The sequence below is a fragment of the Fusibacter paucivorans genome (genome assembly GCF_018390735.1).
Taxonomy (GTDB): domain Bacteria; phylum Bacillota; class Clostridia; order Peptostreptococcales; family Acidaminobacteraceae; genus Fusibacter; species Fusibacter paucivorans.
Window position 1 is genome coordinate 1 of record NZ_JAHBCL010000025.1, and the last position, 57671, is coordinate 57671.

Genomic DNA, 57671 nt, shown 5'->3' on the forward strand with positions numbered 1-57671 from the left:
TCCTGGTGAGTAGTCAAAGCTACAGAATAAAATCAAAAGTACCACAGTATCTGAATGTATTATAGTCACAGATTAAAATGAAAGGAAAGTATGATGATTGCTTCTATATTAATCATACAAGTATTAAAATGAAGATACAAAAAATGATTCTGTCGGCGATGTTTTTGGCGCTGGCAATGGCGCTGCCTTTTCTAACAGGACAAATTCCGCAGTTTGGCAGTATGCTTGCACCAATGCATATTCCCGTATTACTGTGCGGTTTTATTTGCGGGTGGCCGTATGGTCTCGCCGTGGGATTTATTGCACCGCTGTTGCGCTTTTTGATGTTTGGGATGCCTCCGATTTTTCCGACGGGTATTGCCATGGCATTTGAACTTGCAGTATATGGCGCTGTTGCAGGCCTTATATACCATCGTTCAAAGCGATCTACTGCATCGCTTTACACAGCGCTTATTGGTGCAATGATTGCAGGTCGATTGGTTTGGGGAGTGGTGCGATTTATTTTAGCAAGTGCTTTTGGACTTGATTTTTCAATGGCAGTATTTCTGTCAGGCGCATTTTTTACGGCGATTCCTGGGATTATTGTTCAGCTTATTCTCATTCCGGCGATTGTCATTGCCGTTGAACGCCAAAACTTTTCCATACTGGAGAATCAGCACTAAATAAGGTAATGATGCAATATTCTCATGTCTCAAAACAAGCGAATAAGAAGGTGAAAAAGCGATGAAGAAATCGAATGAATCGATAGCATTAAATGCACCTGTAAAACGGAAAGCACTGCAGATGCCGCCGCAGTTTAAAGATGTCAGGCGCTATTTAAAAGAACAAGCAGACCTGCATCCGTCAATGCAGCCCCAAGATATGATTAAACTGTGCTACCAAATCACCTATGGTGCTGAGCACCTTTTAACGGACTATGATGCGGCAAAGCATTATTTTGATCGAGAGGTTGACCAAATAAGAGAGACTGCCGAAAACGGTATGCTCCCGATTTTTGAACGCATTTCCGATCATTATTGCAGGGTTAATCTCGTGCCGTGGTGTAGAAAAGGATTGCCGCCAGAATGGCTGTTTAGGATGTTCGCCGATACAATGCGAACAGAGGCAAATGATGGTTATAAGCAGACGGTGTCGGAAGAACCGGTCATGGATCATCTCTTCAGAATTGTCGAATGGTTAATTGAAAAATCTCAGTTGCCTTTTTCAAACGCCGCTTGGGTTCAGGCGCTAAATGACTATCGTGATGCAGGCGGTGGGGCCGTTCATCACAGTGATGCTTACCGTGCAGCTGAAATGCCTTCTTATCGTCTTGTCAATGTGAAATATATGCGCTTAATGCCGCTGTTAGAAAAGCTAAACGCGTTGCCCGAAAAACGCGAAGCGCGCATCATTGCTATTGATGGGCGCTCGGCCTCCGGCAAGTCAACCATGGCAGATCACCTCGCCAATGTTCTTAACGCAGGTGTTATTCATATGGACGACTTTTTCTTACCGGCTGAACTACGGACAGCAGAACGCCTTTCTGAACCGGGGGGAAATGTTCATTATGAACGCTTTCAAGAAGAAGTGCTGATGAACATACAAAGTCCACAGGCGTTTGACTATCAGACTTTTGACTGTTCGGTTATGAAGCCGGGTGTACAGCGTATCGTCAAAACGTCTAAATGGCGTATCGTCGAAGGGGCATACAGCCATCACCCCATTTTTGGCGATTACTGCGATATTCGCGTTTTCAGCGATGTTGCACCGGATGAACAGCTAAGGCGCATTGAAAAACGCAACGGTTCAGAATGGGCGAAGGTGTTTGCAGATAAGTGGATTCCCATGGAAGAACAGTATTTTAAGCACTTTGGGTTGCCAAGTGAGCGTGACCTCTTGTTGTAAGCATGCGATAAACGAAAATGTAACGTGCTTGGACTCACCAAGACATTTTTTCACAGTTTTCATCAAGCGGGTCATTTAACTTTTCATTAAGCTATTGATTAGGCATTGCTAAAAAGTTTATAGTCTGCATTGATGGGTAATTTCCTTAGGCAAAAGATTTGTCAGCGCATGGTTGATGATGTAACAGCCAGATTGTTTACAACGCCACTGCCACCGCCGCTCAGAGCGTTAGGATTTAATGCGAACGCCTTTAACCAGCAGATAGAAGCCGAGGTAAATTTCATTGGTCATGATCAAGATACCAAAGATCATTTTCATCGAAGGGTTGATCATGGAAAGCAGAACGCCTATAAGGGCGATGTAACCCCAAATGGCAATATACTTTGGTAAGATTTCCGACTTTAACAACAATGTGTAAAAGATCAAGCCGCTTGAGACAAACATCGCGACGTAGATATAAGCCCAGAAAAAGGTGCGGGCTTCTGTAAGGACGGTCCAGATCACCTGAAAGTTACTGCTGTCAATTGCCTGATGTGATAATGCGGCAATAAAAGTGGGGATAAAAGCAATGAGGATCAACATGGCGCCTTCTGCGCTGCGCAATGTCAGATAACCTACGGCGATTGCTGGACGTTTCGCTTTAAGCAGTGGGTAAAAAGCGGTTGCGATGCCAATGACGCCAAAGGCGTTGATCAGTTCGAGCAATGACGCTGCGACGAGTGTTTGTTGATTGGCAAGTATAATTGCCTGTGATGCGCCTTCTGCAATGGTTTGATTGATGAGCATGCCCCCTGAAATACTTGTCACCATGCACAGCAAGTACATGAGCCCAGCGAAACGGACTTGATTGATGGGGGTGGCTGTATTCGTTGTTTGCATGAAAAGCCTCCTGTCAGTAATTAAAAGATCAAGATGCTGAATTTTTCAATGCATCTTGTCATAGATGAATTTATTCATTATACTAAACGGTATAGTATAATTTGTCAATACAAATTGAACTATACCGTTTAGTTTATTTTTTAACAGGACTTCTCATGACATTTGAGGTTTTGTAAGCGTACATCAATGAATGCATTGGAGGTAGTGATGTCTGAAGACAATAAGCAAGTTCGAAAGCGGAAATTATCAGAACAAAAACGCAGTGCCATTATAGCGGGGGCTATTCAAATATTTACAGAAAAGGGTTTTGAGGCTTCCAGCATGGATAAAATTGCCGAAGCTGCAGGCGTTTCAAAAATCACAGTTTATAATCACTTTCAGAGTAAAGAAAACCTCTTTCAAGAAATTGTCGCAGATTTTGTAAGGCAAGGCAGTGAAAAGAAACCCATCGCTTACGATTCTTCGCGAAGCCTCGAATCACAGTTGCTGGATTTTATCAATGCAGAACGATATTGGGTTAGCGAGCCGGAGCAGCGGGGCCTTTCAAAGCTCTTAACTTCAGTTTACTTGAACAATATGGATTTTGTCATCGAGACGATGTCGCGGCGTCCCTTTCATCAGGATTTCATGGCATGGCTAAAGGCAGCTAAAGCGGACGGTAAATTGTGTTATGATTCAGAAAAGCTTACTGCACAAATCTTTTACGGTATGATCGAAGGCTGTTTGACTTGGAATGCATTATTGACGGATGGAGAGAGTTTAAAGGGGACGGAATCACTGACTGATGAAATCATCAATACTTTTTTAGTTCGGTATCGCTGTTGATTGGCGTGCACAATCATGCATGAAGCGGCAGCATTATGCTAATATAAATGCTTTCGCCATAATCAATGTATTATTTGGAAGACGGACATAAAAAGAGCACCCCCTTTTGATTGCGAAAGGCAGGGTGCTGTTTTATTAAACGCAAGCTTTACGCTGATTACAGTAGCGTATTGACAAGAACATTTGATTGTCGATTTGTTTATTTGCTAGTTAGACCGGTATGCTCTAATGTTTTTTCAATGGCACTGAAGTAGGTTTTATAGATGCCCGTCAGTCTGATGGATGCTTGGTCACCGCTTAGCATTCCGATAACCGCCATGATAAACTGACGGTCTTCCTCATTTAATATAGCCTGATCAATAGTTGAAACACGCACGAGGACATCCAATGCGAGTTTTACTGCCTTAAACTGAGCAAAGCGCGTGATAATGGCGACAAAGAGCATAAAGAAATAGTCAGCTTCTTTTTCGAGCAGCTTCGCGAGCCGTATGCAACGGCTGTAACCTTCAACAAAGGCATTGACATCAAATGGCATTTCAGGTGTCCATTCATTTGATACGCGGTTGAAGTAGTATGCGATGAAAAGGTAGGCATAAAATGGGTCTTCGCCGAGTCGGGCATCAAGTGTCGTGCTAAGATACGTAGAAAGCGGTGTCGTCATCATAAGCCGATAGAATCCAATGTAACGGTTGATCACCTCAAGCGATTGTAATGACCCTAAATGTTCTTGATACTGCGTGTTGGAGACAAAGTAAGCAAATAGTAAGTAAGCCTCGGACTCATTTAGGGCGTTAAGTGCCAGTTCCGCTTCTTTTGATTCGTTTTTTTGTAAAGCTTCCTCGGGCGCTGTTATTTGATTGATCAGCGTGAGCAGGTGATTGTCAATGATGGCTTTAAGATGCTTTTTTGATATTTTCGCTTCCCAAAAGATCTCAGTGTTTGACAGTCCTTCTAAATAGCCATTGAGTACGGTGCCAAAAGCGATGTTGCGTGATTTAAGAAGATCCACCAGTATCATGAGCTGATTGGCGGATTCCCATTTATACAACATCCAGAAATGAGAGGATATCAGCGTAAACAGTAAATTGATATCGCTGCGTTCTGCTGCAAAGTAAATCAGATTGATGAGGCTGTATTTATATTCGACAAATGTGTCATAATCTTTGATTTTAGAGATCCTTGATTGATAATAGGCAACGATGACGGCATATTCAGAATCACTAGGTTCTCGATGTACAAAATGCGTTTTATCGAGTGAAAAGTAGACACGTCCGTTTTCATCTTCTACTTCTGAGATGATCCCTTTTTTTACATAAACATGGTATTGATCGAGACAGTGAATTTTTTCATAGAAAAAGTCCAAAGGTAAATAGTAATCAAAACAGTTCAAGATTGATAGTTTTTTTGGAATACTCATAGTGTTGCTCCGGCAACGTTTTGATTTTGACTGATGCGCTTGCGGTATTTATTGGCATAGCGCTGTTGCTTAGAACCAAGTTCCCTTTGGTGGATGGCTTTAGGCATTGTGTCGACACTCGTTTCCAGACGTTGTGCCTGAAGGTGCTCATCAATGAGGTCGTTTATTTTAAGTGCCTCAACTTCACGCTGTTTTATTTTCTTTAAATATTTTTCGTAGAGCGCCCGACCATAAGGTGAGAGCTTTATATAATGGCGGTTGGCAATTCTGACAATGATAAAATAATCTTCATATCGCGGATCGTGCAGCAAATCACTAAAGGTTGCTTTAGGAATGGCCAGTTCTTTTGATAATTCATTTTGCGAAAGTGAATGATCCTGATCATAAAGAAATGCTACAGTGCGGCGAAATTTCGGCGCTTCAAAAACTTTAATAATGTCAAAGTCTTTATGATATCGCTGTTTTGATGCGAGAATATCTTCAAGACAACGGATATAACCTGCGCGATACCCGTCGGAATTAATAAGCTCTTGATGGCGTTCTAATCGGATGCGCTTTTTACGAAAGTAGTCAATTTGACGAACAATGGCTTCCAGATCGTTGTTTGAGACATAATCAATGATGTAATTGCGGATGTCATCAGTTTCCTTTAATGCAAGGATCGTTTCGATCTCACGTTGCGTCAATGCTAAGGTGTTCATAAGATAACCTCTTTCTAGTAATGTTCGAAATTGTTCGGTTATTATATTATATACTATTTTCAAAGGTGCTTCAAACATTTTAATGTAAATTGTTGTTAAATTAAAACGATTATTGGTGACAACAGGCAAATCGTTTAAAGCAATGAGATAGTTTTCGCAATGATCAAAGGATAAAAGCAGCTGTGAAGGTTTCTATTTCAATACGGTACTTCTAATTTTGAACGCATGCTTTCCAATGGTGTGTCGTCAATCGATATGACCTTTAAAGAGGCTTTATCCATGAAAAAAATGTCCCCGTTTTCATCACATACGGCAACCACTTCGGCCTTGCCCTCTTCTTCATTTGGCAGCAAATTGCCGCCAAAAAAACTGGGGCGCGTTGCTTTATACATACCGAATCCGGTACCAAGCAAGAAAAATCTGCGTTTTGTTGTTTTGAGTTCAACGATAATGGCCATTTTATACTCCTTAGCTAAGTAGATAGATTAGTATTTGCGGCTGTTAATCATAGCCGCAAAATTGGCTTAAAATGAAAAGTGAGATGCATTCATAGCGATTAAAGATAATTGAAGCCTTTGACAGCTTTATTTTGTCACGATCGTCTGAATTAAAATTTAGATTTAATATCAAGATTGCCAAAATCAAGATTGCTAAAATCAAGGCTGCCAAAATTGATCGAACTGGACAGCTTTTTTTGAAAACTTAAGGACTTGATAACATACATCGTGTTGACAGATATATTGTTCCTTTGGGGTGTTTATGCGTCCGCATTGATCAAAGCAGTTATTGGCTTCAAAATAAACAAAGTCATCAGCGGATGTAGAAGCTGCATGAGAACGTAGTACTGGCGAACAGGCGAGTCCTGTGGTCGAGTGACCGTCCGCTATGCGGTAGGCGCAAACGTTAGCTAAAACGGACATGGTTCCAAATTCTTTTGCCATCGCCTTGGCACGGCTTTCAAAGAGATCTATTTTTCCGGTAAAAAGTGGTGAAAAGAAAAAATCCACGCCCATGGATAGGCAGATGTCGCGGATTTCGTCAATGAGGTAATCTACGCAAATAATGTTGCTGATTCTGCCGAACCCCGGTATTTCAAGTAACTTAATCGTCCGCGGGAGATTAGCCAGATCCAGACCTTCCGTACACCCTTCTAAAGTGAAATCAAGTGCACGGTGAAAAGCGTTCAGCTTGCTCTGTGAATACAGTTCAATGCCGGAGCCGGTAATAACCGTAGACTTGTTTTCACGATTTTCCCAGATACTGCCGAAAATAATGAGTTTGATATGATGAAGCGATTCAATTTTTTCGTCTAGAATAGCTTCTTTTAAAGCGTTGGTACATGTCATTTCTGGGAAAATAGCGATATCGACTGTGTCTTGATCCATGGCGTCAAGAGTGTGGAAAAGTCTACTTTTGGCACAGTCGTAATCAGAGAGACCTGTAATAAAAAACTGATTCGACTCATTATAAGAAGTGTAAAACTTACCCGATGCCAAATGAGAAAAGCCAATATGAACAGTCTCGTTTTCTTTAAGCTTGCCCAGCTTTTTCAAATCGTAATCAGAAGTGACTCTAAGCTCAACTTCATAATCAGAGGTTAATTCGACGATATTGAAATTGGCTAAGATCACTTTTAAAGAAGAGCCTCTGTATGCTGAGGGACGATTGTTTAAGCGATAGTTGTAATTGCTGTAAGCAGAAGTATGGTAAAGGCGATATGCGTTTCGCCGCAGTGTATTTAGAGGCTGCACGATAACAGTCTCGTCTTTTGGCACTGCGTTTTCTAAAGCGAGTTTATTGTAACTGCCATAGGTTTCATCCATTAAGTAGATGATCGAAAAAACCATCACCGCAAGGTATTCTTTGTATTTTACCAGCATATGACGCCACTTTGACAATTTCCGAAAAGCGATTAAATCTTCTATATCCATCAAGAGGGCATCACTGTTGATGGTTGTGAGGTCGAATATGGAATTGGCGCCACCCTTTGTTGCGCCATCATGTGGTGTTTCATCTGTGCAAGACACAGACTCATCTTTTGATGTTGATGAAGGCGTTAGCTTTATGGGTGAGGCAAAAATTTCTCGAAGTATGTATAAATCTTTAAAAGATGTATTGAGCTTGCACTGATGAATATAATCGGCAAAGAGTGTTTCATAGCGGTTGGCGATTAAGTAGAGTTCGAGAAATAAATCGTATTGATTGTCGAAGACAGCTTGCTCAATGCTTTTTAAATCATTCTCAAGTGATTGCGTGCGCTTTAGTTTGTAAGTGCTCTTTTCAGTAGGCGTATTGTCTGGCTTCATCATTAAAAGATCTCCGTTTGATTATTTTGAAGCTTACTGATTGTGTGTTTTACGGGTTTTTTACGAAATGAGGAAATTACATCATTTAAACTTTAATCTTTTCACGACAAAATGGACGATCTTTTATGGCGAAAATGCAACACACTGTCGAGAAGGATCATCGAAAGATCATTATGTAATTTCCTTAAACGTTTAAAAGTGAAAACATCGTATCATAAAAGAAGGGAATTGGCAATATAAGCCATTTTGGCAGATAAACACCAATGGTTTTTCTTAATAGAGCAAAAAATAAAGACACCCGCTCTTCGAAAGAGTGATGCCTTTGCATTTTTATTTTGGTTCATGTAATTGCAGTGTTAAGAGCATATCAATATAATCAATCACTTTTGCTTTGGAATCAGAAGATAATTTCATGTACTTTTCATGCAGACCGATCTCATAGGGCAATGCTGTTTCTGCTGCAGTCATCGCGGATTGAAAATCATTACTGTCAATTTGAAACTTTTTCATTTGATCGGAGAGCCCCAAAATAAAATCAGCCGAAACATCGTAAAGCAAAATAAGCGCTTTCACGGTTTCAGGATCGGGTGAAGTCGCATTGTTTTCATATCTCGAAAGGGATTTATTGTTAAGATTAATGGCCTTGTAAACATCAAGCTGTGTAAGGCCCGCCTGTTCACGCGCTTTGCGCAGGCGTTCTCCAAAAGTGAGCATATGGGATACCTCTATCGTACTATTATAGAGGGTTTCCCAATTTTCAAGAACACATTTCTCAAAAAAGTAGAATAATACGTTGAAATCTCAATTGTTGAGATGTATAATAATATCATAATTCTCAATTAATGAGAACGATGGGAGGTGAAACCATTTGCAATATCAAATGACAGACTGAAAGGATCGTGACGGATGGCAAAAGTTGGACTGATAAGTGTTGAAATGCCAAAGGCAGTTCTGATACTGTGTGTGGTCATTGTCATTTGGGTTGCCTGTTGTGAAATAGGAGAAGCGTTTCGCAAATATTTTGACGAAAAGTGATTTTGCGATTGGGGCAAAGCGCCAAGCATAAAGACGACCAAAAACATGACCCAAACATGGCGATGAATACGACGAGGGGAATACATATTATAGTGAAGATTAAATTTGAAAGATGCAATTTTGTCAAATGCTAACAATTAAAATGTTTATTATTTAATCATTCGTAAAAAGTAAAATGAGGATGCAAATGAACCTATACAAATTTTGGGCTATTATAAAATGATAGCCCAAAATTTGTATAGGTTCATTTTTCATCAAGATTCCAGTGAATGCAATGCTTTCAGGTGATCGGTTTCACTCTGTGAAATTTCACTCTGCAAAAAAACGATAACCCTTCATCATTTTTTTTAAAATTATTATAATCCGTTCATTCAAATTGAAGCGGGCATCTAAATATGTTATTATTCGATATACTTTCATACAGAAAGGTTTTGAAAAAAATCCGATACTTATTTATGAACGATTGGACACATTTTCAATTTTATATTTGTGTCGAACAAAGCCATAACGTTGAAGACCAAAATCAAAATGTATATTGAATAAAATGAAGGAGTATATAATCCAGAGTGATCGTGTATCGAGGAATATGAAGATCTAGTCATTAAGCCATGTGGATTATAGTGTGAAGCGATGAGTTACAAATACATTAATAAATTACCAACACCGGAAGAAATTAAGACACTTATTCCACTTTCAAAAGCATTGATTGAGCACAAGCGTATAAGGGATGCCTCTGTCAAGGCTATTTTTGAATGCAAAGATGATCGGTTGCTCGTTATTATCGGCCCTTGCTCCGCAGATGATGAAAAAGCGGTGCTTGAATACACGATGAAGCTGGCAAAGGTTCAGGAACGCGTTAAGGAAAAGTTGATTTTAATGCCGCGTGTTTATACCAATAAACCTCGAACAACTGGTGAAGGGTATAAGGGGATTATGCATCAGCCAGACCCGTCAGCAGATCCCAATATATCGAAAGGGATACAGGCAGTGAGACAATTGCATGTTAAGGTGATGGCGGAATCAGGGCTTACAGCAGCAGATGAAATGCTCTATCCCAATAATTATCCATATCTTGATGATGTGTTAAGTTATGTAGCCGTTGGCGCCCGATCTGTTGAGAATCAACAGCACCGTTTGATGGTCAGCGGTATGGATGTGCCGGCAGGCATGAAAAATCCAACGAGTGGTGACTTACCAGTGACGATTAATTCAATAAAAGCTGCACAGTTGCCGCATACGTTTATCTATAATGGCCATGAAGTTGAGACGACGGGAAATCCGCTTGCACATGCGATGTTAAGGGGGGCTGTCAATCAATATGGTCGCAATATTCCCAATTATCATTACGAGGACTTACTGTATTTTTCGAAAATTTACCTTGAGTCAAAGTTGCAGCTGCCATCGCTGATTGTCGATACCAACCATGCGAACAGCATGAAGCGATTTGATGAACAGCCTCGGATCGCCATGGAAGTCTTGAGGAGTATGCATCATGACGATTCCATTAGACGACTGGTAAAAGGCTTTCTCATTGAAAGTTATCTCTTGGATGGTCGACAAGATACTCAGAGCGAGTATGGCAAGTCGATTACAGATGCTTGCCTCGGGTGGGAGAAAAGCGAAGACCTTATTTATCGCATAGCCGATTCGTTTTAAATTGAGGCCAGTCAGTATCCATTGCGACTGGAAACATGATGTGCAGAACATTTGAATACAAAGGAGCAATGCAAGGGGCAGCAAGTAAAATTCGAATGTAAAGAAACGGATTTCTACAATAGCAAATCGAAAATTGCATTTAAAAATAACAAATCTAAAACGAAAAAACGATCTCATCGGCTTTTGCAGCCGAAGAGATCGTTTTTATATGAGAAAATTGCATCATTCAAATTTGAATCTTTTTACAGCGAGTGGCATTATATCCATAAGACAAAAACGCAGCCAGCTTTCGTGAAGGATCAACGAATGGTAATGATGCCGTTATCGCAAATATTTATATGGAAGATAATACAAGTACCAAATTCGGCAAATATTGTTAGAACAACTAATGATTGATGGTGTCATTGATTAAGCCCGAAGATACCGACAGTTTAAAAAGCAGCTTTTTTATTCAGATAAAGCAGCTACGGCTTCATCAATCGTCGATTTGAAACAAATTTGACGGCCTTGGTTGCACTCGTAAATAAAATCACGAAGTGCCTTGCTGTCATATTGACTAAAATCGCCGACAATACCAACGCGCATGTTGTAATTAACAAATTTTTGAAGCAATGCACCTGCAAATTTTGTGCGTAAGTTGAAGAATTGATCGCCTAAACTGATACTGTGGAAAATGATGCCGTCGCCGCCATCGTAATAACGGGCTGTTGCCATTAAATCAAGCGCAGATTGAACATCTTCAACGCTGACGTCAGGTGAAACGACGGTAAACGATTTTGAATGTTTTTTTATAATTTGCACAATTTCACCTGCTTTCATTTAAAAATGGCATGATGTATTCAGCAGCGGATGTAATCGTGTGTGCGCCTTCTATTGACTTAACCATCGCATGCGGTACCAATGTCTTTAGCCGATTGGCAGCGGCCTCGGGATTGAGTGTCATATCGCCGTCTGCCATGACACACAAGACGGGCATGGAAAGATTTCGCATCTGAGAATCCGGCAAAATCGGCAATTCGCCTGTCATGGGTATAAAATGCGTCATAATGAGGGTCATAAATTCAAGAACCTCTTTTGGCAACGTGCTGGTATCCATCACGGCATCGATTATGCTTGCTGAATCAGAAACAAGTTGTTCTGTATTCGGACTCTTAGCATTGTTATCAATGGCTAACGAAGCGGTACGATCAGTAAAAGACTGATCAGGCGGTACGATACCGGAAGATGCCAATAAAATAAGTGCATCTGTTCTTTTTGGATATGCTGCCGCATAGTGCAGTGCCAGCCAGCCGCCCATCGAATTGCCGATGATGATGGCTTTGGTAACCGCTAGACTATTGAGGACTTCGTCCAGCCATTGTGTGTATTCGCCATTTTCGAAATTGAGGCGGATAGCTTCACTGTTGCCTGGTTCGCCGAGCCAATCAATGGCATAAAGATGGTAGTGGCTTACAAGTAAAGGCATATCAGCAAGCCAAGCGGCACTGTTGCTGCATGAGCCATGCAGTAGGATCATGACTGGATTTTGAGGCACGCCTGCTTCCAGTACGAATGTTTCACCGTATGATGTTGCGAGATGATGCTGCTTAAACGGCAACGGCGTGATAATTTGATTGTAATAATCCCTAATGAGTTGTTGACCTTCTTTGGATCGAAAAACAGTCCTATGATTAAACTGGTTTTGTGAATTCATTTATTGCCTCCTGTGATAATGGTTTGCAGCTGCTGTTTTAGCGCGTGCTGCGGTCATGGCAAATCTGAGTGATATGGAATCGCGTTGAGGCACAGAAGACATTATTTAGACCGAGAAACCGAATGCTTTAAAGCGGTGGGGTTTCAATAAGCCGGTCGATGGCTTCCAAGATGGTGGCGACAAATTTTAGCCCTCCCCATAATGTAATGCGAACTGTATTTTCAGGCTCAATAAACTGTGCATGCATTGAAGCGCGACCCATTTCAGGTGGTTTGACATTCATGGTTGCCTGAAGGGTGTTAATAATGCGTATAGCCTCATCACGGTGTAAAACGTTTATATCGACGACAGATGATACACTGACGCGTTCAGAATCAGTTGTCGTTTGTGCATGATAAGCTGGAAGTGTGGTCTTTTCAGCACGATCACCTTCCGTAAAAATGCTTAAATCGTGTCCTGAAACACGCCAGCTTTTACCGATTTTAGTCGCTTTGAGCTTTCCCTCTCGGATATAGCGCTGAATGGTTTTCGGATGCATATCAAGCATTTCAGCAATTTGTTCAACGTTGTAATAGGTATTATTCATTTAGGAGCTCCTTATTGTTCCTTTTGATGGTATATTAGCAGCAAATTTGAGAAAAGTCAAGTGAAAATAGGAATAATAAGAAATAAATAGGAATAATAAGGAACGGATAGAAGTAATGAAGAATTTTGCGGAACGGTTGTGATAAAATGGCTCCTTGGGATCATTATTAATGCGCTTTTGACACAAAACATAACGAGTGAGGCGCATATTGGTATAAATGAGACGATGCATCGTTTAAAGGTCTTGCACAAGTAATGATAAGGCGCACATAAGTGAAACGTGTTCGCTGCAAGAAGATAAAATTGACAAATTACTTTAAAATCGACCAGTGTGATTCTTTGTCCAGATTCCATAAATTATTATCAGTACACAGGATGGATGTCATGTGGACAAAGACTGGTATCTGTGGTAGTATGAGGGTGTAATTTCATATGGTGTTTTGGTGCACTGCTCAAGTGATAATAGGGAATCAGGTTAAATGCCTGAACAGTCCTGCTGCCGTGATGACCGAGCCTCTTTCTCAATGCCACTGAATTCTTTTGGGAAGGCGAAAGAAGCGTTGACGTCTAAGTCGGAAAACCTGCCAAAACTGACGCCGTGGTCGATGTCACGGCTACTGTAACCTCACAGGGACTTGAGGTGTATGGTTTATGGAAGCATCCATGAATTTTATGCTTTGGTCTTTGTTGACCGAAGCATTTTTTTAATATACAGAAGCTTTTCAAGAGAAGCGTTTTCGAAGAAAAAGCGGGTTGAAAAGCGGTTTTTGACGGCAGTCAAAAATCTTACTGAGAAAATAATTTGTAGGAGATAGCGGATGAAAATGAAACATAAACAATGGGTAGTGTTATTACTGGCTTTTCTGCTCACCTTTTCACTTGCAGGATGTGCAGGGGATAGTGCGACGGGAAGCGTATCAGGCGATAATGCAGCAGAGGCAACCGGATCGGAGACCGCCACAGCGGATTCAGCCGAAACAACTGTTTCGGATACAACAGCCACACCGACAAAGGATCGAGCAGGTTATGATATTGAAGTGCCGGAAAACGTTAACAGCATTATTACCATGGCGCCTTCTATCACACAGGTTATTGTCGATCTTGGGTTAGGGGATGAGCTCGTTGCCATTGATGCCTATTCATCAGATATAGAAGGACTGCCATCGGATCTTCCGCAATTTGATATTATGAATCCCGATGCAGAAAGTATTATTGCACTCAAACCGGATATTGTCTTTGCATCCGGCATGAGCCAATCGGACGGTACCGATCCATTTAAACCGCTGAAAGACGTTGGAATCTGCATTATCTATATTCCGTCCAGCGACAGTATTCAGTCCATAAAAGATGATATTACATTTATTGGCGCAGTAACGGGAAAAACTGATGAAGGCCAAGTGCTTATTGACAATATGGAAACGGCCATTGAGCGCATCGCGGCGATTGGTGCCACCATTCCGGATTCGGAAAAGAAAACGGTATATTTCGAGATTGCACCGGCACCAAACATCTATAGTTTTGGCAAAGGCGTCTTCTTAGATGAAATGATAAACATTATTGGCGCTAAAAATGCTTTTGAAGACAGTGATAGCTGGATTGGACTTTCAGAAGAGGTGGTCATCAATGCCGATCCTGACATTATCATGACCAATGTTGACTATGTTGACAAACCGCTTGAAACGATTAAATCGAGAGCGGGATGGACAGAAATGAAAGCCATTAAGAATAACGACGTTTATATGATTGACAATATGAGCAGTTCGCTGCCGAATCATCATATTATTAAGGCGCTGGAGGAGATGGGCAAAGCGGTGTACCCGGATAAATTTTGAATCAATTTGAAAAAAGACGTCATGTGAAGCGGCATATGCTTTTAGCGCTAATGGTCAGTGTCATCATCGTTGTACTGGCCATTGGACTGGGCAGCGTCTACATTCCACCGGGCGACGTGACGAACATTTTAATTTCAAAGGTGCTGCATATTGCACCGCGTGCGGATATTGAAGCCGTAACGCAGTCCATTCTATGGAAAATTCGGGTACCGAGAGCACTCTTGGCATTTGTCGTCGGTGCGGCACTTGCTGTCAGCGGTACGATTATGCAGTCTGTATTAAAGAATCCCTTGGCATCTTCCTTTACACTGGGTGTTTCCTCAGGTGCAGCACTTGGTGCCAGCGCCGTAATGGTCTTTGGCCTTTACTTGCCGGTAATCGGCGTGTTGACGCTGCCGCTCGTCGGGTTTCTATGCGGCCTGCTAACGGTTTTTCTGGCCATTGGCTTTGCGTCAAAACTCGATGAAAATATGGAAAATCAGACGATTATTCTCGTTGGGATGGTGATGTCGCTCTTTGTCAATGCGCTTTTGACCATTATCGTCTCCATGTCTGATGAACATATGCCGGAGGTAATTTATTGGCAAATGGGTAGTTTTTCGCTGAAAGACTGGTCCAATGTCATCATCCTTTTGCCAATTGTCATCGTTGGGACCATCGTTACCATGCGCTATGCACATGAACTCGACATCATGTCCTTTGGTGAAGATCATGCGAGAGCGATGGGAATTGAAATCAAACATGTCAAACTGTTTTTAATTGCAATGGCCGCTTTGCTGACGGGGAGTGCGATCTCCTTCGTGGGGGTCATTGGCTTTATTGATCTAATATCACCACATTTTGCGAGGCGGATTTTTGGTTCGTCACATAAGTATCTCGTGCCGATGTCCGCGCTTTTTGGCGGCTCGCTTATGGTTATTTCGGACTTGATCGCAAGGACGATTATTGCGCCTTCTGAACTGCCTGTAGGCGCTGTTACCGCACTCATTGGCGCACCGTTTTTTGCCTTTGTATTTTTTTCAAAAAGAAAGAAGGGGTAGTATGTTTAGCATCCAGAATGTCTCAGCCGGATATAATGGCGTCGACGTCATTCACGACATTAATATAGACGTTCGTGAAAATGAAAATATTTGCATTCTCGGGCCAAATGGCTGCGGCAAGAGTACACTGTTGAAAGCAATGACGGGATTAATTGGCTATAAAGGTCAAATTCTGCTGGATGGTGTGGACATTGCTACGATGAAACGCAAAGAGATTGCAAAGAACATCGCCATGATGAGTCAGATCTCATCCATTTATTTCTCATATTCTGTGTATGAAACCGTTATGCTCGGCAGATATAATCATATGAAAAAGGGCTTTTTTAAAGAGCCTTCCCAATACGATAAAGAATTTGTCATGCATTGTATGGATATTGTCGGCGTGTCGGATATTGGCGAAAAACAAATTACGGAACTTTCAGGCGGACAGCTTCAACGCGTCTTTTTAGCGCGAACACTGGCACAGGATCCTCGTATTATCCTCTTGGATGAACCGACGAATCACTTGGACTTGAAGCATCAAACCGAATTAATGCAATACCTTCAAGCCTGGTCAAAACAGGATGGGCATACCGTTATCGGCGTGATGCACGATATTAACCTTGCGCTTCAGCTCAGTGATCGAGCTGTATTTATGAGTGACGGGAAATTGATATCCGACGGCTCAATGGCACAGACGGTGAATGGTGATTTGATGCAGAGGGTTTATGGGATGGATGTCGTTGGCTATATGCAGGATTCGTATCAGATGTGGACGGAAATTGCATCAGATAAGGCGAAAAAGCCGCGCATACATCGTGTTGTATAGGATGGTCGTGTGATGTCATGCCGTGGCAGTAATTACGTAACTAATAATGAACATTGATTAATCATCCTTCAATGCTTAGAATGCAGTTTTCGGCATAAATAATAGCACAGATGGTGATCCTACAGAATGTTTGCGTGACAATATTCAGAAAGATTGAGCTTGTATGCTCGTTAATGGGTTATATAATGATGAAACAGCCTTCGAGAGAGGGCTGCTTTTTTTATCATACATAGCCTATATAGGTTGGAAGCGAATTTATAAAGATGCTTTTAAACTGTCATACAACCAATTGACAACGTTTACAGCATCCTGATCAGCAGAAGTGGTATTGCCGGGGAATTCCGTTACCATCAAGCCACTAATACGGTGATCCTTTAAAGTGATCCCAGAAGACTTTTGAGATCGCTAGGTGACAAAGCCGGCATGGTGTAATATGGCAGGCGCTTTTTCTGTTCCTGACATAAGTGCGCCGTAATTAGCAGGAATACCTGCAAACAAAATTTTCATAATTGTCTCCCGTATTTAGTAAAATCATATTTAGTATGTTACACTAAAAATAATACCAATTTTCAACGTAACAATTAATAATGGGTTTAGGAGGTTACAGATGGTATGTATACGCGTAGCTTTGATTTAGTGAATACCTTTTGGTATTTAGAATATGAAAAAATTGAAGAACTTGATAATTTGCAGTGGCTCAACACATACTTGCTGCCGCCGGAAGACCAACTGGATACAATTTCAGAAGAAGCGTTAACTGTTTTAAAAGAACTTAGGCAGTTTGCGCGTGATTTGTTTGACGGCAATATTTCGGAGGATGTGACGGCGAAATTAAATGGCTATTTAGCCGGAACACCTTATTATCCTAGGATTGAAGAAACCAGCAATGGAAGCCGCATCACATTTAAGCCAAATGGTGACGGCGTGGCGAAGCTCTTGACAGATGTTGCACTAGAACTGGCAACGTTATTAACAGAGGAACAGATATCATCTATCAAACGGTGCCAAAATGAGGCGTGCGGATATTACTTTCTTGATAACAGTAAGAATCAAAGCCGAAAGTTTTGTTCCAAGAAGTGCAATAGTCTCATCAAAACACGAAATTTCAGGGCGCGCCATAAAACCTAGGAATTGATATTGCTTGGCTAAATGACATTGCGCATGGTGCCGGCATACGGTATCATTAAGATGTAAAAAGCATAGATGAATACACTGGAGGTGTGCGTTGCCGTCGAAAAAATTACATCAAGAGACAGAAAAATACCGAAAAGCTTGGGAAAAGTACGTGGCAACCGGTCTCGTTGCGGATCCAACAATGCGGAAGATTATTATTGCATCGTGGCGGCGCAGTAGAGCCTATGGGGTTGATCCTCATTCAACTTCCCTTGAAATAGAGCTGACGGGCGAACGCTTTCAACAGCGTCGAGAAGCCTTTAAACCAATTTTAGATATAGCACTGCCCTTTATGGAGAGTATTTACAATGCAGTCGGTGAGAGTGGTATGATTATCAGTTTTTCTGATGCCAATGGTTATATTTTAGAGCGTATTGGTGCCGACAATGTTTTTTCAGAGCTTCAGCGTTTCAGAGGCATGAATCTATCTGAAGAGCGAATGGGTACCAATGCCATTGCACTTGCGCTAAAAAAAGGTATGGCATTGCAAGTCATCGGCGCAGAGCATTTCAATGTAGTATTCCATAATAAAACCACATCAGCGGCGCCGATTAAAGATATTGACGGCAATATCCTCGGCGTCTTGAGTGTTTCCGGAACTTGTGAAACCGTTCACCCGCATACGCTTGGCATGGTGCTCGCATCGGCGCTGGCGATTGAACACGAAATACGTCTGAAACAAATTAATGATGACTTAACCATTGCCAACGAGCATTTGGATGCGATTATGCAGTCGATTTCCGAAGGGATTATTACTGTCAATGATGCTGGGGTTATTACGGATTCTAATTTGCATGCCAGAAAAGTGATGCGGCGCTCCTTAGATGAGCTGGTTGGCAAAACGCTGGATCAAGTGATAAAGAATCCCGTTTTCGATTTTATTACGCAATTATCTGCGAATGAAGAGCGCGAAGTTCAGTATTATGCCAACGGCAGAAAGAAAACACTTTTGGTTTCATCAAAGCCAATCTATGCACAAGATAAGACATTAAAGGAATATCTGTTGATATTTAGGGAAACAAAGCGCGTTTATTCACAGGTAAACAAGCTGTTCGGTTCAAAAGCCATTTATACTTTTGACGATATCCTGGGTGAAAGCAAGGAAATTCAGGATGCCATTCGCATGGCGAAACTGGTTTCGGCAACCGATGCGACGATTTTGCTGCACGGTGAGAGCGGTACGGGCAAGGAAATGTTCGCGCAGGGGATTCATAATGCTTCTCAGCGTAAAAATCATTCATTTGTCTTTATTAACTGTGGTGCAATTCCGCGGGATCTGGTTGCCAGTGAACTCTTCGGTTATGTAGAAGGTGCCTTTACCAGTGCGCGTAAGGGCGGCAATCCCGGAAAATTTGAGCTCGCAGATGGCGGAACGCTTTTTCTCGATGAGATTGGCGATATGCCGCTTGACACACAGGCCAATCTGCTGCGTGTCCTCGAGACCAAAGAAGTTGTGCGGGTTGGCGGCAATGAAGTGATCCCCGTGGACGTTCGCGTGATTGCGGCAACCCATAAAGACCTTGCAGCAGAAGTAGAAAAGGGCAACTTTAGAAGCGACTTGTTCTACAGGCTCAATGTTATGCCGATTAAGACACCGTCGCTGCGTGAACGCCGTGAAGATATCAAAAAATTGATAAACCGATTTTATTCGCAGTTTGTTAACCGTGATGACCAACGGCTCCTTATTGACGAGAGTTTTTACCTTCAAATGATGCAGTACGATTGGCCCGGCAATGTCAGAGAACTTCAAAACGTGATGCAGCTCGTTACGAATATTGTCGGTGAGGGCGAATATCTGTCAAGTAAACATCTCCCAATCTATGTAAAAGATGCGTTGGGTGCATCATCACAGCTTCCGCAGCAGATTTCAGGAGAGCTGACGCGCGTCAGTCCGCTGAGCGTTGTTGAACGACAAGCGATTCTTAAAGCGCTTGATGCAGCGGACAACAACCTTGCCAAGGCAGCTAAATTGTTAGAAATAGGCCGCAGTACCCTTTATCGAAAAATTGAAAAATACGATATTAAGCTTTGATGAGCATAAATCCATCAGAAAATGCATCGTTTTGATACATGTGTATCGAATCGATGCATTGTTTTTTCCTTAGATTAGCGAAATATGCATCGTTTTGATACATAAAGCTAAATTGTCTGAAAAATCTATCGGGAATCACATGCATTTCAATGGCCTTTTAGGGCTTTTTTTGTTTTTTTGGATACAGGTATTTCAACTGTCGAGACGGTTTTCAACTATTTTGTAGGCATGTGCGCCTTTAATTTGGCATCAATATTGCGAGTTATATATAACGTGTAATCAATGAGGGGAGGTGGCAACTGTGAAGAATATCATCATGGAAATCATCGTGCTGTCAGTGTTTTTTCTGGTATTGAGTGAGAAGCTGACACTTGTCAACATGCTTGTCGCAATAATCATTGCAACGGCTGTTATCACCTTTAAAGATCAGCGCGGCAATGTGTCACGTTATCTTTCACCGTCTTTGGCATTAAAGTGGATTGCTTATCTGGGCATCTTGTTTTTTGAAGTCGTCAAAGCGAATTTTCAAGTGGCAGCTATTGCACTTTCAAAAAATATGGATGTTGCACCTGAAGTCATTCCTTTTGAAAGTGTGCTGCACGATCCGTGGCTTTTGACGATACTCGCCAATTCCATAACATTGACACCTGGTACAATGACCGTCACGATGACGGGGAACCGGCTTCGGGTGCATTGCCTTAACAGACGGTATGCAGAGGGGCTTAAAGGAATGCATATGGAGAAACTGCTTCATGAAATAGAAGGGGAATTAAATGGATAGATTTTATATGGTAGCGATCATTTTTTTGGCAGTTACCATTAGCCTGTGTATGGTTCGCGTTATCAAAGGGCCGACAAGAGGCGATCGGATTATTGGTATAAATATTATTGGGACAAAGACGATGGTGATTATCGCGCTGATCTCATTTTTGATGAAGGAAGTTTATTTTATTGATGTCGTACTCGTCTATGCATTGATTTCTTTCATTGGTTCTTTTGCTGTGGCTAGAGAGCTTGACGATGATGGCGAAGCATTTCCAGATGGCTTGTTTGACGATGATTTTTCGGCAGACGGCAAGATGGAAGCTGTTGCAATAGTCGAGGAGGCATCAAATGATTAATGTACTTTCGATGATTTTAATCGGATTTGGCCTGTTTTTCTTCTTTGTGGGAACCGTTGGCGTTTTACGATTTCCAGACGCATTGACCCGGGCGCACGGTGCTGCAAAATGTGATACATTAGGCGCCGTCCTAAGCATTTTGGGATTGATTCTACAGGCGGGATTTACAGTCGCCGCCTTGAAGCTTGTACTCGTCATTCTATTTTTATGGACGGCGAATCCAACGGCAACACATGTAATCGCAAAGGCAATTTATCGAAATCGGCATCAGGAGGAGTAGGCCGTGGATGTTTTTAATATTATGGTACTGGCGATTATGATTGCCGGTGCTGTCGCAGCAGCTAGGACAAAAAACTTATTGGGTGCCGTCATTATCTTTATGGTGTATTCGCTGATGATGGCTATCTTATGGCAGCGCATGAATGCACCGGATCTCGCTATAACAGAAGCGGCAGTTGGTGCCGGGATTACTTCTATTCTGTTTATCGTCACACTTCGAAAAATTAAGGGGATGAAAAAATGAAACCAATCGTAGCAACGCTTTTAACTGTATGCTTTATAGGATTCTTATTACTGGCCGTCGTCGAAATGCCTGCCGTGGGGGCGGATAGTCTGCCAATGCATAATGAAGTAATGGACAAGTATGTCGACGACGCCATTGAGGATACCGGAGCGATTAATATTGTTGCGGCGATTATTTTAGACTACAGAGCTTTTGACACTTTCGTTGAAGCCTCTGTCATTTTTACAGCACTCGTCTGTATTTTGATTGTATTGAAAAGGAGTGGATCACGGTATGAAAAGTAGTATTGCTAAACACGTTTCGGGTTTGCTGTTACCATTTGTTCAGGTTTTTGGGATCTACGTTATTTTGTTTGGTCATTTGTCGCCGGGGGGCGGCTTTGCAGGGGGGAGTATTCTAGGTGCAAGTATGATCTTGTATCGTTTTGTCTACGGTGCGGAAGCTTCGGACCGTAAATTCAAGTACCATTATATGTTGAAAATCGCATGTACAGCACTTATTTTTTACGGATTGATCAAAGGCTATGTCTTTGTCGGCGCCTTTTTAGGTTGGCATAATCCCGTCGGGACGGGAACGGTTGGTTCGCTTTTCAGCGGCGGTTTTATTATGCCGCTGAACGTGCTCGTCGGTGCGGTCGTTGCCATAACATTCTATTTTATTGCAACTTTATTTGAAGAAGGGGATTTTGGCAATGCAGACCCTCATCAATAATTACATGTTTGTCGGTGCCGTTATCATGTTCGGCATCGGCTTTATGATTTTACTTTTACACAATAATCTCATTAAGAAAATAATTGGCATGAATATTATGGATACGTCCATATTCCTGCTCTTTGTCTCGCTGGGGTATATTGACGGCAAGGAAGCGCCAATTATCGTTGGCGGCGTGCTGCATCATAACGGTTACGTCAATCCTATCCCAACAGGGCTGATGCTGACCGGAATCGTTGTAGCCGTGAGTATGACTGCTTTTATGCTGGCGCTTACTATTAAACTTTATGAGTTGTACGGCACAATTGAATTAGATGAAATACAAAATATTCGAGGTGGATGATTATGCTACAATGCTTAACCCTAGTCACTCATAACACGGCATCACCTAATCTCGTCAAGCTGATCCCATTGGTTTCAATCATGCTGTTGATGCTCAGCGCTTTTATCATGCCGCTGCTGAAGAAGAAGCGGCACCTCTTCGGGCTTACCGGGGGCGCATTGGCAATACTGATGGTTCTGTCATTCGTGAATGTCGCTTATATCTACCAAAATGGCGGTTATTATTTTGACATTGGTCATTTTCCGGCGCCGTTTGGCATTTCGCTGCGTATTGGTGAAATTGAAAGTCTGATTGCACTGTTGTTTGCCATTGTTGATCTGATGGTCACTTGGTACGCTTACTATAGTTTGGAAAAGGAAATCAAAGAAAGCCGCATTGCCTTTTTTCATACGATGAATCTTTTACTGCTGGCGTCTTTGTTGGGCATCGTCTTTACCAATGACGTATTCAACGGCTTTGTCTTTTTGGAAGTGAGCACACTGGCTGCCTGCGGTATAATTGTCGTCAAAGATAAGAAAACAAATATTAAAGCGGGCCTTAAATACTTGATTTTGAGTTCGCTCGGTTCCGGCCTCGTGCTGATGGGAATTGCCTTTATCTATTCACTTTCAGGTCATTTGAGTATGGATTATATTCACGAAGCGATGATTGCCAATTTAGACGGCAAACAAAACACGATTCTTATCAGTGTTATCCTCTTTACGGTTGGTTTGGGAATCAAAGGAGCAATGTTCCCGCTTCACATATGGCTGCCGGATGCGCATGCTTCTGCGCCGAGTCCGTCAAGTGCCATTCTCTCTGCACTGGTGATTAAAGCACCAGTTATCTTTCTAATCAAAGTGTTCTATAAAGTCTATGGCACGCAAATCATTCATGAAACAGTTATTCTGGATCTTGTTCTGCTGTTTGGCGTTATGGGCATGATCTTCGGTTCGCTTTTCGCGCGATCTCAAAAAGAACTAAAGCGTATGATTGCGTATTCAAGCGTCGCTCAAATGGGTTATATTTTCTTTGCCATTGGCATTGGCAATACACTTGGCGTCGTCATGGCCATTTACCATATCGTTGCACATGCACTCACAAAGTCGAGCTTATTCTTAGCGGCGGGTTCATTTATTGAACAGACGGGCTTTAAACATATTGAAGATTTTAGGGGCATTGGTAAAGAAATGCCGGTCACTCTTGGTATTTTTACCGTTAGTGGTCTATCCATGATTGGTATTCCCGTACTGCCGGGGTTTATCAGCAAGTGGAATTTGGCAATGGCATCCATACAAAGTGATAAACTCTATTTGCTTATCTTTTTGCTTATCAGCAGTTTGCTTAACGCCAGTTATTATTTTCCGATTATTATCAATGGTTACTTTGGAGAAGAAAACCTCGATGGCAAAGTCTTTCTTTCCAAGAGCAAACCGATCAAACAGCTTTTACCACTGATAATCTTGACAGTACTGATGGTACTCGTAGGATTTTTCTCAGGCAGTCTCATTGAATTTATTGAACGCGGCGTCTATACGGTATAAGCATGACAATTAATAGATTAAAAATTGCAGTCTGAGAAAACGGAGTCTTAAATGGAAAAATTGGGCATGATTCTGCCGTTGCTAGTCCCCATAATCGGGGCGCTCTTTATTGTCAATAAACGGCTGATTAGTGATAAAAATCTTACAAAAGTAGTTGCCGTAACGGTCATTATCAATTTTATATGTGTCGTGTACTCATTGTTTTTCAATGATCTGACAGCGGTACATATCTTAAAGGTCAATGCCTTTCTCGATATTTACTTTAAAGTTGATCAATTGACGCGCGTGTTCAGCTTACTGGCGTCTTCGCTATGGGTGCTTACAGCATTTTATGCTTTTGCATACATGGATCATGAAAAACGCCATCGCCAGTTTTACACGTTTTTTACCCTTACTTTAGCGGTTATTATGGGTGTTGCCTATTCCGGCAACCTGTTTACGCTCTATGGCTACTATGAACTCTTAACGCTTTGTACTTTGCCGCTGGTGATACATCCGGGAACGGCAGAAGCGCTTCAAAGCGGGAAAAAGTACATTATTTATTCCTTCGGCGGCGCCACGTTGGTCGTTCTCGGGATGATGATGCTCTATGCCGTTACAGGAGATATGAGTTTTATGGCGCATGGTATTGTGGACTTGTCGCTCATCGAAGGGAATCGCGATTTGCTTAAATGGAGTTATCTTGCCATGTTCTTGGGGTTTGGCGTCAAAGCTGCGCTGGTACCGTTCCATTCATGGCTGCCGAATGCCATGGTAGCGCCGACGCCTGTCAGTGCACTACTGCATGCGGTAGCTGTTGTCAAGAGCGGTGTGTTTTCACTGATTAGGATGACCTACTTTATTTTTGGGACACAAACCGTTATGGCGCTGGATGTCACAAAATACTTAATGCCGTTTGTCGTCGTGACAATCGTCATGGGCTCTTTGTTGGCGCTGCATCAGGATCACTTGAAAAGACGTTTGGCTTATTCGACAATTTCGCAGCTTGGCTATATTTTACTCGGGATTCTCATGCTGACGCCTAATGGCCTATTGGGTGCCATGCTGCATCTTATCAACCATGCGGTGATTAAAATTACGCTCTTTTTTGTCGTCGGTGCGATTACACACATGACGCATTTCAAGTATATTCATCAGATTAGAGGGATCGGTAAACAGATGCCCGTTACCATGATTTGTTTTACCGTTGCCGCCATTTCGCTCGTCGGTATTCCGCCGACGAACGGATTTGTCAGCAAGTGGTTCTTAGGACTTGGAGCGCTTAATATCGGTAATTTTCTCTATATTATTATTTTGCTGCTCAGTGCCTTCTTTACAGCAGGTTATCTGCTGCCAATTTCGGTGACGTCTTTCTTTGTATCCAGTAAGTCTGAGCCTCATGAGCGAGATGCCTATCAATCGAATCATGAAACCTTACACGAAGTGAGTGATGACAGCGTACGAGAGATTACGCATGAAATGGCAAAGGACACGATACACGAAACTGCGCACGAAACTGAGAATAAAACTTTGCGCAACGAAATGGTTGCGGCGGAGTTTTCAGAAGATGGTGAAGCGGAGTCAACAGACGCGAAGCCAATAAAATTAGAGCCGCCGAAAGGCATGCTTTATCCAATCGTACTATTAACCGTCGTTATCGTAGGACTCGGTATTTTTCCGAATCCCATTATCAATTTTCTCGGCGGCGTTATTCAAGATGCTTTTTAGGGGGTGACGCATATGAATCTCATGCTAATAATCCTGCTGGTTCCTTTTTTGGGCGCGTTTATAGGTTATTATCTCGGCTATAAAAATGAAAAGTTTCGAAATGTATTCAATATTTTGTTGACAGCAGTAGAACTGCTGTTAATTATCATGCTTTATCAAACGGTCAAAGAAGGTCCCATCGAGTATGTGATGCCCAATATTATGGGAACGGGATTGCATCTCAAAGTTGATATTATGCGTTATGCGATGTTGTTTATTTCAGGCCTTGCATGGTTTTTGGCAACGATGTATTCAACACAGTATTTGATTAAAAAGAAAAATAGAAACCGTTATTACTTTTTCTTTATGCTGACCTATGCAACGACGCTCGGCATCTTTATGTCCGAAAATCTGCTCAATATGTTTACTTTTTTTGAAGGGATGTCATTGACTTCCTATGCATTGGTCATCCACGATGAAGACCGTTATAGCCACGATGCGGGCAAATCATACTTGGGCATGGCGATTGCCGGCGGCATGGTAATGCTCTTTGGTATTTTAATGGAATTTGATTATACCGGGACACTGGACATTGGTGATATGGGAGCTATCTTACCAACGCTAGGTCCTGTAAAATATGTTATTGCACTGTTGATTATGTTTGGCTTTATGATTAAAGCCAGTGTTTTCCCACTTCATACGTGGCTGCCAAAGGCTTATCCAGCAGCGCCGACGCCATCCAGTGCGATTTTGAGTGGTATATTGTTAAAAACAGGCCTCTTTGGCATTATTATTATATTGGTGGAGATGATGGGTTCGGATCCGTATCTTTCGATGCTAATTTATGCTTTAGGTCTGATTAACATCTATTTAGGCGGTATTCTTGCCATGCTGCAACGAAATATTAAACGCATTATTGCTTACAGCAGTATGAGCCAGACTGGTTTTATGCTTATGGGGATTGGTCTCGTAGGTATTTTAGGTGAATCCGGTGGTGTTGCACTAGTGGGCACCATTTTATACATGATCAATCATGCCTTTTTTAAAATTCTGCTATTCTTTGGCGCAGGGATTATCTATATGATTCTCGGTGAACTCAGTATTAATAAGATTAGTGGGTTTGGCAGAAATAAGCAGAAGCTAAAGGTGTTCTTCCTCATTGGCGTTCTCGGTGTCGCGGGCATGCCGGGTCTGAGCGGTTTTATTTCGAAGACGCTGGTTCATGAGGCGATTATAGAAGCTTATCATCACACGCATTTTATGTTCTTCAAAGTGTCCGAATGGCTTTTCCTTATAGGTGGCGGCTTAACAGTGGCCTATATGCTCAAACTGTTCATTGCCGTTTTCGTGGAAAAGAATGATGCTTTTCATGGACAGTTTGCAGAACAGGTTCATAAGCGTGCTTTGCTGCCAATGGGTGTCCTTGCAGCCTTGATCGTTTTGCTGGGTGTCATGCCCAATACGATTATTGCGCCGCTGTCGCTCTATGCACATGAAATCGGCATGGAAATGCCGTCTCATCTATCGCTTTTTAATGCGACGACCATTGGGTATGCGGTTATTTCTTTCGTCGTTGGCGGTGTGTTGTATGCTGCTGTCATCCGACGTAAACTCTATGTTATGGATGAAGCGGAAGGTCGCCGTATTTTTGTGAATCCGTCGCTTTCATGGATTTCGATCGAATCGGATATTTTTGTTCCTGTTATGCAAATTGCCTATATTTTGTTTAGCTTCATTTTTAAAATCATCGATAATGGTCTTTTATGGATTGCTCAAAAGTCGTCGGAGTTCTTTGGCGGTATTGCTAAGATTGATGCAGAGGCGGCTCTAAATGGCACTTACAGGCAAATTGTAACGCATACAGAACATGCGATTGAAGATGTGCGCCATAAACGGCAGCATCAGACGGAAGCTATTCTTGAAACCGTTTCAGAAAAACGTGAACAGGCACAGATTTATACATCCATTAGCCCTGAAATTGAGGCAATTGCAAAGTTAAAGCTTAAATTTGGACAAATACAGCGAACCGCTTCAGGCATTACCAGCGCGATCTTTATGTTTGCCTTTGTCGTCGTTTTTAGCATGATCTTCATCTACTATTTTGGACATCAGTAAACACCTTCTATACGGTAATCGCAAGCGATAGACGGCATAAAAACATGGCGGTCTTTAAAAACTTGTGAACATTTCTTGAATTTTCAAATTAACTATACTAATTTACTAGGAATTGTATTATAATGTCTGTAGTGGAGGTGAGCATTATGTATATTGCGACGAATAAAGAAACATGCGACAAGATTAGAGAAGTCTTGGCAGCTCAAGCGGATAAACCTCAAAATATTAGAGTTTTTATCGCGGGTATGGCTTGCAGCGGTCCGAGCTTTGGCCTTGGCTTAGATAACATCAATGACGAAGATGTTACAGAAATCGTTGAAGGTGTTAATTTTGTACTTGAAAAATCAGTATTTGACAGCGTTGGCGAAATCAAAGTAGAGTGGGTCGGCAACGGTTATTCGGTTCAGCCGGTAAACGTTCAGCCATCTGCATGTGGTTCTTGCTCTAGCTGTGGCTAACAAAAATAAGACGACGATCTGATGCGTCGTTTTTTTTTCAAAAAAATACCCCCCCACACGCGGGTTTCGCTTTTGTTTCACTCAGAAGTAGGGTATAATAATTTAAGGTTGTTTTTGAAGGAGGTAGCACGATGTACTTTAAATGTGATGGTGATACCTGCGATAAAATCAGGGAGGTCCTTGAAAAACAAAAGGACAAACCGCAAAATGTTAGGATTTATATCGCGGGAATGGGTTGAGGCGGCCCAAATTTTGGTCTAGGTCTAGATCATTTGGGTGAAGAAGATATTCAAGAAAATATCGGTGGCGTCAATTTTATAATGGAAAAATACTTGTTCGATACTGTCGGGAGAGTTGAAATCAGATGGAATGGCTATGGCTATTCGATTTATGCCGATGGCGTTGGCGCAAGCAGCTGTTAGAAAAAGTTGACCCTAATAGAACAGAAAAGCATGAAAAGAGCGAACATCAAAATGATGGCGCTCTTTTTTTATACATATATTTCAACGATCAAGTATACAGTTGCTTTGCTGTGAAAAGCTGCAAAAGTATCAAATGTTGAGAAGGATATCGCCGTCGGTTAATGGCGAGAATTTATAAATAGCCGAACTGAATCGCGGTACTTTGATCAAGTGATGTGTTTGATGTTCCACTTGATAGGGCTCATAACGCACACCGCTTTCATCAAAGATCAGTTCGATTTTTAAATACTCAAGCGGTATTTTCTGCTGATAAGACGCGCAAAGCTGTCCCATGATTTCTGAGATGGAGAGAATGAGTTCCGATGGCTGCGCATTGTGAACAATAAAGAGACACTTGTAATCATCGGTTTCTTCACCAAGTATGCTCATGGCGATGACATTGGTCCGATGGCCGATGTGTTCCGTGCGATCATATATTTTAACGCGCTTTCGAATGGCTTCAGCAGAATGCAGGCTAAAGCATTTCATTTTTTTTCGGAAGGTGATTAAGTCTCTCACATATAAGTAAAAAGCATAATGGGTCATTTTCTCATCCCAATGCAATGCATTAATGGCTAAATCGGCATTATAGGAATTATGATTACCATTTTTACTGCGAAGGAATTCATTACCTTCGTGAATGAATGGGATTCCCTGTGCCATGAGCAGCAAGTTAAAGGCAAGTTTGTTAAGGCGAATGAGATCGTCTTCGTTGCCAGTGGGATTGGTTTTTTGAAGCTTGTCATAAAGGATGAGATTATCATGCGAGTTAATGTAATTCACGGTTTCGCTGGGTGATGTCGTAAAACCAATAAATTTTGGATCATAGGGAATGGAACCCAGCAGTCCAATCTGAGTTCGGTATTTTAAATCTAAGTTGCCTTGTAGAAAGCCATACCCGTAGCCGTCATTATCGCCTTTGATGGCATCTCTGAATTCGTCATTAAAGAGTGCGAATCCCTTATTGCACTGTGCACCGCGGAATAGGCGCTTCGAATCGGCAAGGGTTGACAAACCGCCCATCCAGGGTTCGCCGTAAATGAGGATGCCCGGATTGATATCTGACAGCGTTTTTTGAATCAGTACCAGTGTATCCATGTCGATCAATGCCATTAAGTCAAATCGAAAGCCGTCAATATGGTATTCTTCCACCCAGTAACGCAATGATTCGAGTATGAACTTTTGAACCATCGGATTTTCCGATGCCAGCTCATTACCGCAGCCGGAGCCATTTGAAAACTTGCCGTCTTTTGTCATGCGGTAATAATAACCAGGCGCAAGAATGTTGAAATTGGCATGTTTGCTCCTATACGTATGGTTGTAAACGACGTCCATAATAACGCGCATGCCCTTTTGGTGCAAGGTCTGAATAAGTGATTTCAATTCGGTAATGCGAGAGATAGGGTCCTGTGGATCAGTGGCATAGCTGCCTTCCGGCGTATTGTAATGTTCAGGATCATATCCCCAGTTATAAGCATTTAAATCTTCGCTGAGTTCATCAACGGATATAAAGTCGTACACAGGCATTAAGTGAACGTGCGTAATGCCGAGGTCTACAAGATGGTCGAGGCCGGTTGCATAACCTTCGTAGGCGGTATTCTCTTCACATAAGCCTAGGTATTTCCCCGGGAAGGATGACTTAGCCGTTGGATCGGCCGTATAGTCTTTAATATGCAATTCATATAAAATCGCTTCTGTATGCGGCATTGGCGGCAATGGCAAATCGTCAGCCCATCCCTCGGGATTAGTCTTTTGAAGATCAACGATGGCACCTCGTGTTCCGTTAGCGCTAGTTGATGTGGCATATGGGTCGGTGATTTCATCTCGATCGTCTATGATAAAGGTATAATAGTAGCCATGGTAGTCACCTGCCAGCGTAATGCTGTAGACGCCGTCAGTGTCCTTTAGCATTTTATGAAGTGTTCTTTGAAGTACTTTGGGATGATCGTACAGTGCTAATTTGACATCGTTGACCGTGGGTGCCCATACGTTGACGGTAAGCTGTTTAGGCGTATAGATGACGCCCAATTTTTTAGTTGTTATGGGAAAGGTCACTTCGTTCATCAAATAACTCCTTTTACTGTCGCGTACAGGGCACAAAATATCCATAGACGCGAAGGGGAATGGTTTTAAAAATGATTAAAGATACTGCATTAAGGTACTATTATGTTATGTCAATTACAATTTGAAATCAAGTAATTTCTTTTGTACATTCCAAATACTCGTCGCATAGCGCTCAATGGTGTAGTCTGCCGAGAATGCACCGGAACAGGCGATGTTGGCGAGCGACATTTTGCTCCACTGATACTTGTCACGGTATATTTCAGCGATTCGTTCCTGTGCAAGGCGATAGGATTCGAAATCCTTTAAAATAAAGAATTCGTCATTAAAACGCAGCAGCCTGTCTGCAATGGGAATGAATTCATCTTTTGGCACCGGTAGGTAACCGTTGACGAGTTCATCAATGACAGCTTTAAGATCAGGACTGTTGTTGTAAATTTCATAGGCGTTGTAATGACCGTTTTGATAGTAGTCGTAAACTTCTTCAACTTTTAGGCCAAAGAGAATAATGTTGCTTTCGCCCACTTCATTCATAATTTCAACATTGGCACCATCGAGTGTTGCCAGTGTTACAGCACCGTTCATCATAAATTTCATATTGCCGGTACCCGAAGCTTCTTTTGAAGCTGTGGAAATTTGCTCGCTGACATCTGCCGCGGGAATCATATGGCTTGCTAGTGAAACACCGTAGTTTGGCAGGAAGACGACTTTCAGTTTATCCTTAATGCTCTTGTCGTTGTTGATGACAGAACCAACTGTATTGATGAGCTTGATAATTTGTTTGGCAACATAATAGCTAGGTGCCGACTTGCCGGCAAAGACGAAAACGCGCGGCGGAATATCCAGATTAGGATTTTCTTTGAGCTGGCGATAAAGGTGCATCACGTGCAGGATATTCAAATGCTGGCGCTTGTATTCGTGAATACGTTTTGCCTGCATATCGAAAATGGCATATGGATCGACGACAATCCCTTGCTTATCTTTAATGTATTTCGCGAGATTCTCTTTGTTCTGATGCTTTATTTCAAATAGGTCATCAAGGAATGACTTGTCATCACGGTATTTCAGTAAATCCCTTAACACGCGAGGATTTTTCTTAAAGCCATCGCCGATCGTATCGCCAATAAGTTTAGTAAGGCCCGGATTGGCATTTAAGAGCCAGTGACGGTGCATAATGCCATTGGTCTTGTTGTTGAAACGCTCAGGGTAAATATCGTAGAAAACTTTGAGTTCTTTGTTTTTTAAAATCTCTGTGTGCAGTTTAGCAACGCCGTTAATGCTGTGAGACCCAATAATGGAGAGATGCGCCATGCGCACCATGCCGTCATAGATAATATGCATGGCACTCAGATGGTTGGGATCAGTAATATGATAGACATTGATCAGGTCCTCAGTGAAACGCCTTTCGATCTCTTCAATAATCATGGTAATGCGCGGGAGCAAATCCCTGAGCATGTAGAGCGGCCATTTTTCAAGCGCTTCAGCCATAATGGTATGGTTGGTGTACGAAATGCACTGCGTTGTGATTTTCCACGCTTCTTCCCAGGTCATTTCTTCTTCATCAAGCAAAATGCGCATGAGTTCTGGAATTGCCAGAGCCGGATGCGTATCATTAATATGAATGGCGACGAATTCGGCGAATCGATTGATGCCCACATTCATTTTCTTATAAGTATTGAAAATACTCTGAATACCTGCGGATACAAAGAAATACTCTTGCTTGAGCCTAAGCAGCTTACCCTCATCATAGGCATCGTTTGGATAGAGGATTTGTGTAATGATTTCGACGGAATGTTTTTTCTCAAAAGCACTTAGATAGTTCCCTTTGGAAAAGTTTTCAAAGTCGAAAATATCGTCGATTTCTTCAGCTGACCAGAGCCGTAAAGTATTTACCGTATTGTTTTCAAATCCCAGAATAGGCGTGTCATACGGAACTGCACGAACAGCATCGTAATTGACGAGCTCGAATTTGAGGCGTTCGCCGTCCATATGGGTTTCAACGTGGCCGTTGTATTTAACGATAACCGCTTTGTTGTTTCGCTTATATTCCCAGACATTGTTGTTGACCAGCCAACGATCGGGGAATTCCACTTGATAGCCATCGATGATGCGCTGTTCAAAGAGGCCGTTTTTATAGCGAATGCCGCAGCCGTGTCCCGGAATGGAAATAGAACTCATGGCATCGAGAAATCCTGCGGCGAGACGGCCAAGACCGCCATTGCCAAGTCCTTGGTCTACTTCGACTTCTAGAATGTCATCGATGTCGATGTCGAGGCTTCTGAGGCCATCTTTTACAATTTCATAGATCCCCAGATAATTGAGATTGTTTTCCATGAATTTCCCTGTGAGAAATTCCATTGAAAAATAATAAATTTGTTTCACTTGCTCCGTTCGGTAGGTGGAGTTGGTATTGGCCCATAAGTTGCCGATATACTCCTTAACCATTTCTCCAAGCGCTGTGTAGCGCTCAAGTGCTGTCGTCTCATTAATCTGACGTGCTGTTGATGATTTGATTTGAGCTATGTAGTCTTGTTTAAATTCAGCTATGGTAAGTTTCATATAAACCGCTCCTTTGAAAAAAGGACATCGGTGATGTCCTATCGTTGAGTTTGGCTAACTTATACCCAAAATTTTTAAATATATCGCCAAGTATTCTTTAGACGAACGCTTCCAGCTGTGATCGGCTTTCATTGCCTGTTTCATCAGCTGATGCCAAGCGTTTTGATCCTGATATGCGGTTAAGGCGTCTTTGATGGTAAAGAGCAGTTCATGTGCATTGTAGTTTAAAAAGCCGAAGCCGGTTCCTTCACCGGTGTATTTGTTATACGGTAAAATTGTGTCGCGAAGTCCGCCGATTTGTCTCACGACGGGGATGGTGCCGTATTGCAGTGCAATGAGCTGACTGAGGCCGCAGGGTTCAAAGAGTGATGGCATAAGGAAAATATCTGAGCCGGCATAAATGGCATGAGACTCGTATTGGTCAAAGTAAATGCGCGCCGCTATCTTTCCCGGATACCGATACTGATAATACTTAAACATATCTTCATAGCGTTTTTCACCGGTACCGAGCACTAGAAACTGAATATCGAGCTCAAGCAGTTCATCCAGAATGCATTCGATGAGATCAAGACCTTTCATATCGGCGAGGCGTGTGACCATTGAGAGCATGGGCACATTGGCATCCACCGGTAAGCCGTATTTAACCTGAAGGTACATTTTAATTTCCTTTTTGCGCTTTAAGCTTCGCAAATCGTAATTAACGGGAATATTCTGATCTTTTTTCGGACTGTAAAGATCTGTGTCAATGCCGTTGACAATGCCATAGAGTTTATCCTGATATTTCTGAATGACGCCTTCCAGATTTTCACCAAAATACGGATAGGCTATTTCTTCTGCATAGCTTTTTGAAACGGTGGTGACGGCATCGGAGAAAACGATGCCGCCTTTGATCAAATTGATATTTTCATAAAATTTGAGGCCGTCATCTGAAAAATAGGACATTGGCAACCCTAACAGATCGCCAAGGACATAGGGATCAAAGATTCCCTGATAGCGTAGGTTGTGTATGGTAAAAACACTTTTGATCCCCTGATAAAAGTCGTCGTGTTTGCCGTAAAAATTCAGCAATGTGTTGACGGCTGCCGTATGCCAGTCGTTGGTATGAATGATATCCGGCTTCATGTTTAAATGCTTCATAGCAGCCAGCACGGCTTTCGAAAAATAAATGTAGCGTTCAGCATCATCGCCGTTGCCGTAGAGCTGGTGGCGTTTAAAGTAGAATTCGTTGTCAATAAAGAAATAGGAAACACCTTCATAAATCAGGTGAAAAATGCCGACATATTGCGTACGCCATCCTAAATCGACACTGGTGGAACCGGCAAAAGTCATCTCTTTGCGATATTCAGGTGCAATTTTAGCATGGAGCGGCAAATAAACGGTAACATTGAGCTGACTGCTGTTAAGTGCTTTTGGCAGTGAACCAGCAACATCGGCAAGGCCTCCGGTTTTGGCAAAGGGTGCTGCTTCAGACGCGATGAATGCAATTTGAATCATCAGAGCGCCTCCTTGGAAATAACAGATTGCTTGCCGGCGACAAATGGGCTGGCGTGATCGCCCATCAATGAGATTCCCTCTTCGACGCGTGTTCGCTTATCGAGAATCACGTGATTGAGCGTTACCCCGCGGCGAATGACTGATTTTTGCATGACGATGGCATTTTTAATCTCTGCACCTTTTTCAACGCGAACACCCCTAAAAAGAATGGCGTTCTCTACTGTACCGTCAATTTGACAGCCATTGGCGACAAAGGCATTTTTCACATGTGCATTGTCTTTGTAATAGGCTGACGGTTCATCTTTAACCTTCGTAAAAATCTGTCCGTTCTTAAAAAAGAGTTCCGTTGCGATCTCAGGATTTAAGATATCAAAGTTGGCATCGAAGTAATTGCGAACGTTATTGATGCACGCTACATAGCCGTCAAACTGGTAAGTGTGAACCTTGTAGCGGTGCAGTAGATTGAAAACCGCTTGTTTGAGGAAGTTGGCCGACCCCTGTTCAATGGCTTCAAAGAGTATATCGAAATAGACTTCTTTTTTCATAAAATACATTTCCAGCGAGAGATTGAACGTATCTTCTTTACCGAGATTCGTGCCAACACTTTTGAAGGTGCCGTTATCGTTGAGATAGATTTTATCACAGCCGATGTAGCGGAATGAATCATCGGTCACCCGCTTATAAACCAAGGAAATATCCGCACCTGAATTGACGAAGTCCCAGTAGGCATCATTAAGGTCAATATTGGCCAGCATATATGATTTCGAGAGCAGCAAGTGCTCTTGTTTTGCAAATTTGATGAAATTTGAATTCTGATAGAAGAGGTCGAGATCGCCCATGCGCTTATAGGTCGACGTGTAATCATAGGTTGGTGTAAAGAGAAAGAGCCCGTTAAGTTTTCGGTCCAGATCCCATGGCTTTCCGGAACCGAGGTGATCCATAACAGAACGAACCTTGTTGCCGGTAAAGACACCGATGCCTGAGATACCGCTGTTGACCATGTTGGAAAGCATAAAGTCAATAATGCGGTACCGTCCGCCAAAAGGCAGCATGGACGTCGGCCTACTCTGACATAGGACGCCGAAATTTGTATCGATTTCACTTAAGTTGATAATGCCTAAACAGTTATTCATATGTCACCTCCCTAGGATTCAATGATTTTGGATTTGCTGATGAGATACACGTTGTCATCTTCAGCATCGCCAATAGAACTGCCTGCCTTAATCACGACGTTTTCCATAATCACGGCATTGTAAACAACTGCATCTTCTTCAATGACGGCACCGGGCAGAACGACACAATTGTGAATTTTGGCGCCCGGTTTAATCGTGATTTCACTAAAGAGGACTGAATGGCAGACATCGCCTTCAATAAAGCAACCTTCGTTGATAAGTGAGTTCCTGACAGAAGCATTGCACGCGACAAAATGAGGCGGCAAGTGACGATTGCGCGTATAGATCTTCCATTTTCGATCATAGAGATTGAGGGTGTTGTCCTGCGACAGCAAGTCCATATTGGCTTCCCAGTAGCTTCGGATGGTACCGACATCTTTCCAGTAGCCGTCAAAACGGTAGGCGACGAGTTTCTTACCATCATCATTTAATTTCGGAATCACATCTTTGCCAAAGTCATTGGACGAATTTTGGTCTTTCTCATCGGCAACGAGATATTTTCGGAGGGTCTTCCAATTAAAAATATAGATGCCCATGGAGGCGAGGTTTGATTTGGCATTTTTGGGTTTTTCTTCAAAAGCGACAATGGTGTCTGTGTCATCGACGTTGATGATCCCGAAACGGGATGTTTCTTCCCATGGTACTTCGATGACGGATATCGTGACCTCTGCTTTTTTGGCTTCGTGAAAGTCAAGCATTTTTGAATAATCCATTTTGTAGATGTGATCGCCGGAGAGAATGAGCACGTATTCAGGATCGAGTTCATCAATATAGGATATGTTTTCAAAGATGGCATTAGCAGTGCCCTTATACCACCTGCCGCCCTTTTCACTGGTATAGGGCGGCAGAACCCGAACACCGCCGATTCGACGATCCAAGTCCCAAGAACCGCCGATGCCAATGTGGGAGTTCAATCGATACGGTTTGTACTGTGTTAGGATTCCAACATCAAAAATACCTGAGTTGGAACAGTTGCTGAGCGGGAAATCAATGATGCGATACTTGCCGCCAAACGGGACGGCGGGTTTTGCAATGTCTTTTGTCAATAATTTCAGCCTTGATCCTTGCCCGCCAGCCAACAGCATGGCGATCATTTTGCCTTCTTTCATATGCTAGCCCTCCTTGTACTTTAAGTATAATCCGCCAAAGGCAGGTAATGTAATTCTAAGCGCGTGAAAGCGATGGTGCATAAGTTCTTTCTTGGAACGGTAATGCGTTGGGTAATGATCCTTTGGATTGCCGGTAAATACGTGACTTTGTGTATTGAGTATGACGTCGTAAGTGCCGGGTATTGTAACGCCGACAGGATAATTTTCCCTGAGTACAGGTGTAAAGTTAAAGATGAGCACCATACGTTCACCAGATTTGTCAATGCGTTCAAAGGAGATAATGCTTTCGTTGGCATTGTCAACTTCAACCCACTCATAGCCCTTGTGATCGACATCGAGTTCATAGAGGCAAGTTTCATTTTGGTACAGTTGATTCAGCGTTTGGACATATTCGTGCATGGCGCGATGAGCAGGATAGTCCAGCAGGTGCCAATCCAGTGCCTGCCATTCATTCCACTCAATAAACTGACCGAATTCACCGCCCATAAAGACGAGTTTTTTGCCGGGGTGGGCAAACATGTAGGCGTACAGCAACCGAAGGTTTGCAAATTTTTCATCATAAGTCCCCGGCATTTTGCTGAGCAGTGAACGCTTGCCGTGGACGACTTCGTCATGGCTGAGCGGTAAAATGAAATTTTCGGAAAAAGCATAGGTAATCGAAAAGGTCAATGCCTTATGAAATCCTTTGCGGTAGACTGGATCAAGTGTCATGTATTCGAGAATATCGTTCATCCAGCCCATGTTCCACTTATAATTAAAGCCGAGTCCGCCGTCATTAACTGGTTTTGTCACCATAGGCCAAGAAGTGGATTCTTCAGCAATCATTAAAGTATTTGGATAATGTTCAAAAATGACTTGATTCAGTTTTTTAATAAATGCAATCGCTTCTAAGTGCTCAATACCGCCGTATTTGTTTTTTAACAGTTTGCCGCCGAAATTCAAGTAGAGCATATAGGCGACAGCATCGACGCGCATGCCGTCAATGTGATAATAATCGTGCCAGTAAAGTGCGTTGGAAATGAGAAAACTTATGACTTCTGGCTTGCCATAGTCAAAATTTGCCGTTCCCCACTGATCGTTGTGAGCCAGTTCGTAATCGTCTGATTCAAACGTTGGTGAACCGTCAAAATAATAAAGACCGTGTTCATCTTTGCAGTAATGTCCCGGCACCCAATCCAGAATGACGCCGATGCCCGCCTGATGACACTGATCTATAAAGTACATGAAGTCCTTTGGCGTGCCAAAGCGCGAGGTGGGTGCGAAATAACCAGTCGCTTGATAACCCCATGAACCGTCAAAGGGATGCTCCATAATGGGCATCAATTCAATATGAGTATAGCCTAAGTGCTTGACATAGGGAATAAGCGCTTCGGCTAAATCATGGTAACTGTATTGAGCGCCGTCTGCCTTTTTACGCCAAGACAGCAGATTGACTTCATAAATGCTCAAGGGATTTCGATAAAGATCGTTTGCGCCCTTAGCCGCTGCCCAAAGGTCGTCATGCCAATGATAACCGTTTATGTCATAGTACTTTGACGCGGTTTTAGGGCGCTCCTCTGCATGAAATGCATAGGGATCTGCCTTATAGAGGACATCGCCATGCTGTCCTTCTATTTTGTATTTGTAAGCGTCAAAAAGCTGAACATTCGGTACGCAGATTTGCCAAAGTCCGCTTTTGCCAATGCGCTGCATTGGCAGATTGAATTCATTCCAGTGATTAAAATCACCAATCAGATGAATGGCTTTGGCATGAGGTGCCCAAACGACAAAACGAACGGCATCAATATGAAAGCGCTGAAGCGGGTGAGCACCGAGAAATTCGTGGCTCTTGTAAAAAGTACCTTCATGGAAGAGATGTGTGTCCAGTTCACCTTCATTGAGATAAAAATAGCCTTTTTCGCGTATGTACAGGTTGATTTCATCAGGTGCTTGCATCAAACGCCTCCTTTAGACCTAATCGCATAACATATGTGTTGAAGGATCCATTTTATATTTAATCCATACTTTTGCTTAACACAGCCAAAAACTTTTGTGCCGCAATTGACAGCGGCTTGTTGTTGCTTGTGATAATGCCGATTTCAGTTTCGGGAATACGTTCGATGGTTTTGATTCGACAAAGTCTGCCATTGGCGATTTCATCTGTTGCAACGGTTGAATTGACAAATCCTACGCCCATATTAGCCTTAACTGCTTCAAGGATAACTTCAATAGAGCCAAACTCAAAGGAGGGTGTTAGCGCTAAACCGTGAGCTTCGTAGAACTTTTCCAAAATGATGCGCGTCGTCGAATGTTCTTCGAGACAAATGACTGGATGTTCATTAATTTCACTGAGCTTGACGCTTCTGCTAATGAGTTCGGCAGTGTCGGGGTGACAGATAAAAATATTTTCATTGGTGATAAAATGTCTCACGTCAATGCCTTCATATGTTTGATCCGGATTGATGTTGATAATGGCAATATCAATTTGGCCTGTTTTCAGCAGTGCCACGGATTTAGGCGATGGTCTGTTGTTAACGGCGATTTTGACGCGCGGATATTGACTGTGGAACGCTTTAATGTACGGCATGAGATGATACCTTGAAATGGTATCGCTTGCGCCGATGAAAATCGTGCCCTCATCAAGCGACTTGATGCTGGACAGCGTATTTTCCGCAGAACGAATAAAATTGAAGGCTTTTTCAACGTGTTCATACAGCATTTCACCTTCAAAAGTGAGTCTGATCGTACGGCCTTGCCGATAAAATAAGTTAACCCCCAGTTGGCCTTCCAGCGATTTGATGGCTTGACTCACTGCGGATTGTGTGACATGGAGTTTTTCTGCTGCTTTTGAAAAATTGAGTGCGCTGGCAGCATAATAAAAGATTTTATATAATTCGAAATTAACGTTAGCCTGGTAATGGAAATGTGTATCAAAGGACATGATGCCTCCCGTTTGGTCGGAATGATACGAAAAATTCATATCTTAATTATTATTATACCAACCTTACAACATTTATAACAACTGTCAGTTGGGGTTTTTCATGTGTTTTTTACAAAACATGACATTTGGGTGAGCAGGATTGTTATTTTTCACGCAATTCTGTTAAATTGCGCAATACAGGCATCTTTTGGACGTTTTTTTTGGTATAATAGTACTACGAAAAAAATGGGAAATAAGGGGTAAATAATAGAAAATTAAAAATTGAAGCGTTAGGAGGGGTTTCGTGAAACGAAAGGCAGTTTTCTTGACTTTGGGCGTATTGATTGTCCTAGTGTCGTTGCAGATGGCATTTGCCGTTACATACAGAACAGCAACGGTCGTTGAAGTGACAGGGACAGTATCGATCCTTAAGTCGGGCGGTGAAAAGGCGGTTACGCCTACAGAAGAGATGACGCTCGAGCATGGTGATCGTATCATTACCGGGAAAAATTCATCAATTTCATTAAAAATTGATGAGGACAAATACATCAAAGTAGGTGAGAAGACCTATATGAGTTTGTCTGAACTGATGGAGGATGCAGAGAGCGGTACATCAACTAATATTAAGCTATTTACCGGACAGGTCTGGGCATCGCTGACCAAACCACTGGGCAGTTCGGAAACGTTTGAAATTGAAACGCCGACGGCGGTTATGGGTGCCAAGGGAACAAAGTTCATGGTCAAATACGTCATTGAAAAGAATGATGATGATGACAACTATGACGGGACGACTGAGCTGGTGGTCTTGGAAGGGACAGTCAGTATGAAGACTGAAGTTCAGCATCCGGGAACCGGTGAAGGAGCCGGTGAAGATACCGGCGAAGGCACTGGTGAAGGTACCGGGACTCAAGTGCCTGCGGATGGCAGACAAGAAGTCGAGATTATGGTTCATCAGAATCAGGAAATAAAAGTGAATGCCAAACTCATGCAGCGCGTTGCGGAAGAAATTGAGCGCGTAATCAATGAAGGTGCGAAAATAGAAGAGATCAATATTCAGGAAGTCGTTGAAAAATCAGCGGCTGTCGAGAATGTTAAAGTCGAAAATCTCGATTTGTTCGTCCTTGAAATTATTGAAGAGGACCCAGAAGAGTACGGTGATGAACTGACAGATAAATTGCCGGATGTCATCAAACAAAAACAACAGGAAGCTCAAGATCAAGATGATGAAGAGGATGCGCCAATTGACGGATCGGGTATTATCTACGATGATGACAAGGATGATGATGCACCGTCCGGCGGCAATACCAGCACGGGTTCAGACGACGACACGACGGTAACACAAGTCAGACTCTATAGTGCCAATACCGTTGATGCGGATAAAGATGGCATCGTCGATTACGTGGCGCTCTATTTCAATATCGCCGTCGACGATTCAAGCTTTGACGGCACGGTTGCCAAAGCACTTTCATCAAATGTACTTGGCACGCTGGCAGGCTCAACACTTGCTGATATGACGCATACAGACGTTGTGGATACAGCGGATGACAACATTGTTTATCTGGCGCTCAATCCAAAGAGTGAAACGGCGAATACGGCGGCAACAGACACGTTGAATATTAATGGTGCTGGTATGATTGATGCGCTGAACGGTACGATTCTCAATGCTCAGTCAATCACTGTGACAGATGGTGCGGCGCCGCGTATTCAAAAAGTTGTTGCCAATTTAAATGGTGATGCATCCGATTCGATGCTGGTGATAACCATGTCAGAAAAGTTGAATGAAGCGGGATTGCCTGATATTTTAGAGCACATTCAATTAACAACTGGCGGGGCCTACAGCATTAAAGAACTTGAAACAGTCGACTGGTCAAAGACTGCGATCGATCAGGTTGAGAATACCGTTACAATTAAACCACTTCCGAAAGCTGTCAAATCAGCACTGGCTAACATGGCGGCAGATACGGTCTATTTTGACAGTGTCATCATCTCGGATGATGGCGGCAATACAACCGATATTGGCAATGCCGCCATCCAGATTGATCAAGTGACACAGGATACTGCACCTGCATATATTCAGTCCGTTTCGGCAGTAGAAGTGCCATATGAAAACGGTGCAGAATTTTTTGGGGCATTGGCACTTGAAGAAACGACACCACCGGTTTACCAAGAAACGGTATACCATGTGACCCTGTCGCTTTCAGACTATCTCAGCGATTCGAGTGTGGCTGTGGCGATGGATTTAGCATCGTGGATTGACGGAAGCGGTGTCAACGGCGGCTGTTATCCTGAAAACATGGTTTATAACGATGAAGACCCGGCGGCAATAACGCTGTCATTTGACTTGGCGTTCTATGGTTTGTCGCCAATGACGGGCGATCAAATAAAATTGTCACTGCAATCGCTGGATGATCTCACGGGAACACCGCTGCGATTTGGGTCGGAGACTTCATACGACAATGCTTTTGATCTTATTTTCGGGGAAAACAGCACTTTTGAAGCAAAAGCGCCTTCGGATGAAGTTGCCTATGTAGAAATTGAAAAAATCATGACGAGAGATGAAGATGCCGATGGCTTTGTCGATCTACTTGAAATTAAATTTACAGAAGCGGTTGACGATTTGTCTTATAGTGGGACTGACACAACGCTTTACCTAGATGGTACGGTTGGAACGCTTAGCAGTGCGTCACTTTATAAAGCGGGGTCCGGCAGCTTTGCGGATACGGCGAACGATAATGTCATCTTCATAAAAGTCAATGAAAGTACGGAAACATATAATACGCAGTTAACAGATAAGTGCTACTTTGGTGATGCTGTTATTAAAGCGTTATCCGGAAAAGCATTGAAAGCTTACCCGGATGGATTTGCCGTAATGGACGGTGCGCCGCCGCAAATCGTTGGCGTTTCAGCTTTCCTCGATGGCGATGCACAAGATAAGCACCTCGTCGTACTGCTTTCCGAACCGGTTACGAAAACAGATGCTAAGACATTCTTTGCAAATGCATCAATTGGGACGACATCATATGGCACTTATGAGACAGGGATTGCTTTTGATGCCAATACAGTGGCTTCAATAACGGAAACGGGCAATGCCTACGATATCACTCATCTTAATACAGCGGTGATTGAAGCACTTGCAAATGGGGGCGTCTATTTATATTTAAAAGATGGTTTGACCGTTTATGATGCGCTAGGCAACTACATGGCCGTTGACGGTGTTTATACGGTGAACACGATGAGTGCGGATATGGCGCCAACATCAGTTGCTGTCGATAAAATTACCTATTTAGACGGTTATTACCATGTGACGCTGACGCTTTCAGATCTCATTGATCAAAGCCTTCTCAGTGATTACAAAGCAAGTGAAGATATCATCGATGGGGATATGATGTATGCACCTTACTTAAGTGATGTCCGTTATTCAGACATGTCTAGTGCGGCTTTATCGTTGACGTATGATCTTTCGATTTACGGTGAAGGCCTTTACAGCGGCAGTGCATTTACCATTGATCTGACGGGGTTAAAGGATATGCATGGCCGACCGCTCTATTATGCGTATGATGACAAAGCACAGACCTCTATTCGCTTTGTCTACCAAGACGGAACATTTGTAGAAGCACCGCCAATCAGTTTTGCCTTACAGCGCGTCGAAACATGTGATATCAACGCCGATGGTTATATTGATCATTTAAAGTTTATCTTTAATAAAGATGTCAAAGATATTAGCTATGCAGGTGAAAGCCGCATCAGTATGACGAATCAGTCAATCGGCAGCCTAGACACGGGATCAATTGCCAATGTTCTGGGTGATGAAACAGACGATGAGGTCATCTATTTAACTGTGAGCAATCTCGATGGTATCAATACGGATGCATCGGGAATGCTTGATATTGCTGCGGGGATGATTAATTCTATTGATGGTGATGTGTTGTCTGGCTATAGCGATGGTTTTGTTATTTCAGACGGGGTCGCACCGATCTTCACGGGCTTTGATGTGAGCTTTGGGCAAGGTGTTGCTGACAGCTTTGTCGAATTGACTTTTTCAGAACCTGTGACTGCAATAGGGACAGATGCGCCTACGGCGAAAAACCTTTTTGAAAATTACGTTGGCATCGGCACACAGACGACGACAGATTATGCATCGTCGATGAATCCAACATGGAATGCGGTAACTTTTAGTGAGAATATGGATAAAACAACGTTTACGGCGAAAGGACTTGGGATTGATGCCATTGCGGCGATGGTTGAAAGCGGTAAAGTGGATGTTTACGGTTCAGATGCTTTATCAACATGGGACAGTGCCGGCAATAAAATGGATTATCTGAGCCTTAAGATTTCAAGAACACTGCCGACGGCTTATCCTACTTATTTAAACAGTGTCAGCGTTACGCCGATCACACCACTCAGTGAATACAATCTAAAAATAAGTTTTAGCAATTACTTGGATACGCAAAGTTCGCAAGAGGTGTTTTACAATGCCCTGAGTGATTATGCAACGCTAAAATTAAGTCATGGAACGGGGACGTTGATCTGTGACAACTTACAGGACTTTAACCAGACAGATGTTAGTACGACGTTAAAACTAAAAATTGACACCGGCACACTGACAGCAGGTGATACCATTGCCATCGATCTATCGGCACTGAAAGATGTTTTTAAAAATGGTGTGCTTTATCATCGTGTGATGCCGATACAAGATCAAATCTATTTCAAGTTTGACGGTACGACATTTGTTGAATCGCCTTTGCCGACAGCGAGCACTTTAAAACTGATTGGTAGTAAAACGTTGGATACCAACTATGACGGCATGATCGACCGATTAGCACTAACATTTAGCGAAGCAGTGAATGATCTTAGTTTTAAATCTGACAAGTCAGTTGCTTTGAGTAACGGTGCAGTTGGGACGCTATTATTCGATGGTGCTCTCAAAATAGATACTGAATATAGTGCAGATGTTGATAATGACGATACCGTTTATTTGGTGGTAGACAATGCCAATATAGGTGTCAATACCGGTGCAACCGGTTCAATATATCTTCAAGATGAAGGTCTCTTCGCGGCGTTGGCAGATGATAGTAACCTTTCAATTTCTGATGAAACGGGTGTTGCCATGACAGATGGTTCAGCACCGCAATTGGTGTCTACAAAAGTCGTTCTCGGTAAAAGTGCGGAAGAAAACAGCATTGAGCTGACCTTCTCTGAACCGTTATACACCTATGACTGTTGCGATCTTTCCATCTCAAATGCAGCGATGACCACGAGCGCAATATTTGAAGTGATGCGCGTCGGAGATGATTCGACACTTGGCTATGATACAGCGCATCCAGTCGCGCTTGCGGATACAGAGATGTCAAAATACGGCAATAGCTATTTAATCAAGGGACTGCCATCTAATACAGTAGACGTCCTAATGAAGATGGGTGTGGCGCTTATCTACTACCCTGATACCTTAAAGCTAAAGGACCAGGCTGGACTTTATACGACGGGAACGTGGATGCAGGCCGCTGCCAGTTTTACACTCGAGACAGCAAAACCAACGATCGAGAGCGTTAAGAGCGTCAATGTGTTAACTGGAAGTGCATATGATATTGTTCTAAAGATGGATCAGTATATGTCCTATGATACGGCGGATGCGACATTTGTAAGCAATATTGGCGAGTATGTCACTGCGAATACTTCAGAAAGCTATGTCTTACTTTCCGGTGAAATTTCAAATGATACAGCATCAACGGTTACGGCAACAGTACACGTGGAACTCGATACAGGCATGCTTTATCCGGGTGATATGATTAGTATCAATGTTGCTGATCTACAGGATGTCTATGGCAGAAACTTTGTCTATCTATACAATGAAACGCCACAGTCGAAGATCTTCATGGTCTATGATGGTGAAGATCTTATCGAAATGGGTGATCCTGAAACGACGAGTTTTGACATTATAAATGTCAGCACACTTGATTTTGACAGCGATGGCTGCATTGACTATTTAAAAGTCAAATTTAATTTGCCGGTAAGCGATATGAGTTATATTTATACCGATGGTTATGCACCGACGATTAGCGGCATCGAATCCGTAACAATTATGGAAACAGACATTGGTACAGGACAATATGACGGTTCTCTGGACAAAATGAATGATGACGTGATTCTCGTGCCGCTGGACAGGATGACATACGATCCTGATACAGGCAGCACGGGATCACTGGCCTTCTCAAATAACGGCTGGATTTCGGCGTTAAACGGTGCAGTGCTTCAAAGTGCCGGAAAAAGTTATGACATTGATGATGGCGCTTCGCCGGTTATTTTGGGAACAGACGTGCGTTTTGACGATGTGCCTGAGTATAATACGATGACAATTGTTTGCAGCGAGACGCTGGCAGCGCCGGAAGGTTATGGTACTGCGGCTGAAATGCTCTTTGAGGCCATGCGCATACGCAATGACAGCGAAGTGCCTTTAAATTATGAAACGGCAGTACCACCGGATACAAACGGCAGTCTATTTGTTGATTCCGGCAGTAATGCAGTGATCCATGGACTTTCAAGAGAACTGACGGCGACAATACTGGATGTCGGGTATTTAGAAAGTTATTTCCCATCTGAATTAGCCGTGTACGATGCCGCAGGCAACCCGCTTCATACGAGAGAAGAATATTTCTATGAAATGGCAGTTCAGGCACCACCAACCTATGTTTATACAGCTGAGACGGTGCCGATGACAACATCGTCGGTTTATAAAATTACCATTCCGGTAGAAAATTACATGTCCGATGCGTCAGAGGCATATGTTGCCAGCTTGACGAGCAATGGTTTCCTGACGGAAGTAGGCTTCGCAGGCGGTGTTATAGAACCGCTGACAACCGTGACGCTGGATAATGAAACGGCAGATGATATCGCTATTAACATCGAAATAAACCTTGGGGGCGCTTTGATCATGGAAAGTGATTATATTGTCGTACCGATTCATTATTTCACGGATATATTTGGCAATGTGATCTTGTATAAAGATTATTCAGTAACGCACGTTGATATGGGATTGCTCTATCAAATGGGTGAATGGGTTCCATTCCCACTTGATTAAAATGGCGACGGAAATCGATCATAGGAGAATAAAGGATGAAAAGAAAAGGAAAAATCATACTGCTTTTATCACTGTTGACGGTTTTGGTGCTTCAAAGCAGTTTTGCGGCGGAGGTCTCAAGAAGCTTTGATGCAACAGCCGTTGCCCTCAGTGATGTCTATAACGGGCTTAATCAGCCATATGGCATAGAGGTCATGGACGATGGTGTCATTTACATTGCAGATACGTATAACAACATGATTAAAAAACTCGAAAATGGCAAACTGACAGTTGTTGCCGGGTATTATGAAGGCAAGAACAGCCTTGGTTTTCCATTGGGTGGGTTAAAGGATGGCGATGCGCTGACCGCGGCATTTAATAAGCCCAGGGATATCTGTGTGGCAGAGGATGGCACGATCTATGTTGCCGATTCTCAAAATCATGCCATTCGAAAAATTAAGGATGGCACGGTAACGACACTTGCCGGAACCGGTGAAGCAGGTGACAGCGTGGGGCTTGGCAGAACGACGCGCTTTAATCTACCAACTGCAATTGCCATCGGCGGTGACGGCAAACTCTATGTTGCCGATACGCTGAACAATAAGATCAAAGTATTGGATACCAATGGCAAAAGCAGCGAATTGGCGCTGACGTCAACTGACAATGCTAACCGTCTCAATGAGCCAAGCGATCTGTATTTTGATGATGACGGTACACTTTATATTGTTGACAGCGGTAATCAATGCATTAAAAAAGTCGTTGACGGCACTGCTTCAATTATTGCAGGCGGGAAAGTATACGCACTTGATGAGGCGGGTTATGCACCACAGGGATTTGTCGACGGCTTGGCGAGTTTGGCTAAGTTTAATTTCCCAAAAGGTATGACGATGGATGACCGCGGCAATCTCTATATTGCAGATACATGGAACAATGCAATTCGCGTTTTGATGGTCGATAATCGAGTGGTCACACTGGCTGGCAATACGATGCCGGGCAATGTGGTGGGCACACTTGATAAAGCAGCTTTTGATGCACCGATTAGCCTTGATTATGCAAATGAAAAACTTTATATTACGGATCGCTGGAATAACGAAATTAAACAAATTAACGTTAACCCAAGTGCGTCGGAAATGCAGTTAGGTACGCTCTATCTCAAACAGCAGATCGATGCTAATGCGATTGAAGCTGATGAGGCGTCGCTCTGGTATAACGGTGAGAAAATCCTTGGGGATGCATCGGTGATGTTTAAAGATGATGTCGCTTGGGTGCCGTTAAAAGCGGCGGCGACGGCGCTTGGTTATAATGTCTCGTGGGATTCTACTGTTGGTGCTGTTGTTTTAACCTCTGGGGATACGGTTCAGCATGTTTCTCAGAGCAATGGTCTCTATCTGGAAAACGGCAAGAGTTATGTTAAGACGGAAGACCTCGATTTACTGCTGCACCATACAATTCAAAAGATACCAACCTTAAAGGCAGTCGTTATTCTGCCGTAATGATAATCTGTAAACGCATAAATAGTAACCTGTGGCTCTTCTGTGTATTGTTTAGACGCAAGTGCCACGGGTTTTCTTTTGCGTTGAACAAAGATGTATTAGTACAGCTAATGAAAATCATTATAAACATTAATTTCACTTAAGAATAGAACTGTGCTATGATGAGGTATGAAGTGACTGCAATCGCCGCATTCTCTGAAGACGGCGATTGGTATCGTGTAAAAATGGCGAAAAGTTGAAAGCGTGATGAATTGCCATGTCGTAAATAGATCCTCAAATAGCCGATTGATAAAGACGAGGCTGTTGAGAACGTAATCGAGCAATAGGAGGCTGAAAATGGTTACGAGAATTATGGTTGAGAAGAAAAACGGGTTCAATGTAGAGGCACTCGGCATGTTGAATGATATTAAAGCGACATTGCACATGCCTGCACTGGAACGTGTACGCGTCATAAACTGCTATGATATTGAAGATGTCGAGACAGCGAATATGCCGCTAATTACCCAGTCGGTGCTCTCAGAGCCAAATGTGGATGTCATTGTACCATCGCTTGAGCTCGCATCCAATATGCGCGCCTTTAGAATGGCATTGCTGCCCGGACAGTTCGACCAAAGGGCGGATTCGGCGGCACAGTGTATTGAACTCGTAACCCTTGAAGCTAGACCGGAACTCATTGCTTCTAAAATGATTGTTTTAGAGGGTGTGCTGACTGATGAAGACTTTTTGAAAATCAAGCAGTACCTCATTAACCCAGTTGAGTCACATGAAGTAGCGATGGCAGTTCCTGAACACGTTGGCATGACAATGGAAGTGCCCGCATCGGTTGCAACTGTAGAGGGATTTGCGGCGATGGATTCAGATGCACTTGAAACTTATCGTCAACAGATGGGGTTTGCCATGACCATTGGTGACCTCGGACACGTACAGCAGTATTTTAAAGAGGAAGCAAAGCGAAATCCTACGGTGACAGAACTCAAAGTTATTGATACGTATTGGTCGGATCACTGCCGCCATACCACATTTTTAACCGAAATTACAGATATTCATATAGAAGAAAGCCTTTATACGACACCGGTTCAGAAAGCGTACGATGCTTATTGCAGCATGCGGTCATCACTTGGCATCGAAGGTCGAAAAGCGCAGTCGCTGATGGATTTGGCAACCATCAACACAAAGGCGCTGCGTGCAAAGGGCGGGCTTCAGGATTTAGATGTATCCGATGAAATCAACGCCTGCAGTATTGAAATCGATGTGGATGTCAATGGCGTTAAAGAACCATGGCTCCTGATGTTTAAGAACGAAACACATAATCACCCAACGGAAATCGAACCATTCGGCGGGGCGGCGACTTGCCTCGGTGGTGCTATTCGCGATCCGCTTTCAGGGCGCAGCTATGTTTACCAAAGCATGCGCGTCACAGGGGCGGCTGATCCAAGGGTGCCATTTGAAGAAACGCTGGACGGCAAATTGCCGCAAAAAGTGATTACGCAGAAAGCGGCAGCTGGTTTTAGTGCCTATGGCAATCAAATTGGCCTTGCAACAGGCCATGTTGCAGAAGTCTATGATCCGGATTTTGTGGCAAAGCGCATGGAAGTTGGTGCCGTGGTGGGCGCAGCGCCAAAAGCCAATGTCGTCAGAGAAGTACCCGCAGCGGGTGATATCATTTTGCTGGTAGGCGGCAGAACGGGTCGTGACGGCATTGGTGGGGCAACGGGCTCATCCAAAGAGCATACGGAAGACAGTTTGATGAGCTGCGGCGCGGAAGTTCAGAAGGGGAATGCACCGGTTGAGCGTAAAATACAGCGTTTATTTAGAATTCCAGAACTCGCGAGGATGATTAAACGATGCAATGACTTTGGTGCAGGCGGTGTTTCAGTCGCCATTGGCGAACTGGCAGACAGCCTTGAAATCAATTTGGATGCCGTAACGAAAAAGTATGAAGGACTCGACGGAACTGAAATTGCGATTTCTGAATCGCAGGAACGGATGGCGGTCGTCGTTGCACCGGAGGATGTTGAGCGTTTTCAATCTTTCTGTGCGAATGAGAACCTTGAAGTCAAGGAAGTCGCAAAGGTAACGGATACCGGGCGGCTGATCATGAAATGGCGCGGCGAAGAAATTTTAAACCTTTCGAGAGCCTTTTTAGATACCAATGGCGTCAAGGGTCAGACGAGCATTATCGTTGAGAAACCCGATGATGTCAGTTATTTTGATACCTTTTCACAGCAGCATGAACGCCTTGAAACCATTTGGCTCGACATGCTTTCTGATCTCAATTGCTGTTCTCAAAAGGGACTTGTTGAACGCTTTGACAATACCATTGGTGCTGGGACTGTTCTGTTGCCGTTTGGCGGCAACACACAACAGACGCCGGCGCAGGTTATGGTTGCAAAATTGCCGCTTTTAAATGGAGAGACAGATACGGTTTCTATGATGAGCTACGGCTATGATCCTAAAATCGGCAAATGGTCGCCTTTCCACGGCGGCATGTATGCCGTACTCGATTCAATTGCCAAATTGGTCGCGGCGGGTGCAGATTATCAAAAGATTAGACTTTCACTACAGGAATATTTTGAAAAACTAGGTGAGAACCCGACAAAATGGGGCAAGCCTTTTAGTGCACTATTAGGGGCTTCTTATGTACAGACACAGTTTGAAACAGCGGCGATCGGCGGCAAAGATTCGATGTCCGGAACGTTTAAGGCGGTCAATGTACCGCCGACGCTGATCTCCTTTGCCGTGGCAGCCGGAAACGCAGGCGATATTGTAACCCCTGAGCTCAAACAATCCGGCAATGTACTGCTCTATTTGGAAGCTGGTCGCGATCACGCCGCTGTACCTGCATTTGAATCGATCAAAGCAGCCTATCAATGTTACCATGAGCAATTGCTGAAAGGTCGTGTACAGTCCGCACATACCGTTGGCTATGGCGGGATTGCCGTGGCTGTTTCTAAAATGAGCTTTGGCAACGGGGTTGGTCTATCACTGATGGATTGTGCAAAGCCGCATTTATTTGAGCCGGCTTATGGCGGCATTGTCTTTGAAGTAAAGGCAGAAGATGTACCGCATTTTGATGCCGCATACTTTCTGAAAATCGGGGAAACCATTCAGGAGCCCGTTATTAAACTGAGCGAAATGCAGCTTCCCATTGATCGTGCATTGGCAGCTTGGTCAAAACCGCTGCAAAGTATCTTTCCGGAAATTCACAAAGGTGAAGGCCATGCGGGCACACATGATTTTGTGAATCAGACTTTTATAAAGTCAAGTTTTAAAGCGGCATCGCCGAAAGTCTTTATACCGGCATTCCCGGGTACAAACTGTGAGTGGGATACGCAAATCGCCTTTGAAAAAGCGGGCGCGACGCCACTGCCGTTCCTCTTCAAGAACTTAAGTAAACAAGCCATTGTCGACTCGCTTGATGAAATGGTCAAATTAATCGACAGTGCGCAGATGATAGCCCTGCCGGGTGGATTTAGTGCCGGCGACGAACCGGAGGGTTCGGGAAAATTCATTGCATCAGTCTTTAGAAATCCCAATGTTGCCGAAGCGGTCATGAGGTTGATATATGAGCGGGATGGCCTTGTTATTGGCATCTGCAATGGTTTTCAGGCGCTGATTAAACTCGGCCTGCTGCCTTATGGGGATATTCGAACCCTTGATGATGATTCGCCGACGCTGACATTTAACAAGATCGGCCGTCACGTTGCAAAACTTACGCCGGTTCGCGTTGCATCTACACTTTCACCGTGGCTTTATGAAGCCAATGTAGGTGATGTGGTTCAAACGGCATTTTCACACGGTGAAGGAAGATTTTATGCAAGTGATGCGTGGGTAAGGCGTCTTTCGGAAAATGGTCAAATTGCAACACAGTATGTCGATCTCAGCGGTCGCCCTACTTATGATGGTCATTTTAACATTAACGGTTCTGTTGAGGCCATTGAAGGGATTACCTCTGCAAATGGGCGCATACTTGGAAAAATGGGGCACTCAGAACGTATTGGTAAACATCTTTACAAAAATATTTATGGTGAAAAAGATTTGAAAATCTTCAAATCAGGTGTCAATTATTTTAAATAAGGAATTTGCATCATTCAAATATTAATCCATTTACGACATCAAAATGACGCTTAATTGTCGCATAATTTTAAAAAAATGTCTTTAGGACATATGATATGATAAAAAGAGATTCTTTTATAGTTGGAATCTCTTTTTGCTTGAAATGTATTTGCGGTCAATAAAAGCGTGTTGCATTTGCTGCTGTCTGTAAAAATGCAGTTTGTTATAATGTGATAATTGAATGAAAAATGCGCATGGCGGAAAGGTTTTCCATATAAGCGTCTCTCCCAAAAGGTTCTTAATGGAAAGGATGCCTGCGAAAGACAAAGTAAATTGGAGGTCATATGAAATGGAAAGCAATACCTATTGCAATGATGCTTATGACCATGAGCTTAACGGCATCGTTTGCAAATGAGGTGACTTTGGTAACAAACGATCAGATGATTGAAAATGAAAATATGATCATTCTGAGAGACGACATACTCTATGCAAGTGTCTCAGAAATGGGAGCGCACTTTGGCTCAACAGTACGCTGGCTGGATGTGGCAAAACTAGCGGTTATCAACATAGGCGAACATTATTATAGCTTTGGCATTGATACGGCGAGCGCCTTGATGGACCAAAACGGTATTGAACTCTCTCAACCGACGCGGATGGAAGATAATCTGCTCTATGTTCCACTTGACGATTTAATGCGATGGTATGGTGTTTCAGGAACGTGGACACCGGAGACACTGACATATGCTCTGAGTTCGACGGCATTCCAGTATGATGAGGCTGAGATTAAAGTGCCTAGTTATACAGATGAAGATCTGCTGTGGCTAGCGAGGATTGTAGACGTAGAAACAGGGGATGCAACGGTGTTTAAGCGCATGGCGGTTGCCAATGTGGTTTTAAACCGCGTCAAGAGCGAACGCTTTCCCAATACCATCTATGAGGTTATTTTTCAGTCTGGTCAGTTTCCGCCATCAAAGCGCGACAGCTTTCCAACGCTGACGCCAAAGGCGAACAGTATGATTGCTGCGAAGCGCGCACTCGAGGGCGAGAATAACATTGAGACGTGTTTGTTTTTCAATAACAGACCATTTTCGAGCAAGTCGGATGATTTTTACCAGCTGATTGAAGGCGATTATTTTTATAATTAGCATCAACGGTATCAACAGTTCATTAATGTGATAAAGTTATTGGCTATTTGAATAGCATTATGATATGTACGAAAAAAGGTTTGAGGTGCCATAGGGCGGTTTCAAATCTTTTTTTGATATGGCTGCCTGCTGGCTTTTGACATTTTAGTTCTCAAAAGGAAGTGCATATGGTATACTGAATATAGAACATACGTTCTTGTTTTTCTTGAAAAATGATTTACAATGTCTTTGGCATGGAGGCTAATGCTAATGGAAATTTATGAAAAGCTCAGGATATTAGCGGATGCGGCAAAATATGACGTTTCTTGTTCATCAAGCGGTCATCAGCGCGGCAATGCCAACAAGCAGCTGGGGTCAACGGCAGCAGCAGGTATTTGTCACAGTTGGAGCGAGGACGGGCGCTGTATTTCACTGCTAAAAATTTTGTATACCAATCAATGTATTTACAATTGTGCTTACTGTGTTAATCGAAGTTCTAATGATGTGAAGCGAGCAGCTTTTACACCAGAAGAAGTGGTCTCGCTGACGATTAATTTCTATCGACGCAATTACATAGAGGGGCTATTTTTAAGTTCGGGGATTATCAAGTCGCCTAATCATACAATGGAACAACTCATTGAAGTGGTCAAAAAGTTGCGAACGCGCGAAGGCTTTAATGGCTATATTCATCTAAAAGGCATCCCGGGTGCTGATGAGAGCCTTATCAACGAAGCGGGTTTATATGTCGATAGAATGAGTTATAATCTTGAATTGCCGACGACCAAGGGGTTGAGACTGCTCGCGCCGGACAAGGAACGAAAGCAGATTATTATGCCGATGCAGCAAGTGCGCGATCAAATGATTGCGCATCGCGATATGAAAAAACACTTGAAGTCAACGCCGTCTTTTATTCCAGCAGGGCAGTCAACACAGATGATTGTGGGGGCTACAGACGAAACTGACTATCATATTATCAAGATCGCAGAGGCAATGTATCGTCGGTTGGCTTTGAAGCGCGTTTACTACTCTGCTTTTGTCCCCGGCAGTACGCATCCGGCTGTGGTTGAGCGAGGACGACCGCCGCTGAATAGAGAGCACAGGATTTATCAAGCAGACTGGCTGCTGCGATTTTATGGTTTTAAAGCGGATGAAATTTTAACACCAGATCAGCCGCAGCTCGATTTGCTCCTCGATCCCAAATGCCAATGGGCACTTAACCACATGGCGTATTTCCCAATGGAAGTTAATCGCGTTTCCTATGGAGCCTTACTTCGAATTCCGGGAATTGGGGTGACGTCTGCGAGACGGATTGTCAATGCGAGACGATTTTCAGCGCTCGCTTATGATGATTTGAAGGGGATTGGCGTTGTTCTGAAGCGTGCGAAATATTTTATTACCTGTAATGGAAAATACTGTGGTGACGGCGATGTTGAACCGGTATACTTGAGGCAGAAACTCCTTGAACCGCCAAAACCGGAACAGCTAACGCTCTATCAGACACATCCGGAAGTATTTGATGAAAGTGAGGCGACAATTCGTGGTTTACTTACATGACGGCAGTTTCGAAGGTATTCTGTCTGGAATCTATAAAATGTTTCATGCAAAGGCCAAGATCGACGAAGGTAAACTATACGAAGCATCTGTATACCAGCAGTCTTTTTTTGAATTGACTTTAAATGTCGAAACCGAACGTGAAAATGCGCATCGCGTTGCAAGCAGCATCTATGAATCGTTTGGACACGAGGGGTTTAAGTACGTCTATTATGCTTATTTAGCAGAGGATGATTCATATGGAACACTGCTGTTTCGAAGCCTTAAGCAGGCGTATAAGATTGGGCATCAAGCTTTTGACGCCTTGGGTGTTGAAGATATACGATTGCTGACGCAAATGGCAAATAAAGTCAGTCGAGAATCGCATTTGCTTTTAGGGCTCTTACGGTTTGTGAAGTTGGAAAACGGCATTTATTATGCGCCCTTTGAACCGACGCAAAATGTTATCAGCATCTTGGCACAGCACTTTGAAGAACGATTAGCCGATCAAGTGTGGGTGATTCACGATACGAAACGCGGTATCGGTGCTTTTTACGATAAAACGCAGTATCATCTGGCACCGTTAAATAGCTTCGAAAGCCTTCAATACGCACGTGATGAAGTCGCATTTCAATCTCTATGGAAGGACTATGTAAAACATATTGCCATTGAAGCGCGACGCAACCTTCCTCTACAGAGACAGCATATGCCAAAAAAATATTGGCAATTTTTGACGGAAATGAAGTAAAAATTTACTAAATAGAGTTTTGCAAAAACAATAATTTACTAAAATTATTGTTTTTTATTTGATTTAGCGCTATGATGGGTATAGGAAACAATAAGGATTTGCCATAAATGGCAAACAGATGATAAATTTACATGGAGGTAAAGAAATGATTCTAATATTAGGTGGTGCCGGTTATATTGGTAGCCATGCAGTCAGAATGATTTTAGATCAGGGAGAAGAAGTGGTCGTCGTAGATAATCTCGTTACAGGTCATCGTGCGGCAGTAGATGAACGCGCCATTTTCTACCCTATCGATATCCGTGACGAAGCAGCGCTCAGCGCTGTATTTGATAAATATAAGATTGATGTAGTACTCCACTTTTGTGCCAGCTCGCTGGTTGGAGAATCGATGGCGAATCCACTAAAATATTTTGAGAACAATGCTCACGGTGCGATGGTACTTTTAAAAGTTATGAAGGTACATGATGTAAAAGCCATTGTCTTTTCATCTACGGCAGCTGTCTACGGTGAACCGGTAAATGTTCCGATTATTGAAACTGCGGAAAACCTGCCGACGAATCCGTATGGTGAATCAAAGCTAATGATGGAGAAGATGTTTAAATGGGCAGACGCCGCCTATGGTATCAAATATGTTTCGCTTCGGTATTTTAATGTTGCAGGTGCATTGCCGACAGGGGAAATCGGTGAAGCACATACGATTGAGACACACCTGATCCCGCTTGTTTTACAAGTGCCGCTCGGGAAACGTACAGCCATTGATATTTATGGTGACGATTATCCAACGAAAGACGGGACTTGTATTCGGGATTATATCCATGTGGTTGATCTAATTGAAGCGCATATTGCCGCATTACGTTATTTAAGAGATGGCGGCGAGAGCGATTACTTCAATCTCGGCAGCGGTGATGGCTTTTCTGTAAAAGAAATCGTCAGCGTTGCGAGAACTGTTACAGGACACCCGATTCCGTCAAATCGAAAACCGAGACGTGCAGGGGATCCGGCGGTGCTGATCGCATCGTCAGAAAAGGCAAAGCAGAAACTGGGATGGCATCCTGAGCGAACAGATATTCATACAATTATTGAAGATGCTTGGCGTTGGCACAAACAAAACCCGGCGGGTTATGATGTGAAATAAGAGGTGAAATAATGAATCTGATGGCACAATTCAAAGCGATTTTCGGCGATAGTGAAGCGGATCATGCCATTCGACTGAACTGTGACACCCTTCAATACGATCAGATTACTTCGGCACTTGGTGACTATCGCATTGTCATCATCAATACGAATAAAAAACGCGGACTTGTCGATTCTGAATACAATGCACGCAGAAGAGAGTGCGAGGCGGCGTGACGGCAAGGGCAAGTGAGAAAATTGTGGATCTGTTTTTTCAGCAAGCAGTCGGCTTGAAATTTCAGTCGGTTCTGGAGGATGTGGGTGTCTTCAAAAGGAATCGAAAGGCGTTTGAAGCATTTTTGGATTTTGTATATCAGCCGTAAACGACAAGACCGGGAAAAGGGGAGATGATATGGACATTATTCGAAAGCCAAATGTAAAATTATCGAGAC

47 protein-coding genes and 1 riboswitch (1 of these 48 running past the window's edge) are annotated in these 57671 nt (G+C 43.0%); of the genes, 31 read left to right on the forward strand and 16 right to left on the reverse strand.

The window, feature by feature from the left end:
• Window positions 1-128: 128 nt before the first annotated feature.
• Together KHM83_RS13810 and KHM83_RS13815 are read left to right on the forward strand one after the other, a co-directional pair.
• Window positions 129-662, forward strand: a complete 534-nt coding sequence (locus tag KHM83_RS13810) for an ECF transporter S component (RefSeq protein ID WP_213237617.1) — start codon at window positions 129-131, stop codon at window positions 660-662.
• A gap of 61 nt (window positions 663-723) precedes the next feature.
• Window positions 724-1884 carry a uridine kinase family protein gene (locus tag KHM83_RS13815; RefSeq protein ID WP_213237618.1) on the forward strand — a complete coding sequence of 387 codons (1161 nt, stop codon included), beginning with the start codon at window positions 724-726 and terminating at the stop codon, window positions 1882-1884.
• Between the two features lie 228 nt (window positions 1885-2112).
• On the opposite strand, the gene KHM83_RS13820 is transcribed toward KHM83_RS13815, so the two are convergent.
• The gene (locus KHM83_RS13820; RefSeq protein ID WP_213237619.1) at window positions 2113-2763 is read right to left on the reverse strand and encodes a DUF4386 domain-containing protein; all 651 of its coding nucleotides are present in this window, start codon (window positions 2761-2763) and stop codon (window positions 2113-2115) included.
• 207 nt (window positions 2764-2970) lie between these two features.
• On the opposite strand from KHM83_RS13820, the gene KHM83_RS13825 reads away from it, so the two are divergent.
• Complete coding sequence (locus tag KHM83_RS13825) at window positions 2971-3588, forward strand: TetR/AcrR family transcriptional regulator (protein ID WP_213237620.1); 618 nt, start codon at window positions 2971-2973, stop codon at window positions 3586-3588.
• A gap of 199 nt (window positions 3589-3787) precedes the next feature.
• Here the strand turns inward: KHM83_RS13825 and KHM83_RS13830 are convergent, their stop codons facing one another.
• The 5 genes from KHM83_RS13830 to KHM83_RS13850 form a co-directional block, all read right to left on the reverse strand.
• A complete protein-coding gene (locus KHM83_RS13830; protein WP_213237621.1) occupies window positions 3788-5005 on the reverse strand; it encodes a hypothetical protein in 1218 nt (405 codons plus the stop codon).
• Complete coding sequence (locus KHM83_RS13835; RefSeq protein WP_213237622.1) at window positions 5002-5706, reverse strand: hypothetical protein; 705 nt, start codon at window positions 5704-5706, stop codon at window positions 5002-5004. Before KHM83_RS13835 ends, KHM83_RS13830 begins: the two co-directional genes overlap by 4 nt.
• A 197-nt stretch (window positions 5707-5903) precedes the next feature.
• Entirely contained in the window at window positions 5904-6164 is a 261-nt protein-coding gene (locus tag KHM83_RS13840; protein ID WP_213237623.1) for a hypothetical protein, read from the reverse strand.
• Between the two features lie 198 nt (window positions 6165-6362).
• Window positions 6363-8015 carry a hypothetical protein gene (locus KHM83_RS13845; RefSeq protein ID WP_213237624.1) on the reverse strand — a complete coding sequence of 551 codons (1653 nt, stop codon included), beginning with the start codon at window positions 8013-8015 and terminating at the stop codon, window positions 6363-6365.
• 327 nt (window positions 8016-8342) lie between these two features.
• On the reverse strand, window positions 8343-8726 hold the full coding sequence (locus tag KHM83_RS13850; protein WP_213237625.1) for a helix-turn-helix domain-containing protein: 384 nt from the start codon (window positions 8724-8726) through the stop codon (window positions 8343-8345).
• Window positions 8727-8918: 192 nt separating this feature from the next.
• Between KHM83_RS13850 and KHM83_RS19895 the strand changes: the two genes are divergently transcribed.
• Together KHM83_RS19895 and KHM83_RS13855 are read left to right on the forward strand one after the other, a co-directional pair.
• On the forward strand, window positions 8919-9047 hold the full coding sequence (locus KHM83_RS19895) for a hypothetical protein (RefSeq protein WP_281415062.1): 129 nt from the start codon (window positions 8919-8921) through the stop codon (window positions 9045-9047).
• A 630-nt stretch (window positions 9048-9677) separates the two neighbouring features.
• Entirely contained in the window at window positions 9678-10703 is a 1026-nt protein-coding gene (locus tag KHM83_RS13855) for a 3-deoxy-7-phosphoheptulonate synthase (RefSeq protein ID WP_213237626.1), read from the forward strand.
• Window positions 10704-11150: 447 nt separating this feature from the next.
• Here KHM83_RS13855 and KHM83_RS13860 read toward each other — a convergent pair whose 3' ends face one another.
• The 3 genes from KHM83_RS13860 to KHM83_RS13870 form a co-directional block, all read right to left on the reverse strand.
• On the reverse strand, window positions 11151-11504 hold the full coding sequence (locus tag KHM83_RS13860; RefSeq protein ID WP_343213160.1) for a DUF4180 domain-containing protein: 354 nt from the start codon (window positions 11502-11504) through the stop codon (window positions 11151-11153).
• A gap of 4 nt (window positions 11505-11508) precedes the next feature.
• Window positions 11509-12396, reverse strand: coding sequence for an alpha/beta fold hydrolase (locus KHM83_RS13865; protein ID WP_213237628.1), 888 nt, complete (start codon window positions 12394-12396; stop codon window positions 11509-11511).
• Window positions 12397-12523: 127 nt separating this feature from the next.
• Window positions 12524-12982, reverse strand: coding sequence for a helix-turn-helix domain-containing protein (locus KHM83_RS13870; RefSeq protein WP_213237629.1), 459 nt, complete (start codon window positions 12980-12982; stop codon window positions 12524-12526).
• A gap of 423 nt (window positions 12983-13405) precedes the next feature.
• Window positions 13406-13584, forward strand: a riboswitch (cobalamin riboswitch).
• Between the two features lie 215 nt (window positions 13585-13799).
• On the opposite strand from KHM83_RS13870, the gene KHM83_RS13875 reads away from it, so the two are divergent.
• The 17 genes from KHM83_RS13875 (at window position 13800) to KHM83_RS13955 (ending at window position 28768) form a co-directional block, all read left to right on the forward strand.
• Window positions 13800-14813 (forward strand): ABC transporter substrate-binding protein, encoded by a 1014-nt coding sequence (locus KHM83_RS13875; protein ID WP_246543110.1) that lies wholly within the window; start codon window positions 13800-13802, stop codon window positions 14811-14813.
• The gene (locus KHM83_RS13880) at window positions 14810-15853 is read left to right on the forward strand and encodes a FecCD family ABC transporter permease (RefSeq protein WP_343213161.1); all 1044 of its coding nucleotides are present in this window, start codon (window positions 14810-14812) and stop codon (window positions 15851-15853) included. Before KHM83_RS13875 ends, KHM83_RS13880 begins: the two co-directional genes overlap by 4 nt.
• A 1-nt stretch (window position 15854) precedes the next feature.
• Entirely contained in the window at window positions 15855-16661 is an 807-nt protein-coding gene (locus KHM83_RS13885; protein ID WP_213237630.1) for an ABC transporter ATP-binding protein, read from the forward strand.
• Between the two features lie 612 nt (window positions 16662-17273).
• Entirely contained in the window at window positions 17274-17789 is a 516-nt protein-coding gene (locus KHM83_RS13890) for a CGNR zinc finger domain-containing protein (RefSeq protein ID WP_213237631.1), read from the forward strand.
• 97 nt (window positions 17790-17886) lie between these two features.
• Entirely contained in the window at window positions 17887-19866 is a 1980-nt protein-coding gene (locus tag KHM83_RS13895; protein WP_213237632.1) for a sigma-54-dependent Fis family transcriptional regulator, read from the forward strand.
• Between the two features lie 301 nt (window positions 19867-20167).
• Window positions 20168-20647 carry a Na+/H+ antiporter subunit E gene (locus KHM83_RS13900; protein ID WP_213237633.1) on the forward strand — a complete coding sequence of 160 codons (480 nt, stop codon included), beginning with the start codon at window positions 20168-20170 and terminating at the stop codon, window positions 20645-20647.
• On the forward strand, window positions 20640-20987 hold the full coding sequence (locus KHM83_RS13905) for a monovalent cation/H+ antiporter complex subunit F (protein ID WP_213237634.1): 348 nt from the start codon (window positions 20640-20642) through the stop codon (window positions 20985-20987). The genes KHM83_RS13900 and KHM83_RS13905 overlap by 8 nt, the downstream gene beginning before the upstream one ends.
• Entirely contained in the window at window positions 20980-21267 is a 288-nt protein-coding gene (gene mnhG, locus KHM83_RS13910; RefSeq protein WP_213237635.1) for a monovalent cation/H(+) antiporter subunit G, read from the forward strand. The genes KHM83_RS13905 and mnhG overlap by 8 nt, the downstream gene beginning before the upstream one ends.
• 3 nt (window positions 21268-21270) lie before the next feature.
• Window positions 21271-21510: a Na(+)/H(+) antiporter subunit B gene (locus tag KHM83_RS13915; protein WP_343213162.1), complete on the forward strand. Its 240-nt coding sequence runs from the start codon at window positions 21271-21273 to the stop codon at window positions 21508-21510.
• Window positions 21507-21794: a hydrogen gas-evolving membrane-bound hydrogenase subunit E gene (mbhE, locus tag KHM83_RS13920; protein ID WP_213237636.1), complete on the forward strand. Its 288-nt coding sequence runs from the start codon at window positions 21507-21509 to the stop codon at window positions 21792-21794. Before KHM83_RS13915 ends, mbhE begins: the two co-directional genes overlap by 4 nt.
• Window positions 21784-22221 (forward strand): MnhB domain-containing protein, encoded by a 438-nt coding sequence (locus KHM83_RS13925; RefSeq protein WP_213237637.1) that lies wholly within the window; start codon window positions 21784-21786, stop codon window positions 22219-22221. The genes mbhE and KHM83_RS13925 overlap by 11 nt, the downstream gene beginning before the upstream one ends.
• On the forward strand, window positions 22202-22564 hold the full coding sequence (locus KHM83_RS13930) for a sodium:proton antiporter (RefSeq protein ID WP_213237668.1): 363 nt from the start codon (window positions 22202-22204) through the stop codon (window positions 22562-22564). Before KHM83_RS13925 ends, KHM83_RS13930 begins: the two co-directional genes overlap by 20 nt.
• A 2-nt stretch (window positions 22565-22566) precedes the next feature.
• Window positions 22567-24087, forward strand: coding sequence for a complex I subunit 5 family protein (locus KHM83_RS13935; RefSeq protein ID WP_213237638.1), 1521 nt, complete (start codon window positions 22567-22569; stop codon window positions 24085-24087).
• 51 nt (window positions 24088-24138) lie between these two features.
• Window positions 24139-25794: a complex I subunit 5 family protein gene (locus KHM83_RS13940; protein WP_213237639.1), complete on the forward strand. Its 1656-nt coding sequence runs from the start codon at window positions 24139-24141 to the stop codon at window positions 25792-25794.
• Between the two features lie 12 nt (window positions 25795-25806).
• Window positions 25807-27888, forward strand: a complete 2082-nt coding sequence (locus KHM83_RS13945; protein ID WP_213237640.1) for a complex I subunit 5 family protein — start codon at window positions 25807-25809, stop codon at window positions 27886-27888.
• A gap of 146 nt (window positions 27889-28034) precedes the next feature.
• Window positions 28035-28346, forward strand: a complete 312-nt coding sequence (locus KHM83_RS13950; protein ID WP_213237641.1) for a hypothetical protein — start codon at window positions 28035-28037, stop codon at window positions 28344-28346.
• Between the two features lie 272 nt (window positions 28347-28618).
• Complete coding sequence (locus KHM83_RS13955) at window positions 28619-28768, forward strand: hypothetical protein (RefSeq protein WP_213237642.1); 150 nt, start codon at window positions 28619-28621, stop codon at window positions 28766-28768.
• A gap of 129 nt (window positions 28769-28897) precedes the next feature.
• On the opposite strand, the gene pulA is transcribed toward KHM83_RS13955, so the two are convergent.
• The 7 genes from pulA to KHM83_RS13990 all read right to left on the reverse strand — a co-directional run bounded on the left by pulA (window position 28898) and on the right by KHM83_RS13990 (window position 40122).
• Window positions 28898-30871 (reverse strand): type I pullulanase, encoded by a 1974-nt coding sequence (gene pulA / locus KHM83_RS13960; protein WP_213237643.1) that lies wholly within the window; start codon window positions 30869-30871, stop codon window positions 28898-28900.
• 114 nt (window positions 30872-30985) lie between these two features.
• Window positions 30986-33427 carry a glycogen/starch/alpha-glucan phosphorylase gene (locus tag KHM83_RS13965; protein ID WP_213237644.1) on the reverse strand — a complete coding sequence of 814 codons (2442 nt, stop codon included), beginning with the start codon at window positions 33425-33427 and terminating at the stop codon, window positions 30986-30988.
• A gap of 54 nt (window positions 33428-33481) precedes the next feature.
• Window positions 33482-34921: a glycogen synthase GlgA gene (glgA, locus tag KHM83_RS13970; protein WP_213237645.1), complete on the reverse strand. Its 1440-nt coding sequence runs from the start codon at window positions 34919-34921 to the stop codon at window positions 33482-33484.
• Complete coding sequence (gene glgD / locus KHM83_RS13975; protein ID WP_213237646.1) at window positions 34921-36054, reverse strand: glucose-1-phosphate adenylyltransferase subunit GlgD; 1134 nt, start codon at window positions 36052-36054, stop codon at window positions 34921-34923. Before glgD ends, glgA begins: the two co-directional genes overlap by 1 nt.
• A gap of 11 nt (window positions 36055-36065) precedes the next feature.
• Entirely contained in the window at window positions 36066-37202 is a 1137-nt protein-coding gene (locus tag KHM83_RS13980) for a glucose-1-phosphate adenylyltransferase (RefSeq protein ID WP_213237647.1), read from the reverse strand.
• A gap of 3 nt (window positions 37203-37205) precedes the next feature.
• Entirely contained in the window at window positions 37206-39137 is a 1932-nt protein-coding gene (gene glgB / locus KHM83_RS13985) for a 1,4-alpha-glucan branching protein GlgB (RefSeq protein WP_213237648.1), read from the reverse strand.
• Between the two features lie 58 nt (window positions 39138-39195).
• On the reverse strand, window positions 39196-40122 hold the full coding sequence (locus tag KHM83_RS13990; RefSeq protein ID WP_213237649.1) for a LysR family transcriptional regulator: 927 nt from the start codon (window positions 40120-40122) through the stop codon (window positions 39196-39198).
• Between the two features lie 283 nt (window positions 40123-40405).
• Here KHM83_RS13990 and KHM83_RS13995 point away from each other — a divergent pair, with 283 nt between their 5' ends.
• The 9 genes from KHM83_RS13995 to KHM83_RS14035 all read left to right on the forward strand — a co-directional run.
• On the forward strand, window positions 40406-47176 hold the full coding sequence (locus KHM83_RS13995; RefSeq protein ID WP_213237650.1) for a FecR family protein: 6771 nt from the start codon (window positions 40406-40408) through the stop codon (window positions 47174-47176).
• A 35-nt stretch (window positions 47177-47211) separates the two neighbouring features.
• Entirely contained in the window at window positions 47212-48648 is a 1437-nt protein-coding gene (locus KHM83_RS14000; RefSeq protein WP_213237651.1) for a stalk domain-containing protein, read from the forward strand.
• Between the two features lie 336 nt (window positions 48649-48984).
• Entirely contained in the window at window positions 48985-52725 is a 3741-nt protein-coding gene (locus KHM83_RS14005; protein WP_213237652.1) for a phosphoribosylformylglycinamidine synthase, read from the forward strand.
• Window positions 52726-53048: 323 nt separating this feature from the next.
• On the forward strand, window positions 53049-53849 hold the full coding sequence (locus KHM83_RS19765; protein ID WP_246543111.1) for a cell wall hydrolase: 801 nt from the start codon (window positions 53049-53051) through the stop codon (window positions 53847-53849).
• A gap of 249 nt (window positions 53850-54098) precedes the next feature.
• On the forward strand, window positions 54099-55382 hold the full coding sequence (locus tag KHM83_RS14015) for a putative DNA modification/repair radical SAM protein (RefSeq protein ID WP_213237653.1): 1284 nt from the start codon (window positions 54099-54101) through the stop codon (window positions 55380-55382).
• Entirely contained in the window at window positions 55366-56106 is a 741-nt protein-coding gene (locus tag KHM83_RS14020) for a TIGR03915 family putative DNA repair protein (protein WP_213237654.1), read from the forward strand. The genes KHM83_RS14015 and KHM83_RS14020 overlap by 17 nt, the downstream gene beginning before the upstream one ends.
• Before the next feature lie 145 nt (window positions 56107-56251).
• Window positions 56252-57241 carry a UDP-glucose 4-epimerase GalE gene (gene galE / locus KHM83_RS14025; protein ID WP_213237655.1) on the forward strand — a complete coding sequence of 330 codons (990 nt, stop codon included), beginning with the start codon at window positions 56252-56254 and terminating at the stop codon, window positions 57239-57241.
• 11 nt (window positions 57242-57252) lie between these two features.
• Window positions 57253-57456, forward strand: coding sequence for a hypothetical protein (locus KHM83_RS14030; protein ID WP_213237656.1), 204 nt, complete (start codon window positions 57253-57255; stop codon window positions 57454-57456).
• A gap of 175 nt (window positions 57457-57631) precedes the next feature.
• Window positions 57632-57671: the beginning of an aldose epimerase family protein gene (locus tag KHM83_RS14035; protein WP_213237657.1), read on the forward strand. Its footprint extends 980 nt past the window's final position; only the first 40 of its 1020 coding nucleotides appear in the window; the start codon lies at window positions 57632-57634; its stop codon lies off the right edge, out of view.

Excerpts from the sequence above, each read along its gene's own strand:
- KHM83_RS13810 (WP_213237617.1), top strand. The coding sequence starts at position 129 with ATGAAGATACAAAAAATGATTCTGTCGGCGATGTTTTTGGCGCTGGCA.
- KHM83_RS13815 (WP_213237618.1), top strand. The coding sequence starts at position 724 with ATGAAGAAATCGAATGAATCGATAGCATTAAATGCACCTGTAAAACGG.
- KHM83_RS13820 (WP_213237619.1), bottom strand. The coding sequence starts at position 2,763 with ATGCAAACAACGAATACAGCCACCCCCATCAATCAAGTCCGTTTCGCT.
- KHM83_RS13825 (WP_213237620.1), top strand. The coding sequence starts at position 2,971 with ATGTCTGAAGACAATAAGCAAGTTCGAAAGCGGAAATTATCAGAACAA.
- KHM83_RS13830 (WP_213237621.1), bottom strand. The coding sequence starts at position 5,005 with ATGAGTATTCCAAAAAAACTATCAATCTTGAACTGTTTTGATTACTAT.
- KHM83_RS13835 (WP_213237622.1), bottom strand. The coding sequence starts at position 5,706 with ATGAACACCTTAGCATTGACGCAACGTGAGATCGAAACGATCCTTGCA.
- KHM83_RS13840 (WP_213237623.1), bottom strand. The coding sequence starts at position 6,164 with ATGGCCATTATCGTTGAACTCAAAACAACAAAACGCAGATTTTTCTTG.
- KHM83_RS13845 (WP_213237624.1), bottom strand. The coding sequence starts at position 8,015 with ATGATGAAGCCAGACAATACGCCTACTGAAAAGAGCACTTACAAACTA.
- KHM83_RS13850 (WP_213237625.1), bottom strand. The coding sequence starts at position 8,726 with ATGCTCACTTTTGGAGAACGCCTGCGCAAAGCGCGTGAACAGGCGGGC.
- KHM83_RS19895 (WP_281415062.1), top strand. The coding sequence starts at position 8,919 with ATGGCAAAAGTTGGACTGATAAGTGTTGAAATGCCAAAGGCAGTTCTG.
- KHM83_RS13855 (WP_213237626.1), top strand. The coding sequence starts at position 9,678 with ATGAGTTACAAATACATTAATAAATTACCAACACCGGAAGAAATTAAG.
- KHM83_RS13865 (WP_213237628.1), bottom strand. The coding sequence starts at position 12,396 with ATGAATTCACAAAACCAGTTTAATCATAGGACTGTTTTTCGATCCAAA.
- KHM83_RS13870 (WP_213237629.1), bottom strand. The coding sequence starts at position 12,982 with ATGAATAATACCTATTACAACGTTGAACAAATTGCTGAAATGCTTGAT.
- KHM83_RS13875 (WP_246543110.1), top strand. The coding sequence starts at position 13,800 with ATGAAAATGAAACATAAACAATGGGTAGTGTTATTACTGGCTTTTCTG.
- KHM83_RS13885 (WP_213237630.1), top strand. The coding sequence starts at position 15,855 with ATGTTTAGCATCCAGAATGTCTCAGCCGGATATAATGGCGTCGACGTC.
- KHM83_RS13890 (WP_213237631.1), top strand. The coding sequence starts at position 17,274 with ATGTATACGCGTAGCTTTGATTTAGTGAATACCTTTTGGTATTTAGAA.
- KHM83_RS13905 (WP_213237634.1), top strand. The coding sequence starts at position 20,640 with ATGGATAGATTTTATATGGTAGCGATCATTTTTTTGGCAGTTACCATT.
- mnhG (WP_213237635.1), top strand. The coding sequence starts at position 20,980 with ATGATTAATGTACTTTCGATGATTTTAATCGGATTTGGCCTGTTTTTC.
- mbhE (WP_213237636.1), top strand. The coding sequence starts at position 21,507 with ATGAAACCAATCGTAGCAACGCTTTTAACTGTATGCTTTATAGGATTC.
- KHM83_RS13925 (WP_213237637.1), top strand. The coding sequence starts at position 21,784 with ATGAAAAGTAGTATTGCTAAACACGTTTCGGGTTTGCTGTTACCATTT.
- KHM83_RS13930 (WP_213237668.1), top strand. The coding sequence starts at position 22,202 with ATGCAGACCCTCATCAATAATTACATGTTTGTCGGTGCCGTTATCATG.
- KHM83_RS13935 (WP_213237638.1), top strand. The coding sequence starts at position 22,567 with ATGCTACAATGCTTAACCCTAGTCACTCATAACACGGCATCACCTAAT.
- KHM83_RS13940 (WP_213237639.1), top strand. The coding sequence starts at position 24,139 with ATGGAAAAATTGGGCATGATTCTGCCGTTGCTAGTCCCCATAATCGGG.
- KHM83_RS13945 (WP_213237640.1), top strand. The coding sequence starts at position 25,807 with ATGAATCTCATGCTAATAATCCTGCTGGTTCCTTTTTTGGGCGCGTTT.
- KHM83_RS13950 (WP_213237641.1), top strand. The coding sequence starts at position 28,035 with ATGTATATTGCGACGAATAAAGAAACATGCGACAAGATTAGAGAAGTC.
- pulA (WP_213237643.1), bottom strand. The coding sequence starts at position 30,871 with ATGAACGAAGTGACCTTTCCCATAACAACTAAAAAATTGGGCGTCATC.
- KHM83_RS13965 (WP_213237644.1), bottom strand. The coding sequence starts at position 33,427 with ATGAAACTTACCATAGCTGAATTTAAACAAGACTACATAGCTCAAATC.
- glgA (WP_213237645.1), bottom strand. The coding sequence starts at position 34,921 with ATGATTCAAATTGCATTCATCGCGTCTGAAGCAGCACCCTTTGCCAAA.
- glgD (WP_213237646.1), bottom strand. The coding sequence starts at position 36,054 with ATGAATAACTGTTTAGGCATTATCAACTTAAGTGAAATCGATACAAAT.
- KHM83_RS13980 (WP_213237647.1), bottom strand. The coding sequence starts at position 37,202 with ATGAAAGAAGGCAAAATGATCGCCATGCTGTTGGCTGGCGGGCAAGGA.
- glgB (WP_213237648.1), bottom strand. The coding sequence starts at position 39,137 with ATGCAAGCACCTGATGAAATCAACCTGTACATACGCGAAAAAGGCTAT.
- KHM83_RS13990 (WP_213237649.1), bottom strand. The coding sequence starts at position 40,122 with ATGTCCTTTGATACACATTTCCATTACCAGGCTAACGTTAATTTCGAA.
- KHM83_RS14000 (WP_213237651.1), top strand. The coding sequence starts at position 47,212 with ATGAAAAGAAAAGGAAAAATCATACTGCTTTTATCACTGTTGACGGTT.
- KHM83_RS14005 (WP_213237652.1), top strand. The coding sequence starts at position 48,985 with ATGGTTACGAGAATTATGGTTGAGAAGAAAAACGGGTTCAATGTAGAG.
- KHM83_RS19765 (WP_246543111.1), top strand. The coding sequence starts at position 53,049 with ATGAAATGGAAAGCAATACCTATTGCAATGATGCTTATGACCATGAGC.
- KHM83_RS14015 (WP_213237653.1), top strand. The coding sequence starts at position 54,099 with ATGGAAATTTATGAAAAGCTCAGGATATTAGCGGATGCGGCAAAATAT.
- galE (WP_213237655.1), top strand. The coding sequence starts at position 56,252 with ATGATTCTAATATTAGGTGGTGCCGGTTATATTGGTAGCCATGCAGTC.
- KHM83_RS14030 (WP_213237656.1), top strand. The coding sequence starts at position 57,253 with ATGAATCTGATGGCACAATTCAAAGCGATTTTCGGCGATAGTGAAGCG.